The organism is Martinezella lusitana (assembly GCF_014207095.1).
In the GTDB taxonomy this organism is placed as follows: Bacteria; Pseudomonadota; Alphaproteobacteria; order Rhizobiales; family Rhizobiaceae; genus Rhizobium; species Rhizobium lusitanum_B.
This window is the reverse complement of sequence record NZ_JACHBG010000001.1, coordinates 848,121-905,261: the sequence shown is the minus strand read 5'-3', so window position 1 is coordinate 905,261 and position 57,141 is coordinate 848,121. Positions and strand designations below refer to the sequence as shown.

The window sequence follows — 57,141 nt, the reverse complement described above, 5'->3', positions numbered from 1 at the left end:
CGGACGACGCGGATGCGAACGCCGTCTGCGATTTCGACTTCGAGTTCCTTGTCGTCGATGACCTTCGTGACCTTGCCGACAATGCCGCTGGTAACGATCTGATCGCCGCGGCGAATGTTCTTCAGGATCTCGTCACGCTTCTTCGCCTGCGCACGCTGCGGACGGATGAGAAGGAAATACCAAACGACCATCAGCGGCACAAACAGGATGATCATTTCAAAGCCGGAACCGCCGAAAGCGCTAGCGGCCGAATCTGTAGCGCTCTGCGCATATGCGTTGGTGATAAACATCGAGAACTCCCTTGAACTCCTTGCGGGAACCGGGCCCGCGTCAGGTGGCCGGAATATAGTTACGCGCATGGCGATTGCAACAAAAACAGCCGCCAACCGTACCGTTTTCCCGGTCTCTTAGCCTTTCAGGCCCGAAAGGAGCATGATACCCGGCAAGACAGCGCGCGCATTTTACGACTTTCTTGTTCAATATTCAGGAGGAAAACGGTGACTGAAGACCAAAACGCCCTGATCCTTGCCGAAGTTCGTCGCCTTGCCGATGCTGTCGAACGTCTGGCCGGGCCGGCTCCGGCCATCAATGACTGGAATGCTGCCGACTGCTTCGTATGGGCTCCTGCCCGACTGCATCTGCAGCCCGTGCCGCGGCCGAACCGGGTTGCAATCACCCTCATTCGCGGCGTCGATCATGTACGCGACATTCTGCACGAAAACACTCTGCGTTTCGCCGAAGGTTTTGCCGCCAACAACGTACTGCTGTGGGGCGCGCGTGGCATGGGCAAGTCCTCGCTCGTCAAGGCCGTCCATGAGGATGTACGCCGCGCGACCGGCGTGTCGCTGAAACTCATCGAAGTCCATCGCGAAGACATCTCGTCGCTGCCGGTGCTGCTCGACATTCTGAAGGCCGCGCCGCATCGCATCATCATTTTCTGCGACGACCTCTCCTTCGACCACGACGACACCGCCTACAAGTCGCTAAAAGCAGCGCTCGACGGCGGCGTCGAGGGACGCCCGGACAATGTATTGTTCTATGCCACCTCGAACCGTCGCCATCTGCTGCCGCGCCACATGATGGAGAACGAGCAGTCGACGGCGATCAATCCGTCAGAGGCAGTCGAAGAGAAGGTTTCCCTCTCCGATCGCTTCGGTCTCTGGCTCGGCTTTCACAAGTGCAGCCAGGAAGACTATCTGCAAATGATCGACGCCTATGCCGACCATTTCAAGCTCGACCTCGACCGCGCCAAGATACACCACGAGGCGCTGGAATGGGCGACGACGCGCGGCGCAAGATCGGGCCGCGTTGCATGGCAATACATCCAGGATCTCGCCGGGCGGCTGCGCATCGTCCTCGAGCGCGACTGATCGGCGTATACAATGCTCCAAACGACAAAAAGCCCGGCAAGCGCCGGGCTTTTTGCAGAGTCCTTGAGACGCACGACCTATTCAAGGAACGTCATTGGGTTGACTGGAGCCGAATTCTTACGGACTTCGAAATGGAGCTGCGGCTGGCTGACATTGCCGCTCATGCCCGATGTCGCGAGGGTCTGACCGCGTTGAACCTTCTGGCCGCGAGCAACGCTGAGTGCGTCGGCGTGGCCGTAGACCGTAACCGTGCCGTCGTCGTGACGGACGAGGACCGTATTGCCGAGTTCCTTCAGGCCATTGCCGGCATAGATGACGACGCCGTTCTCGGCGGCCTTGATGGGCGTACCCTCGGGAACGGAGATGTCGATACCATCGTTACGGCTGCCATTGACGTTGGCGCCGTAGCTGGCGACGACAGCACCGCGGACCGGCCAACGGTATTTGCCGATGCCGGTCGCCTCGGGCGCATCCGCCTGCGTGTCTGATTTGGCCGCATCGTTGATCGACTGGTTCGGAGCGATCGAGGCCACCTCTTTCGCCTTCGGAGCATCGGCTACGGCGGCAACCTTGGGTGCCTGCTTGGCAGCGGGTTCAGCGACCGGCACGGCGCCCGGCTTAACCGAGACCTTCTGCGGCTCGATAGAAGCGGTCTTGACCGGATCGGCCGCGGCAACGGCGCCATGCGGCAATGCCAGCGCCTGACCGATGCGAATGCTGTCGCCAGCCTGCATGTTGTTCGCCCGCTTCAGTTCGGCAACGCTAACGCCGCTTTCCTTGGCAATTCTCGCCAGCGAGTCGCCCGGCTTGACGACATAGCTGCCAGCACCCTTCGGGCCGGGGCCTTTTCCGTTACCGGCGGCAAGCTTGTTCGGGTCGGGAAGACCGGCCTGAGACTTGCCGCGCATCTGGTTGCCGGACGGCAGCGCAAGCGCGTCTTGCTGCGGAGCCTTGCCCGGACCTGGCATCTTGCCGCCCTTCGACAGATCCGTAGCTTCCGAAGCCATCTTCGCAGGGCTCGAGGCACCTGCGCCATTCTGGGTCGGGATGATGATCTGCTGACCGGGCTGAGCACCGGCGCCGTTGCGCAGACCATTGGCCCGCAGAATTTCCTTCTCGGGAACGCCATAGCGGCGCGACAGCAATGCGATGTTTTCGCCCTGATGCAGCGTCACGCTCGGAGCATTGACCGTGGTCCAGCCCGGAGACATTTGCGGCGTAGCGGCGGCCGTCTTGATCGTGCCGGTCGACAGGGTGTCCGGTGCGAGCGCCGGAGCGTTGCGCGAACCGCCATTGCCACGCGTCGCCGGGAATGGCTGGGCCAAGGCCTCGTTTTCAGCCCTGGAGACGGCTCGCGGACGAGCGATCTCGGCGGAAGCGCCGGGAGGAGCAAGTTCGGAGCGCTGGATTGCAACCGGCGCCGCGGATGCCCGCGCGCTGGAGTAAGAGGGATTATAGCGAGCCGGGGAGTTCGGATAGGGTTGCGAGACCGGTGCGCTCTGCTGCGAATAATCCTGCCGGCCATAGCCGCCGGCTTGGGCAACATCGGCGCGCGGCACCGGATCGCCGTTCGGACCATTGAGGCTTCGACGGTTTATCGAACCCGTCGTCACATTGTCCGTCTTGTTGAAGAGCCCGCTGAAACGGGTCGTGTCTGAGCTACAAGCTGTTGCAGTGCTCGCCAGAAGAATGGCCACAAGGACTTTCCCTGCCGATTTACCGAAGTTTGAAGAAAGACTGAAACCCATGACTCGACCCACTTAAGACGCAACCGTTTATGGGTCGATTAAAGCGCGTTAATCTTACCATGCGGTTAAAGCACTGGTGCGGCATGTGTTTTTTTGAGGAATTGCTAACCATAGAAAAAAGAAGCAGCCTTCGGCCCTGCCGCTTCGGCTGCATCCGCCTGAATTGAGCCTCAAAGATAAGAGGCGAGCATCGGCACGATGGGCTGGTAAGGAACGTCGAAAAGCTCCTCGCGCTCGAAGCGGCTACCGGTCTTCGTCAGCCGCACCAGGCGGCAAACATCCTCGGAGACGATCAGCGGCGCGATCATTGATCCGCCCGACACCAACTGCTCGGCATAGAAGCGCGGCATGGTCGAAAAGGCTGATGTCACCAGGATGCGATCGAAGGTGCCCTCGCTTTGCAGCCCGACGCTGCCATCGGCCTGACGAATAATAACATTGCGCAGGCCCAGCGCATCCATGCGTTGCTGCGCTGATGTCGTCAGGGTCTTGTAGCGATCGACGGTGAGCACGCGCTCGACGATTCGCCCCATGACGGCGGCAGTAAAGCCGCTGCCCGTGCCGATTTCGAGCACGCGATGGCCCGGCTTGATCTTCAGGCTGTGAAGGATGCGCACGACAAGGTCGATGCCTTCCATGAAGGCGCCGCACTCGATCGGAATCGTCCGGCTGGAATAGGCATCCTCGGCAAATTGCGGCGGCACGAAAGGCAGGCGCGGCGTCTGCTCGACGGCCGTCATCAGATCGATATCCAATATGCCTTCAGCCCGCAGCCGCAGAACAACAGCTGCAAAGCCTTCCTTCTCCACCAAACGAGGCGTCAATCCGTTACTCCATACCAAGCGCCCGCGCCACGCGGTCTTGCGCCGAATAATCCGTCAGATCCAGTTTCAAAGGCGTTACCGAAATGCGATTTTGCTTCAACGCCTGAATATCCGTTCCCGGACGGAAGATGCCGCTGCGTTCACCGAAACGCAGCCAGTAGTAAGGGAAGCCGCGGCCATCGGCACGCTCTTCCACCTGAACGTTGAAGGCGAGATTGCCCTGCGCCGTCACTTCCGTCCCGGCAACTTCGTCCGGGCGACAGTTCGGGAAGTTCAGGTTCAGGAAGGTGCCGTCGGGCAGATCGACATTCATGAGCTTGCCAAGCAGAGCCGGAGCATGCGCCTCCGCCACTTCCCAGGGCACGATGCGGGCACCATTCTCGTACACATATGCTTGGCTCAGCGCGAAAGAACGAACGCCTTGCAACGTCCCTTCGATCGCCCCGGCAATGGTTCCGGAATAGGTAACGTCATCGGCGACGTTTGAGCCCGAATTGACCCCTGAAAGGATGATGTCGGGCTTCTTATCCAGAACCTGGCGGATCGCCATGATGACGCAATCGGTCGGCGTACCCCGCAGCGCGAAGTGCTTGTCGGAAACCTTGTGCATGCGCAGCGGCTCCGACAGGCTCAGCGAATGGGCAAGGCCACTCTGATCGGTTTCGGGCGCCACGACCCAGACGTCATCGGAGAGGGTGCGGGCAATGCGCTCCAGTGCCGCCAGACCTTCGGCATGAATGCCGTCATCATTGGTCAGAAGTATGCGCATCGCCCTACCGCCTCGATTTAAGCCGCTTTCTCGATCCTCTTCACACCACCCATATATGGCAGCAGTGCGTCGGGGACAGTGACGGAGCCGTCGGCGTTCAGATAATTCTCAAGCACTGCGATCAGGCAGCGGCCGACGGCCGTGCCGGAGCCGTTCAGCGTGTGAACGAACTTCGTGCTCTTGTCTTCCTTACCGCGATAGCGCGCATTCATCCGCCGGGCCTGGAAATCGCCGCAGACCGAGCAGGAAGAGATTTCGCGATAAGTATCCTGCCCCGGCAGCCAGACTTCGAGATCATAGGTCTTGCGAGCGCCGAAGCCCATATCGCCGGTCGACAGCGTCATGACGCGATAGTGAAGGCCAAGGCGCTTCAGCACTTCTTCGGCGCAGGCGGTCATCCGCTCATGCTCGGCAATGGAGCTTTCCGCATCGGTGATCGACACCAGCTCGCACTTCCAGAACTGGTGCTGACGCAGCATACCGCGCGTATCGCGGCCAGCCGAGCCTGCTTCAGAGCGGAAGGATGGCGTCAGAGCCGTGAAGCGCAGCGGCAGCTTCTCATGATCAAGGATCTCGCCAGAAACGAGGTTGGTTAGCGAAACCTCCGCGGTCGGGATCAGCCAGCGACCATCCGTGGTTCTGAACAGATCCTCTGCAAATTTCGGCAGCTGACCGGTTCCGAACATCGCCTCGTCACGCACCAGCAGAGGCGAGCTGACTTCAGTGTAACCATGCTCGCCGGTATGCAGATCGAGCATGAACTGGCCGAGCGCACGCTCCAGGCGTGCCAACTGCGATGTCAGCACGGTGAAGCGCGAGCCAGAAAGCTTTGTGGCGCGCTCGAAATCCATATAGCCAAGCTCTTCGCCGATCTCGTAGTGTTCCTTCGGCTGATGGTTCCACGTCGGCTTGGCACCCCAGGAATGCTTGACGACATTATCATGCTCGTCCTTGCCGACCGGCACATCCTCAAGCGGAATATTGGGAATGCGCGACAGCGCATCGTTGAGCTCGGCCGTCAGCGCGCGCTCCTGCTCTTCCGCAGCGGGAAGCGAGACCTTGATGTCGGCGACTTCCGCCTTCAGCTTCTCGGCAAGCTCAGTATTCTTTTGCGCCATCGCCGCGCCAATCTCCTTGGAGGCGGTATTGCGGCGGGATTGCATATCCTGGACGGACTGCACGACGGACCGGCGCTTCTCATCGAGCGCGATGAGGCTTTGCGACAGAGACTCCATGCTGCGCTTGGCAAGCGCTGCATCGAAAGCCTCGGCATTCTCACGAATCCATCTGATATCAAGCATCTTCGTTCCAGGTCGTTTCACATGAGTAAAACTCCGACCGAGACTTCGGTCGGAGGTCGAAACGGCAAATACCTGAGAAACGAGGCTGAGGCCTCCCTCGCCTAAACGTCAATCCGTCTTGGCAACGTCGGAACTCTCGCCACCCTCTTCAAGCGCTTGCCGAGTACGCTGGCGTTCCACGAGTCGCGCCGCGTAGATGGAAATCTCGTAGAGAAGGATCGTCGGCAGTGCAAGGCCGATCTGGGACATCGGATCCGGCGGCGTAAGCACGGCGGCGACGATAAAGGCGAAGACGATCGCGAACTTGCGCTTTTCCGCAAGCCAGGTCGACGTCAACAGACCGACGCGCGCCAGCAGCGTGGTAATGACCGGCAACTGGAAGACAAGGCCGAAAGAGAAGACCAGCGTCATGATCAGGCTCAGATATTCCGAGACCTTCGGCATCAGCGCGATACCCACCTGACCGTCGCCCGGCGCCTGCTGCATCTTCAGGAAGAACCACATCACCATGGGCGTGAAGAAGAAATAGACGAGCGCCGCGCCCATCAGAAACAGGATCGGCGACGCGATCAAGAACGGCAGGAAGGCCGAGCGTTCGTTCTTATAGAGGCCTGGCGCCACGAACTTGTAGATCTGGGCGGCGATGATCGGGAAGGAAATCACCAGGGCGCCGAACATGGCGACCTTGACCTGGGTAAAGAAGAATTCCTGCGGCGCGGTATAGATCAGCTCGGCCTTTGCAAGGTCGAGATTCGCCCATTCGACCGCCCATTTATAGGGATAGACCAGATAGTTGAAGAGATGTTTCGCCACGGCGAAACATGCGATGAAGGCAACGAAAAACGACACGAGCGACCAGATGAGCCGCGTGCGCAATTCCATAAGGTGTTCGATAAGCGGCTGCGGCTTATCGTCGATATCACCCGTCATGCGTCGTCCTTCTTCTTCGGCGTTGTCTTGCTGGCTGTAGCACGCTTCCTGGGAGCTGCGGCCGTTTTCGCTACGGCAGCGGTTGCCACTTTACGTGGCGCACGCTTTGGCTTTTCCGTGACAACGGGCGTCTTTACCGCGGCGGCAGCGACTTCGTCGGCCTTCGCGGTCGTTTTGGCTCTGGGCTTCTTCGGCTTTGCGACGGTTTCGCTGACAACCGGGACCGATTGCGTCGCAGCCGCCGCCGCTGGCGACGGATTGCTCGGCGCAGCAGTTGCCGAAAGCGCTTCCGGCAGGCCGGCCGAGACACCCGGTACCGGCTCTGCCGGCAGCGGCGTGGCGGCAACTGCTGGCTTGTCCTGCGTCGTTGAACGCTGGAGATCGGCCTTTATCTCGTTGCCCATCTCGCGCAACGGGTTCATTGCCTCACGCAGAGAATTCACCGGATTGAGCTTCTGCGCATCGGCAATCGTCTGCCGGACATCATTCAGATCCGCTTCACGCATCGCTTCGTCGAACTGGGCACGAAAATCGCCGGCGACTTTACGGGCGCGCGCCGTCATCTTGCCGATTGTCCGCAGCGTTGCCGGCAGTTCCTTCGGGCCGATGACCACGAGGGCCACGACGGCAATAACCACCAGCTCCGACCAGCCTATATCGAACATGCAAAGGCTCCTGGGCACACGGGAAGCCGCCAAGCCTCCGCTTGCCCGACATGTTTACTTCGTTTCGTCAGCCTTGTGCTCGACAGTGCGGGACGTCGACGTTGACGTCGTCTGCGCAGAGGTTTCGTCCTCGTCGCTCATGCCCTTTTTGAAGCTCTTGATGCCCTTGGCGACGTCACCCATCAGCTCCGGGATCTTTCCACGGCCGAACAACAAAAGCGCGATGGCCAGGACGATGAGCCAGTGCCATATGCTTAGAGAACCCATTGCGATAACTCCCGATTTCAATGTCCTCACGATGTAAGACGTTTACGTTTGTTTTTCAAACAACAAAATGCGCTGCATCCACGCAGATGGGGATGACAAACGTCGCGAGCAGCGAGCGCGCGTCTCCAGGTCGGGAGGGTGGTTTCATATTCGCATCTACTGATGGCAAAAGAGAGACCTGCCGCCATCTTTTGAAAGGAGCGGCCAATATTGCGATGACGATGCGCGAAGAGGCTCAGTCGCCTGAGGATTCGCCGCTGGGCGGCAGCAGGCCCAGTTCTTCCAGATCCATCTGCGTGATCGGATCTTCGTCTTCCGTGAGCTCGTCGCTCATCAAGGGTGACGGTATGCTGAAGTTGGCCGGAATGCGGCCAGACAGCAGCCCTGCCCCCTTCAATTCCTCGATTCCCGGCAGATCGCGGAGTTCTTCCAGGCCAAAATGATCGAGAAAATCCCTTGTGGTGCCAAGCGTGACCGGTCGGCCGGGCGTACGACGGCGGCCACGGAAACGAACCCAGCCTGACTCCATCAGCACATCGAGCGTGCCCTTGGAGGTCTGCACGCCTCTGATGTCTTCGATTTCGGCACGCGTCACCGGCTGGTGATAGGCGATGATGGCCAGAACTTCCAGCGCGGCACGCGAGAGCTTCCGAACTTCGCTTTCATCACGCCGGATCACAAATGAGAGATCGGCCGCCGTTCGAAAGGCCCAGGCACCATCGATCTGCACGAGATTGACGCCGCGCATGGCATAATCCGCCTTGAGTTTCCGCATGATAGCAGCAACATCGATGTCCTTCGCGACACGTTCAGCGATGAACGCCTCGGAAACGGGCTGTGCTGACGCGAAAACTAGAGCTTCGGCGATGCGCTCAGCCTCGCTGGCGCGGCGATCGTCAGCCTCCGAGACCGCGGCCTCGTGCTCGTTGTCGTGCTGATCGTCATGCGGCTCGGTCACGCTCGTATCCCCGCCCTATTCCGCAGCTTCAAGCGAGGAATGTTTCGGACCGCGCCGCATGTAGAGCGGCTGAAATGCGCCTTCCTGGCGAATTTCCATCTGGCCTTCGCGAACGAGTTCGAGCGACGCAGCAAAAGCGCTGGCTATGGCCGTAACGCGATCGCTTGAGCTTGTCATATAGCGCAGCAAATAATGTTCCAAAGCCGTCCAATCGGTGATTTCGCCGATCATCCGGTCCAGGATCACGCGGGCATCGGCCAGCGACCAGACGCGGCGTTTCTCGATCGTCACCTGCGTGATCGCGTGTCGCTGCCGCAGGCTCGCATAGGCGGTGAGCAAGTCGTAAAGGCTGGCATCGAAGGCGGACTGGCGCCGATCCGGAATATGCTCGGGCGCGCCGCGGACGAAGATATCGCGACCCAGTCGATTGCGGTTGACGAGGTTCGCTGCCGCATCGCGCATCGCTTCAAGGCGCTTCAGGCGGAAAGCGAGCGTTGCCGCCATTTCCTCGCCGGTCGGGCCTTCTTCCTTGCTTTGCTGCGGAATAAGCAGCTTGGATTTCAGATAGGCAAGCCATGCGGCCATCACGAGATAGTCAGCGGCAAGTTCGATGCGAATGCGCCGGGCATCATCGACGAAGGAAAGATACTGCTCGGCAAGCGCGAGCACCGAAATTCTGGATAGATCGACCTTCTGCGTGCGGGCGAGATGCAGCAACAGGTCAAGCGGCCCTTCGAAGCCGGCGATATCTACGACCAGAGCCGGCTCGTGCGAGCCGCGCTGCGTCTCGCCCTCCTGCCAGATCCTGTCCATCGGCGTTGCCGCCTGCTGAGGCTTTTCCGTGCCGCCTACCTTGTTCACCCGTCAGCTCCTCCGAGTCCGGTTCACGCCACTGCAAACATCGCATCGAATTCTGCGCGAACGGCAGCTTCGTCAGACCCATCATTCTTGCCGAACGCCGCTTCGACCGCCTTAGCTCTTGCCAGCGATGCACCCGCCAGCGCAGGAACATTGCGAACTACCTGCTGCATCTCGTCCATAACGCCATTGCAATGCAGCACGATATCGCATCCGCCAGCAATGATATTCGCAGCGCGCTCGCCGATCGTGCCCTTCAAGGCATTCATCGAGGTATCGTCGGACAGAAGCAGCCCATCGAAGCCGATATAGCCACGGATAATCTCTTCGACCACCTTGCGCGACGTTGTGGCAGGGTTGCTCGGATCGATGTCGGTGAAGACCACATGGCACGTCATCGCCATCAATTCGTCCTTCAACGCGACGAACGGGGCAAAATCATGAGCCTCAAGCTCCGCACGCGGCACGGAAACCACGGGCAGTTCGTGATGCGAATCGGCAAAACCACGGCCGTGGCCAGGCATATGCTTCATGACGGGCAGCACACCACCGGCTTTCAAGCCTTCGGCCGCCGCGCGGCCCATCTCCGTCACCGTCACCGGATCGGAGCCATAGGCCCGATTGCCGATGACATTGCTTGACCCCTCCACCGGAACATCCAACACCGGCAGGCAATCGACATTGATGCCGAATTTCAGCAAATCGAAAGCGTGCAGCCGCGACATCAGCCAAGCGGCGCGCAGTCCGCGCTCGCGGTCCTGACGATAGATGTCGCCCAAAGCCTGCCCGGAGGGGTAATGCTGAATGATCGGCGGGCGGATGCGCTGCACCCTGCCGCCTTCCTGATCGATGAAAACAGGCGCATCGCGGCCAACGCTATCGCGCAAGGACGCAACGAGGTCGGCGATCTGCGCCGGCTCGGAGATATTGCGTCCAAACAGGATGAAACCCCAAGGTTGCTCTGCCTGATAGAAGGAGCGTTCTTCGGGTGTGATGGCATGGCCGCTACAGCCAAGGATCATGGATTTCGATTCGGTCATCCCCGAATCATAGAGACTGGCGACGCGAAACGCGAGTGAGGTCAAGCAAGATACACAAAAACAGCGTTATCGGCCTGATATTGCGGGTTCAAGAGCCGTGGCCTGCCCCCGAGGCGGGCTTACGTCCGCCGCGGCGGGATATGATAGACGACAGATTGATATTTGGGATCGCTTCTGCGTGCCCTCACCTCGCCGCCATATGTTTCGGCGATACGCCTGCTGGCGACATTCTCTTCGGCGACCGGATATTCGAAGTGACGGACGGGGAGCGATCCGCTTGCCCATCCGATCACCGCGCCGATCAATTCGCGGCCAAGACCTTTTCCATGCACATCGCTGCGGAGCCAAATCCCGAGCTCAGGCGTATCGGAGCGGGCTGCATGCACACCGACGATGCCGAGGAAGCGATTGTCATTGCAAGAACGGGCAACGAAATGAAACTCCGTTCCATCCCGTGCCGCATCCAGCCATGCTCGCCAGACCTTTTCGAAATCGCCCGGCGTGGATGGCGGCTCCCAGGCCATGAAGCGCGTGATTGCCGGCGACATGCAAGCAAAGATATCCGGCGCGTCGCCGGGCGCAAAAGGCCTGAGGATCGTGCGCTGGGTCGATAGATGCATGTCCGGCCTCTTTATCGGGCATTCCACGCCCGGATATGCGGGCAAAGATCCCACAAAAGCAAATCCGCCCGCAGCCTGATCGCTGCGAGCGGATTGTTTCGTTCGACTTTGGGCCGCGCTGCCAGCCCAGCTCTTTACTTCGAGATCAGGCAGGTGCCGCCAGCGGCACGGTAACGCTCACAAATCGCCGCAGCTTCATCCTTCGTGCCGGCAACGACGCGGACACGGTAGTAGGTGCCCTTGCCTGCGATGTCGGCCTTGCGGATCTCAAGCGGATGGTTGCCGATGATGTTGGCAAACTTGACCTTGAGGTTCGCCTGCGACTTCTGCGCATCGGCTTCGGTCGGCAGGGATGCGATCTGCACCCCGTAGGCGCCACCGCTCGCCGCAGCGGTCGCGACCGGAGCCGCCGCTGCAACCTGCTTCGGCTGCTGAGGCTTCGGCTGGGCATCCGGTGCCGGAGCAGCGGTGCTTGCCTTGGCGGTTTCAGGGCGAGCCGTCGGAACCGGATTGGTCTTGACGACGCGGATCGGCGTGCTTTCGGCGCTTGCTGCGTCGCCATTGTCGGGCTGTGCTGCAGGCTGGGTATTGGCTGCCGCCGGACGTGCACCAGTCGAAGCAACCTGATTGTTCGTTGCAGCAGGCGCCGTCTTGGCAGCCGTCGCCGGAGCAAGCGCAGGTTCGTCACGCGGAACCAGCGAACCGTCCGGCTTCACGATCATCGTCCGCACCTTGCGCGGCGACACGGCGGGAACCTGATCGTCGCCATTGGCGGCAACATTGGCATTGCCGCCATTTTGGTTCGGCAACAGACGCGGGTCCGAGGTCTCGCCAACGGCAGTCGGCGTTACCTGATCTCCGCTACCATCGTCGGGAGAGATGGATTCGGGGATTAGCGTCTTCTGAACGACATCGACGGGCTGCTCATTGGAGGAAACCAGTTCCTTCTGCTTCGGCGCAGCAGTGCTGTCACCAGCCACACGGTCATAAACGGCCTTGTCCTGATTCGGGACAACCGTGCCGCCCGGATTTTCCGGAGCCACCTTCACCGGATCCGCATCGGCAGTGATGACGCGCGGCTCGCCGGAGAAATTGGAGATCGGCGCGCCATGGCGCACCCAGCTATAGGCACCGTAGCCGCCTGCACCGAGCGCGACGATAACGGCAGCAGCCGTCACCATGCCACGCACGGAACGGCCCGTGCGACGGCTTCCCGCTGCCGGGTTCAGCGTCATACGGGCGACGTTCTCGACCGGAGTGGATGCTTCGCGATAGCTGCGGCGGAAATCCTCTTCCAGCGCACGCTCGAATTCATCGAACTCTTCGATCGGCTGTTTGGCGACCGCTGCAGCCGGCTGGGCGGCTGTGTTCTTCGACCAGGAAGCAGCCGCCGCGACGCCGACACCCAGCGCTGCAGCAGCGGCAGGCTTGAATGGCTCGGGTGCGGTTTCCTTTGCGGGCGCGCCGAGAAGGCTCGCCATCTCCGAATCGATGTCGAAATCATACTCGGGCGGAACGGCGATCGGTTCTTCCGGCTCGATCGCGGGCAGATGCGGAACGTGCGAACCCTCGAAAGTTTCAACCCGCTCTTCCGTCTCGGAAATCTCCGTCGGGTCGAAGGGCAGAGCCTGATCGGCTTCAAAGACAGGCGCTGCATGCTGCGACACGGGTGCGGCGACGGGCGCTACTGGAACCGGCTGTGGCGTAACTGCGGCAATTGCCGGAGCAGAGAGCGTCGGTGCGGCACGGGAGACCAGCGGCTCGACGAACGGAGCAGCCTGGGTCGGCTGCCGGGAAGCCGGCTTCTCAGCCTCTGCGAAGTCAAGCTCGGCGAGCTCCATTTCGATATCGGCCAGATCGAATTCAAAATCCTGATCTGCGAACGGATCCTCGACGCCGAAGGTGATCGGCTTAGGATCTTCATGGCGCGGCGCGGGCGCTACCGGCGCGGCCGGATATTCGGTGGCGGTTACACCGAAGTTCCCGAAAGCAGGCTCGTTTTTCGTGACGGCCGCATTCGACTTCGCCGGAACCGGATAACGATCAACATCCGCCAACAGGGCATCGATCTCAGCCGAAAGAGCTGCGGCATCGACCTGCGCCGACTTCGGCGGCTCCGGCATCCGGGCAACGGCAGGAGCAGGCTGGGGCGCGATTGCCGCCTGCGGCTGGTATGCGGGCTCGGCTGCCTGAGGCGACCCGAAATCGATAGCCATCTCGTCGAGCATCGCGTCGACGGGAGTAGCGCTTTGCGGCGGAGCAACCGGGGAAACCGCAGCCGGCGCCGGCTGTTCGCGCTGCGTCTGGGCAGATGCCAGCGTGAAATTGGCGAGAGGCAGCCGGACCGTGGCGGCTGCAGACTGGGGTATCTTGGCGACCGGCGATGCGGGCGGCTGGATCGGCGCAGCCTTTGGCTCCAACTGAGAAACCTGCTGCAACGCCGGAGCAATCGACATCTCCAGCTCTTCGATCAGATCGCGGGCGCCCATAATCGGCCTTGCCGGAGCCGCTGGCTGCGGCATCTCTTCGAAGGTGGGCTCGGCCCGTACCGGTTCGGCAGGCCGCGAAGCCGGGGCCGGAACAGGATCGACCGGAGCAACCTGGGCCGACGGAGCCGAGGTGTCATTTGCCGGATTCATGCGAGGCGTATCGTAACGCTCGAACTCGCGAAGAAGCTCGTCTTCGAGATTGAAGGCGGGCTCCTGACGCTGAGAAGCAGGAGCCGCCTGAGCAGCGGGGCGCGGCTCGAAACCCACGATTCGGGCAAGTTCCGCGAGCGGATCATCCTCCGCAAAGAACCCGTCGTTTCCGCTTGCGCGATACGCCAACTGTTTTTCTGCCATCACCCGTTCCACTCGCAAACGCTACAGTTAAATGCCAGTGCAATGTGGGTAAATGGTGACGTTTATCGCATTTCATCCGGCGCTGCGGTCCCGGTTATACCGAGACCCGACTTCAAAACCGACGCGACAGCGTACACCAGCCCAAGTCTGGCAATGCTCAATTCTCGGTTCTTATCGTTAACAAATCGTAATTCAGGTAAATCTTTACCTTTATTCCAGTGTCCATGGAAGGAACTAGCCAGATCATAAAGGTAAAACGCGATGCGATGCGGCTCCTGCGACTGTGCCGCAGCTTCGATGATTCGCGGGAACTCCGCAACCTTGGCGATCAGCTGTAGCTCCGCCGGGTCGGAGATCGTGCCTATGACCGCCTTTGAGAGATCGAGTGAGGCGATATCGAGATCCGGGAACGCTTCCTTGGCCTGGCGGAAGACCGACATGCAGCGGGCATGCGCATATTGCACGTAGAAGACCGGATTGTCCTTGGACTGCTCGGTCACCTTCGCAAAATCGAAATCCAGCGGTTCGGAACTCTTCCGGTACAGCATCATGAAGCGGACCGAATCGCGGCCGACTTCATCGACAACCTCACGCAGGGTGACGAAATCGCCTGAACGCTTGGACATCTTTACGGGTTCGCCGTCGCGGAAGAGCTTGACGAGCTGGCAGAGCAGCACGGTCAGCTTTGCCTCCCCGTCCGACACGCCGCGCGCCACGGCCTCGAGCCGCTTGACGTAGCCGCCATGGTCCGCACCGAGAATATAGATCATCTCGTTGAAACCACGGTCGAACTTGTTCTTGAAGTAGGCGACGTCGGCGGCGAAATAGGTATAGGAGCCGTCCGACTTGATCAGCGGACGATCGATATCGTCGCCAACTTCCGTCGAGCGGAAGAGCGTCTGTTCGCGATCCTCCCAATCCTCCGGCAACTGCCCCTTCGGCGGCGGCAGCGCGCCCTTGTAGACATAGCCCTTGAAGGTCAGGTCGTTGATCGCAGTCCGGATCAGGGCTGCGCCGTTGGCGTGCAGCGTGCGTTCGGAAAAGAAGACGTCATGGTGAACGTTCAAGGCTTCCAGATCCTCGCGGATCATCGCCATCATCGCGTCGATCGCCCGTTCCTTGATGATCGGGAGCCATTGATCCTCCGGCATGCCGCGCAGCTTGGTGCCGAACTCCTTGGCAAGCGCTTCGCCGACCGGAACCAGATAGTCGCCCGGATAAAGGCCTGCCGGAATTTCGCCGACCTGCTCGCCGAGCGCTTCGCGATAGCGAATGAAGACCGACCGTGCCAACACGTCGATCTGCGAGCCGGCATCGTTGATGTAATATTCCTTGGTGACCGCATAGCCGGCAAAGGCGAGCAGGTTCGCCAGCGCATCGCCGACAACGGCGCCACGGCAATGGCCGACATGCATCGGACCGGTTGGATTGGCCGATACATATTCGACGTTGACCTTCTGGCCGTCGCCGAGAGCGGAACGTCCGAATTTCTCGCCCTCGGAGATCATCGTCGACAGCAGGCGCTGCCAGTAGCCGACCGCAAGGCGGATATTGATAAAGCCCGGACCGGCGACCGAAATCTCGGCGACGTCGGCGTCCTCCTTCAGCTTGGCGACGATAATTTCGGCAAGCGCACGCGGGTTCATTCCCAGCGGCTTGGACAGAACCATGGCCGCGTTGGTGGCGACATCGCCGTGACTGGCATCTCGCGGTGGCTCCACGCCAACGCGCCCGAAATCAAGTTCCGATCGCTTTTCTCTTACAATATCAATTTGTTCGAGAGCGCTCTTAATTCTTACTTCGAAATCGGTGAAAAGGTTCATGTTCTGATCCACGCATAGCTTGGGCGGGCCGGTGTCGGCCCAACGCCGCGCTGCCTACCGCAAATCGGGAGTCTGGTCAAACAGCCGCTTGTGGGCGCTAATGGCGTAAGTGTCCGTCATACCGGCCAGATAGTCGCCCACATGCCGTGCCTTGGCCGCAACGGCAAGCCCGGCGATATGGTCGACCCAGTAGTGGCTCTGCATCTCCTTGGGGTTGTCCATATAGGCCTGGAACAGATCCGTGACGATCTGCGCGGCACCGGCGCGGATGCGCATGATGTCCGGGTGACGATAGATGCGCTTGAACAACATCTGTTTGATCTGCTTGTCGGTTTCGGCCATCGCGGGCGAGAAGGTCGCGGTGACGCGCCCGGCGGCGCGGATGTCGGCAACATTCCCCGGCTTGATTTCGGCAAGTGCCTGCTGCGAAACAGCGATGACGTCCTCGACCATGCGGGTGATCTGCCGGCGCATGATTTCATGGGTGAAACGGCTGGCCTCCAGATGCGGGTAGCGTTCCCTCACCTCCGCCATTAACCCAGAGAGAAACGGCACTTCTTCCAGCATGTCGAAGGTGAGGTAGCCGGACCGCAAGCCATCATCGATATCATGCGTATTGTAGGCGATGTCATCGGCGATCGCCGCAACCTGCGCTTCGAGACTGGCATAAGAGGCGATTTCCAGATCGTGGATTTCACAGTAATCGAGAATAGGCTGCGGCACCGGTCCACGGATGCCCTTGCCGTCTGGCGTCATCAACGGGCCATTGTGCTTGACCAGGCCTTCGAGCGTCTCCCAGGTCAGATTGAGCCCGTCGAAATCGGCATAGCGACGCTCGAGCTTGGTGACGATGCGCAGAGACTGGGCATTGTGATCGAAGCCGCCATAGGGCAGCAACACTTCATGCAGCGCATCCTCGCCGGTGTGACCGAAGGGCGTGTGGCCGAAATCGTGCACCAGCGCCACGCCTTCCGCCAGATCCTCATCCAGCTTCAAGGCACGGGCCAAGGCACGGGCGATCTGCGCCACCTCGATCGTATGCGTCAACCGGGTACGGTAGTGATCGCCATCCTGGGCGATGAATACCTGCGTCTTATGCTTCAGCCGGCGGAAAGCGGTGGTGTGGACGATCCGATCGCGATCGCGCTGAAATTCGGAGCGTGTCGGGCTGCCGCCCTCCTCATAGAGCCTTCCTCGCGACGCCCAAGGATCCGTCGCATAGACCGCCTTTTCGCCATATCCGAAACCCAATGCATGCGTATCAATTGTCATTTTCAATCCATTCCGGCATTTGGCTTCCGCACCTCCTCGGCGCGACAGCCACTCCATTGCAATCGATCGCTCGGGTTGCCGCCAATCCGGGCAAACAGCCGAATCTCGAACATCCCAGCCATTGACGCCGCTCTGCGGCCTTCATACCTATAGACAAGAAAACAGCAAAATGGTGTGGGGCTCAACAACCAAACCAAAGCTGTCACCGGCCTAGCTTTCATGATAAAGGCTATCGATATCAGCCGTTTGAAAGCTAGGCGGCCCATTGGTTCTCTCCGGATCTTGACCCCGGCAGGAGGAAATATGACTGAGACAAGTGTTACCCTATCCGATGCTGCGGCAAAGCGAATCGCCGCCATCGTCGGCGCAGAGGCCGGAAAGCACGCGTTGCGCGTTGCTGTCGAAGGCGGCGGCTGTTCCGGCTTTTCCTATAAGTTCGACTTGGTCGATGGCCCGGAGGATGACGATATCGTCGTAGAAAAAGGCGACGCGACTGTTTTGATCGACCAGCTCTCCCTGGTCTACATGGCCGGTTCCGAGATCGATTTCGTCGACAACCTTCTTGGCCAGTCCTTTCAGATCAAGAATCCGAACGCGGTCGCAAGCTGCGGCTGCGGCACGAGTTTCGCCATCTGACCCCCAGCCCTTTTTCCACAGTTTGATCACCGGCTCGGAGCCTTCGCTCCGGGCCGGTTCTCATATGGGCTGTAGTCAAGTCGATGCGCTGCGGATACAACGGGGCGAAGCAAAGGATGGGCCGCCCATGAAAATCGCCACCTGGAACATCAACGGTGTCAAAGCGCGTATCGAGAACCTCTGCCAGTGGCTGAAGGATTCGAGCCCGGACATCGTTTGCCTGCAGGAAATCAAAACGGTCGACGAAGGCTTTCCGCGGCTGGAGATCGAAGCGCTCGGCTATCATGTCGAGACGCATGGGCAGAAGGGCTTCAACGGCGTTGCGATTCTCTCCAAGACCAAGCCGGACGAAGTGACGCGCGGCCTGCCGGGTGACGACGGCGATGAGCAGGCTCGCTTCATGGAAGCGGTGTTTTCAATCGAAGGGCATGGCGCGCTGCGCATCTGCTGCCTCTACCTGCCGAATGGCAATCCGGTCGATACGGAAAAATACCCCTACAAGCTCGCCTGGATGGAGCGACTGCGGAAATTCGCGGTTGATCGCCTTGCATTGGAGGAGCCTCTTGTGCTTGCCGGCGACTACAACGTCATCCCCGAGCCGCATGATTGCTTCGATCCGAAGGTTTGGGAAAACGATGCACTGTTCCTGCCGCAAACGCGTCAGGCCTTCCGTCAGCTCGAACATCTCGGCTTCACCGATGCGGTGCGAGCAACGACCGATGCCGTCAAGCTCTACTCATTCTGGGATTATCAGGCCGGGGCATGGCCGAAGAACAATGGCATCCGCATCGATCATCTGATGCTGTCGCCGGAAGCTGCCGATCGCCTAACGACAACGGCAATCGAAAAGCATGTGCGCGCCTGGGAAAAGCCTTCGGACCATGTGCCCGTCATCGCGCATCTTAGTTTCGGCAACTAGACCTCAAATCTGACAGGTTCGGGCTCGGCACTATTTACGGCCACTGTGCTGCGCGAGCAGCTCATGTCAGTTCAGTCGGAGCCTGCAACGTCAAGCTGATGCGCCATCGAGACCGCGACACGGCGGTCATTCTCGTTGGCGACAGAGAAAGCCTGCTCCTGGATGTCTTCCATCCAGCCGCAATCCTTCGGCTTACACTTGTCGAGCGCCGCCGTCATGAAGGCCAATCCGCGAATCGACTGTCCTTCCTGGAAAAGAAGATTGCCGAAGACGGCCATAGCCCCAGGATGGCCGCTCTTGCGCGCCTGGTTCAGCCACTTCTTCGCCTGCTGGACATTGGGAGAGCCGCCCTCGCCCGACAGCATCATCTGCGCGAGCTGGAACTGTGCCTCCGGAACGCCGAAGGTCGACGCGACCTGGAAATAAAGCTGGCGAGCCTGGCCGAGATCGACCTTCACCGGGCTGTTGGCAATACCGGTCTTGTAATAGCCTGCAAGAGCAAGCAGCGCATTGATGAAAAAACCGGTATCCTCAGAGCCCGGCTCCACGCCCTGCTGCGCGATCTCGCTATAGATCTTGAAGGCTTCGAAATCGTTCTGTCTGACGCCGTCGCCATCGGCATACATATTGGCAAGAGCCCAGCGCGAGCCTGTATGGCCTTTTTCGGCCGCGTAGCGGTATGCCTCTACCGCTTCTTCCTTTTGCCCGTTCTTGTAGGCCTTGAAGCCGAATTTGAAGAGGTCGAACGGGCCTGATTCCTTGGAGACGCCAGCATTGATATCGAATGCCCGGGCTTGACCTGTCAGCACCACCGCTGTGGCAAGGGACAGGCTGAGCATCATGACTCTCGCTGATATGAACTCGGACTTAAACATAACAGTCGATTTCTTTCGCTCCATTCGGACCCATAACGGCACTTGCATCGCCGCCGTCGGTTTCACGAATGTTTTCCCTGATGGCGCACGAGACCGAAGCGCTCCCGGAAAGGAGGCTTCCTGTGACACTCAACCGAAGCCGTTTGCCACAATTGCGAGCATAGCTTGCAATTGTGTCCAAACCAGCATTCGAGCGGCCGATATCATATCTCACCACCGAACCGACGCTCTCATGAGCATCCCGAAGAGTGAGATCTAACATAGCCGGATTGACGACTTCCCTTGAGAGACAAAGATTCTCCAGCCGCACCGGAAGCCCTGCAGCCCCGATCCCGGATTTTTGCTTATGCCAAAGTGGAAGTTCACCCATCGACCGCTTACGCACTTTCTACAAGGCTTGCCCCTGTGCCCGTGTAATCGCTGCTCCCCATTTGTGGCGGGAAATGGACAAATTGTAATCCCATCACGAGCTTGCAATACGTTGAAATAGAGTGTTGCTAATTCGTCACAAAAAATTTATCGGCGCAGAGATTTTCTTAACCATAAACCGCGCAAACAGACCGTTTTGGTACCTCGGCGAGCAGCGTCCGACAAGGAAACGCTGCGAGACCAGAGAGGGCTCGCAGCGTCGATGGCGATAGTGGGAAGCAGGCGATAAACCTGGTTCAATCCAAGGGGTTATCCTTAGAAGCTGACCTTCATTGAAGTCTGAAGAGCTGCGACCAAGTCATTACCGAAGCTATACGAGACATCATTGCCATACACGACACCGCCGCGCGTGACCGGTCCGGATTTGCCTGATGTCATCAGGCCGAGCGCGCCACCGAAATTGAACTGAACATGGTCCGTCGCCTTATAGGCAAGGCCGGCACCAAGCGTCCAGGTATCGGAGTTCATACCGTAGCCTTCGCTCGTGCCGCGATCCCATGTCAGGCTGACGGCCCCGCTCCATTTGTCATTGAACTTGTGACCGATGCCGCCGGTAATCGTCCAGCCGTCCTGATACAGAAGATCGAGCGACGTCAACTGCGTCCGCTTGTTGCAAGCGATGCTGCTGTTAGCGGTCGGGCAGAGCGAAATGCTTTGCAGAATGCTCCAGTTCGTCCACTTGACCGAGCCGAAGGCAAGCCAATCGGGCGCGATGCCGGTTTGAACCTTCCATTCCAGCGAGTCGGGCGCATCGGCCGATCCGAAGACCGAGGTCACTTTGCCGCCGAAACCACCGGGAACGACCGGAGGAGGCACTTCGGTCAGATCGACGGTGCCCTTGAGGTTGTCGTACTTGACCCGGCTGTTGTAGACGAGGCTGGTACGGAAGGCATATTCCGGAATTTCATAGGCCAGACCAGCGCGCCAGCCCCAGCCGTGGCCGTCGACATCAAGCGAGCCGACGCCGTTGTAAATCGCGGCAACAGGTCCGACCGTCTCATAGACCAAGCGCGACTTGTAACCGCTGACTTCCTGGTAGAAGCCACCGCCGATCACACGGAACTGTCCCGGCCCCATATCGAACTTGTAGGAGCAGGTGGCCGAATAATTGTTCGTGCGCACCTTGGTCTCGATTTCATTGTTGGCGCCGGCCCAATTCTGGCCCTCGTTGAGGTGGCCGCCGAACGGCTGCGAGTAATCAGCCATACAGTCGAGATCATCGGTAATACCAACCTTGAAGGCGATATAGGGTACCGCATAGTTGGACGACGCATCGGCCGAGTGGCTGCGATTGTTCAGATTGCCGTCGTTCGGATAGGTATCCCGAGCATTCTTCACCTTACGATCGGGCATTACGTAGGTGACGCCGGATTCGAAAGCATAGCGTCCTTTATCGAACAGCAGATCGATATCGTAACCGCCGCGATCCAGGCCGCCTGCAAAAGCTGCGCTGGCGAAAGACGAGCCGATGACGAGAGCGGCCGCGCCCCTCAACGCAAGAGAAAATGCCATTGTGTCTCCCCCACTGGTGCATTCATTTATTCGATTGTTGCGACGATCGAATGAATTGGCAATGCGGCCAGGACGAGCAACGACCAAGGAAGTTAGCAATTGATTTACGTAAGAAAGTGAACTCTGCTTCCGGGCGTCTAAAAAATTAGATATATTTTGCTCTTTGAATGACATTTTTACCCCTGCGTAGATTCTCATTCTTCACTGCAACATTTCTGTTACAATCCGACAACAGTTCTGCTTTTCGAAATTGCCTACCAATTTTAGGGGTAATTCATTTCACCTGTGCGAAGCTGGCGGCGACTGATCTCTTGGCGCTCCAAAGTCATTCCGAATCGATCAGCCAAAAAAAGGGGCACGCGGCTCTCACCGCATGCCCCACCAACTATTTAGACTCGTTAGACTTTCGCCGTCAGCCGGCTTCGCTGACCCGCGCCAGGGCCACCTTCAAGCTTGCCTGCTGCCCTTCAAGCTCGCTGAGACGTTCGCGTTCGGCAGCAACGACGTCCGGATTGGCGTTCGCCACGAATTTCTCGTTCGAAAGCTTGCCGACGATGCGGGCGATCTCCTGGTCGTTCTTGCCAATCGCCTTTTCCAGACGGGCTTTTTCGGCTGACAGATCGATGAGGCTGCCAAGCGGAAGGCAGACGGTCGCTTCGCCGACAACAATCTGCGCGGCTCCCTTCGGCGCCGTGTCGGCCAGAGAGATTGTTTCGACACGTGCGAGCCGCTTGATAGCGGCGTCGTGGCGGAACAGGCGCTCGCGCGTCAGGCTGTTGGCATCGACGACGACCAGCGGCGCAGTCGCCGACGGCGGAACGTTCATTTCGGAACGAACCGAGCGGATGCCGGAAACGAGGTCGATCAGCCAATTGATCTCGTCTGCGGCAACATTGTCTGCATAGGACGGTGCAGGCCAATCCGCGTGGCAGATCAGGCCGTCACGTTCTTTGCCCTCACCCGCCGTATGCGCCCAGAGTTCTTCGGTCATGAACGGCATGAACGGATGCAGCAGCTTGTAGGTCTCCTCGAGGACGTAGGCTGCGCAGGCCTGCGACTCTGCCTTTGCATTTTCGTCTTCGCCGCCGAAGATCGGCTTCAGGAGCTCGAGATACCAATCGCAGAACTGATTCCAGATGAAGCGATAAAGCGCGCCGGCTGCGTCGTTGAAGCGGAAGCTTTCAAGCGCTTCGGTCACGTCACGCTCGGCCCGCGCCAGTTCCGTGAGGATCCAGCGGTTAACGGTGAGCTCGGCCGCTTCCGGCACAAAATGCGGATCGCTCTTGGCACCGTTCATTTCGGCAAAGCGCGTGGCGTTCCATAGTTTGGTGCCGAAGTTGCGGTAGCCGGCGATGCGGGCGGGGTCGAGCTTCACGTCGCGGCCCTGCGCAGCCATGACCGCCAGCGTGAAACGCAGCGAATCGGCACCGTACTGGTCGATCAGCTCGAGCGGATCGATGACGTTACCCTTGGACTTCGACATCTTCTGCCCGTTCTTGTCGCGCACCAGAGCGTGGACATAGACCGTGTTGAACGGCTCGACAGGCTCGCCATTCTCGTCCTTCATGAAGTGAAGGCTCATCATCATCATGCGGGCAACCCAGAAGAAGATGATGTCGAAGCCGGTGACGAGGACGTTCGTCGGATAGTAGCGTGCCAATTCCGGCGTCTCATCCGGCCAGCCGAGCGTCGAGAACGGCCAGAGCGCCGACGAGAACCAGGTGTCGAGCACGTCTTCATCGCGCGTCAGGATTTCGCCCGGCTTGAAGTTCTCCAACAGGTCTTCGACATAGGCCTTCATCGGCCCTTCATGCGAAAGGTAATGCTGGATCGCGGCCTGCAGCGCCTCTTCCTCGGTTTTTTCGACAAAGACCTGACCGTCCGGACCGTACCAGGCAGGGATCTGATGACCCCACCACAGCTGACGGGAAACGCACCATGGCTGGATGTTCTCCATCCAGTCGTAATAGGTCTTGTCCCAGCTCTTCGGAACAAGTTTGGTGCGGCCTTCGCGAACCGATGCGATCGCCGGTTCGGCGAGCGTCTTGGCGTCGACATACCACTGTTCCGTCAGGCGCGGCTCGATCGGCACACCGCCGCGGTCGCCATGCGGAACCATGTGCTTGTGCGGCTCGATCTTGTCCAGCAGGCCCGATTCTTCGAAAATGCGGACGATAATCTTGCGCGCCTCGAAGCGATCCTTACCTTCCAGCTCGTCCCAGGCTCCATGCAGGGCCGCAGGATTGTCGAGGCCTTCAAGGAAATCCTCGTTGTCCTTGATGGTGATGGTGGCTTCCGGAGTCAGAATGTTGACAACGCGCAGACCGCGACGCTTGCCGACGTCGAAGTCGTTGAAATCATGCGCAGGCGTCATCTTGACCGCGCCGGTTCCAGCCGTCGGGTCGGGATATTCGTCGGCGACGATCGGAATACGGCGACCGACGATCGGCAGGATGACATGCTTGCCGACGAGCGGCTTGTAGCGTTCGTCCTCCGGGCTAACGGCAACGCCGGTGTCGCCGAGCATGGTTTCGGGACGGGTGGTCGCGACGACGAGATAGTCGCGCGTTTCCCATTCGGTCGGCTTGCCCTCTTCATCAAAGGCGACCGGATGCTGATAGGTGACGCCCGGCTCCAGCGGATAACGCAGGTACCAGAGATTGCCGTTGACCTCGTGCTGCTCGACTTCGATGTCCGAAATCGCCGTCAGCATCTTCGGATCCCAGTTGACCAGCCGCTTGTCGCGATAGATCAAACCTTCCTTGTAGAGCGTAACGAAGACTTCGAGAACGGCCTTGGACAGGCCCTCGTCCATGGTGAAGCGCTCGCGCGACCAGTCGCAGGAAGCACCGAGGCGCTTCAGTTGGTTGAAGATCAAACCGCCGGACTCGTCCTTCCATTCCCAGACTTTCTCGATGAAGGCTTCGCGGCCCATCTTGTGGCGGTCCGGCTGCTGGCGCTCGGCGAGACGACGTTCGACGACCATCTGCGTGGCGATGCCGGCATGGTCCATGCCAGGCTGCCAGAGAACGTCCTTGCCGCGCATGCGCTCGAACCGCACCATGATGTCCTGCAGCGTGTTGTTCAGCGCATGGCCCATGTGCAGCGAACCGGTCACGTTCGGTGGCGGAATGACGATGGTAAAGGTTTCGGCGCCCGGCTTGGCGTTCACACCGGCGCGAAAAGCGTCGGCTTCATCCCATTTTTGGGCGATCTTCGGTTCGACGGCGGCGGAATCATAGGTTTTGTCGAGCATGTTTTGACCGGATCTAGAGGACTGGGTGATGCGGGTTGTAAATAGGATGGCCGTAGGCAAGTCAATAAAAAAGCCGCCCCGGAGCCCGGAGCGGCGGATCGGTTACCCTAAGCTCAGGCTTGTCAGCGGCGCGGGCCGCGGGCCACTCGTTCGATTTCTTCGCGCACGAGGCGCTCGACCAAGGTCGGCAGGTTATCGTCGAGCCACTCCTGCAGCATCGGCCGCAGCATCTCCTGCGCCAGCTCATCGAGCGAGCGGCGCGGACCGCCATCGACGATAGCCGCCAGCTCTTCGAACGAACGGGAGACCTGTGCGCCGGCGGCTTCCGACATCAACGGCGATAACGAAACGGGCTGCGTCGCAGCGAGAGGAGTCTCGGCCTGCTCGAGAACGGGCTCGGCCTCCTGCTTGACGGGTCGGTGTGCATCCGGCGTTTGAAAGACCGGCGTTTCCACCGGAGCTGCGACTTGCGGCGCTTCCGCGACAAGCGGAGCAGCAACGGCTTCACGCGACGCGGTCTCTACGATCGCTCGCTCCAGCTCGACCATTGGCGTTGCTTCGGCCACAGGCGGAGCAACATCGGGAATCATGTTTCGCAGCGGATAATCGACAACCGGCTCGACCCGGACTTCCGCAAGGCGTGCGGCCATGGCCGGCGGCAGCTCGCGCGGCTGGGGCAATTCGCGCCCGGCGCTCAGCATGGCGGCATTCCGCTCGGAAGCGGCACGAACGCGCGCGGCAACATCCGCCAGCGATAGACCGCGGTTCGCGCCTTCCGGCTCAGCGACGGGGACTTGCGAGTTTGCAGCAACGAAACGCGGATCCTGCCCAGCGGCCCGGGCACGATCTGCGGCGGCAAACTCCTCGTCGACAGTCAGCTGAATATCGTCATCACGATCGGCGGCAAAATGGGTTGGCGGCACCGACTTGGCGTTGCCCGGCTCGTTGCTTTCGATGATCCGGCGGATCGACGCCAGGATCTCTTCCATGGACGGTTCACGCACTACATTTGGCTGAGCCATATTCATCCCCGTTTTCCCATATTCAGCGACCGGAAACCCGCGAGGGTGGGTACCCGAATCAGGGCCACCCTAGATGACTGTCCTCGGGAAAAAAATCACCTGGAAAGCACTAAACCCGGTGATGCACAGTTTTGTAACGATTGCTGCGAATCGCTTTGATGAGATGGATTCTGCCACAGGCCTGGACAATAAAAAACAGGCGCCCGAAGACGCCTGCCAAATGCAATCTTCAACCGTGTCGAAAGATCAGAATACGAATTCCTTGGCCTTGGCAAAGCCCGGCAACGGCTTGATCGAGGCGTTGAAGAATACGTTTTCCGAGAAGGCGCCGCGCTCGCGCATGAAAACGGTGGCGCGTGCCGCGTGGCCATAGCCAAGTACCGTGATCAGGCGACCGTCTTCGCTGAGCTGGTCCAGCAGCCCCTGCGGCAGCTGCTCGATCGATCCGTTCAGGAAAATAACATCATAAGGCCCGTTGCCTGCATGGCCCTTTTCGAGGTCGCCGGTGACGACGGTGACGTTTTCATAGCCGAGCGCAGCAAGATTGGTTTTTGCCTGGGCCGCCAGATCCTCATCGGATTCGAGCGCGACGACCTTGCCGGCGACAAGCGACAGGACGGCGGAGACGTAACCGGTGCCGCAGCCGACATCGAGAACCTTGTCTTCCTTGGTAATGGCGCCGAGCTGCAGCAGCTTGGCCAGCGGCGAGGCTTCCATCAGGAAACGGCCAGGCCTACCGGCTGAAGCCGGCGCAACCTCGATATCGCAATCGATATAGGCCAGGAGCTTCGACTTCTCCGGCACGAAATTTTCGCGCGGAACCGCGAAAAATGCATTCAACACGGAATGGGAGGTGACATCCGTCGTACGGATCTGGTTCTCGACCATCTTCACGCGTGCTGCTTCGAAATCCATCATATCCTCTTGCGCCCTTGTCAGGCCGGCTTTGCTACAGTGCTACGCGTGTCTTAATCGCCTGCGGCTACGCTTTCAAGGCATCGCTGCAACACGCGCCGAGATTCATGCAGATGCGTCGCCACCAGACAACAGCCGACATTGCATGGATGGAAGCAATGCCGCTTCCATCCATGCGCACATCTCCGAATGTGGACAAACTCTGGCCGGAATGGTGCGCCAAGACACGGAACGGCTCACGGACGACGCTTCCATTCGTTATCCAAAGACTAGAAGGTGCTTCAAGGCGGAACGCTCCATTAATAAAATGTTAACCTCCCAAGACCACGCTTGCCTCCATTGGACCGCCTGAACTTGGCGACTGATCGACCTTCCGGCCCGAAGTCATTCGGGTTAAGATTAAATTTCAATAGAAGGTGGCTGGATGCCTGTCTCTCTTGTGCTTTTCGTGGCAACGTCTCTGCCGCTAGTGGTTTTTCTGGCTGCCAGTCTCTCTTCAATGATGTAGGTCGTCGAATGCGGCTTTCGCTCTTCCTCGCAGCGTCCCTTCTTCTCATACCCCAGGTCGCTTTGAGCGATGAAGAACCAGAAAAGCCCGCGCCCGTGATTGGGCATGTCGTTACCGGCAAGCAGCTCGATGAATGGTGCGAGGAAGAACGCGGGCTTGCCTCCGTCTATGTGCAGGGCATTCTCGACGAAGCGCAGCGCACGAAGAACCTGACGATCCACGCGACCAAGCAGACACCGAAGAACTCTTCGCGTTATGAGCGCTATCTTCAACAGTTTGTCGGCGCTTTTTGCCTCCCGCCCGATCTCACCAACACGCGGGCGACCCTGATCGCGTGCAAATGGATGGCTGAGCATTCCTGGCAGCTCGAACGGCCAGCCAGCGGACTGATCGCACGCTCCTTCAAATTCGCCTTCCCCTGCCTGGAAGAGTGAGCCCCCCAAGATCCTGATTTCGCGGTAATGGAGGTGCTGTAGTGGCGCTTTGCGTATCTCTGGATAAATGTGCGACTGCATCTGGCGATGATTGCAGGGTTTTGCCGGTAGGCAGCGATCTTCAGTGAGTGCGTGAGCCGACGGCAATCTGCGGCTGACAGTGAAAAAAGAACGATATTCAAATCGAGGCCCTTGCGCCGATTCAAGATTCGTTCTAAACGCCCGCCATCACTCGCCTTCATACATCGGATGGCCTCGTGGCGGAGTGGTTACGCAGAGGACTGCAAATCCTTGCACCCCGGTTCGATTCCGGGCGAGGCCTCCATCCCTCCCCTTTGACATTGCCGTCTTAAGCAGCTGAAATCGCATCGAGAGTTTCGGATTTGGCTGTTTACGCTCAGGCTACTTCGCTTCCCCGCAAGCAGCAAAGATTGATCCGTTCTTCTTGTGGCAGTCGGATGCTTTCGCCGTGAGGTTTTCTGAGCAGCTTCCCGGTCTGACGGATCATCACATCATTGATAGCGGCAACCGTTTCAACGATGATCCACCTCCGTCCCGCGTCAAATCGCGCCGGCTGCGGAACCGAATTGAATCCCGGTCGTTCCTGACAGGCACCTTCACTATTCGTCAGGAAACATCATGGCCGATATGAAGCTCGATCAAGACATCAACGCGCAAATCGAGGAACTTCGAAACCAGATCGGCAAGCTTTCGGCCGACCTGGTGAAAAGGATCGACAGTGCCTCTGAGCGAGCTGACGAAGCCCTTTCTTCGACCAAGGCGAAAGTCACCCACATTGCCGACCACGCACGCGCAGAGGGGCGAAATGTCGTGCAGGCGGCAAGAGAAAACCCTACTGCCACGAGCTCGATCCTCGTCGCGACCGCCCTTCTCGGCCTCTTTGCCGGTCTCGTAATCGGCAAGCTCACGGATTAGCGCCGGCGATTCGACACCCATGCCAACAAGAGATTTATGCCCGATCGCCAGCGGTCGGGCCGCGTCGGCGACAACAAGGCCTGAGAAGCCAGCACAGGCATGAAATTGCCCTTGATAATTGCAACATGACCCGGATCGGACTAACTGACGCCGATACACCCCAAGGGTACATATACAGATGAGCGACACATCACGGTTGAATCACCAACGCGACCTCTTTTCCGCGACGGTGACGGCATTTTGGCGAAAGCACTTCCAGACCGGCACGATCCTTCATCGCGACGATCAATTTTCTCTCGCAGTCAGCCCCGATCTTGATGACGACAACCGCGCGATGGTGCTGCATCGGCCCGAGGCTGCGGTTCAAGCGGCTGTGACAACGGCGGTCGCCGACAGGTTAGGCCTGCACGAGAAAGCTGACCTCTCTGAGGCCGAATTTCGTCGGGAGCTGGAAAACGCCGAGATAATTCTCAATGGCGCGGATGCAGTTTTTTATTATCTTGAGCCGGCGAAACAATCACTTCTGCAGGAGACCTCCCCAAACCAAGTACGGCAATTGACGGAGCTGGATCGCGCTATATTCGAGGAGTTTCAGGCGGCAGCTTCGGATGAGGACCTGGACGCCGCTTATGTGGAGCTGGACCACTGGCTGGTATTCGGTGCGTTTGAAGGACCGCATCTCGTCTGCGCCGCCAGCATGTATCCGTGGAACGACGCCCCCATCGCCGATGTCGGCGTATTGACGCTGACCGCATTCCGAGGAAAAGGTCATGCCCGAAACGTGATGCGGGCCATCAGCCGGCAAGCCTACGCGCAGGGATACGAACCACAATATCGCTGCCAGCTCGACAATCACGCCTCGATGGCGCTAGCGACGGCCATCGGCCTGACTGAGTTCGGAAAGTGGGAGGTCGTTGCAACCGATTCCCCAAACTGATCGAAACCCCATCCTGTCTCGCAAGGCGGCTGCCCGGGCGCCTCGCAACCGCATGTCGAGTGTATTGTCGCAGCGGCGTCGCGCGCCTAGATCAATCACCAGCATATTTCCCGTTGAGATTACAGCCGGAAGATGATTCTATGCGATCCGCGTAACCGAGTGCCCGCGTCTCAACCCCATTTTGACTCGAGCGGCCCATGTCGATTTCAGACGCAATCTATCGTCCCTTCGAAGCGCTGATCAAACCGCTGGACATCCCTTATCAACCGCTGCCCACCAAGGGGCCGGTGATGGTGCTTCTGCATTTCATATCGATGTTTCGCGGCATCCTGATCGCCATGACCCTTGCCTCCATGGCGGTCGAAGCCATCAATCTGGCGATTGTCTGGGGACTGTCTGTTATCGTCGACGGCGTTACGACAATGGGCGCGCCTGCCTTCATTCACAATGATTGGCCGCTGCTTGCCTTTCTCGGGCTCCTGATCTTTCCGGCGATGCCCATCGCCTCGTTCCTCACCAACACCCTCACCTCTCATACTCTGAGCGTCGGCATGCCCGCTGCGATCCAGTGGCAAGGTCACAAAGCGGTGGAACGGCAGGATCTCGCCTTCTTTCATGATCTCTTTGCCGGACAGGTCGCGTCACGCCTGTCGCAGGTGGCGTCGGCCGTCCAACAGCAGATCATCATCGGCTTCCAGACCATTCCGCGGTTCCTGCTGCAAATGGTCGGATCCGTAGTTCTTCTCGGTGCCTTGTCATGGCAGCTTGCGCTGCCGGTCTTCATATGGATCGCGCTCAACGTCGTTCTCGCCTTGAAGATGGCACCGACCTTCGCCGAACGCTCGCGCCGCACGGCCAAGCAGCGCAGCCTCGTCGCCGGTGCCATCACCGATCTCTACAGCAACATGCAGATGATCAAGCAGTTCGCGGCAGAAGACACTGAAGCCGGCGCGATCCGCAGCATCATCCAGAAATCGGTGCAGACGCAGCATAGGGAACAGCGCATCTATCGCACCTCGGAACTCATTGTCGTGGCGCTCAACATGGCGCTTTGGTTGTCGATACTTTCCATTGGCCTTTCCGGCCTCGTCGCGGGCTTTCTCACGATTGGGCAGTTCGTCGCGGCGGTCTATATTCTGCACCGCCTCTCCGGGCAGACCTTCACGTTCCTGCAGATGGCTCAGCAGATCTTTCAGGCAATCGGCACCATCAAGGATGCCATGCCGGTGATGACGACACCACCCACCATTACAGATCGGCCCGGCGCGGGCGAACTGACTGTTAGTCGCGGAGAAATACGCTTCGAGGACATCCACTTCTCCTACAAAGCCGGGAAACCAGTCATCGATGGCCTGTCGGTCACTGTGCGCGCAGGCGAAAAAGTCGGGCTCGTCGGCCTCTCGGGCGCCGGCAAGACCACGCTGGTGAACCTGCTGTTGCGTTTCTACGAGCTGAAGGGCGGCGCAATCCTCGTCGATGGACAGGATATCCGTGAGGTTACGCAAGCCAGCCTTCGCCGAAATATCGGCGTCATCGCCCAGGACGTCGCGCTGCTGCATCGCTCGGTCGGTGACAATATCCGCTACGGCCGGCCCGAAGCGAGGCAGGACGAGATCGAGCATGCCGCCAAGATGGCAAGCGCCGAAGCCTTCATCGCCGCCCTTGCCGATGGAGAAGGCCGCAAGGGCTATAGCGCCTTCGTGGGCGATCGAGGCATACGGCTCTCCGGCGGTCAGCGCCAGCGCATCGCCATAGCGCGGGTGCTGCTGAAGGATGCGCCGATTCTGGTGCTGGACGAGGCAACTTCGGCTCTCGACAGCGAATCGGAAGCAGCCATTCAGGAAAAGCTCAATCTGATGATGGAGGGAAAGACTGTCATCGCCATTGCGCATCGTCTTTCAACCATCGCCAAGATGGACCGGATCATTGTACTCGACCACGGGCGCATAGTGGAAGAAGGTCCACCGGAAGAGCTGGTCAAACGGGACGGCCTGTTTGCACGCTTATGGAAACGCCAAACGGATGGCTTCCTCGCCAAGGAGATCGGCTAATTCCCGACACGCTGGGTTTGAAATTGGCGGTTCTATCGGCCATTTGCCTATCGCCTCGTGATGGACGACAGGCTTGAAGCCAGGTACAGCGCCGCCGGTCGACAGGGCGGGCTCTGCCGCCGGACAACTTTTCCGCGTGCGGTCCAAAACTTCAAAAGACTATTACCAATGGCAAAAGACACTCAAGGATATGACATGTTCCATTTGCGGCAGGCCAATTCGGCCGACCTCCTGCGGAATTACGAGATATGGCGGACGGCGGTCGAAGCTACCCACCATTTTCTCGATGCTGCCAATCGCGAGACGATCGGCAAGATGGTCGCTGAGGAATATCTGCCGAATGCCGAATTTACGGTAGCGGTCGACGACCATGATCTCCCGCACGCGTTTCTGGGGACCACCGAACATCATATGGATGCGCTTTTCGTGCACGCCGACAGCCGGGGAATGGGCTTGGGCCGTCTTCTTCTCGACAGCTTTCGGGCAGGAAAAGATGCCGTGACGGTCGATGTCAACGAACAGAACCCGGATGCGACAGGTTTCTACGAACGTCTCGGCTTTAAGGTGACGAGCCGTTCGGAACTGGATGATCAGGGCCGTCCCTACCCGATCCTTCATCTGCGATGGGATAGGCCGAAGGGCTAAACCGCTGTTTTCGACGCTTCGATAGCTCGACCGGTCCTCCTCAGTTGGCTGCCAAATGCACCATGCCAGAGCAGCGGCTCGGCCAGCCCATTCAGGTAGGTTATAGAAACCTATGGTAGATGCTAGGCTCATTTCTACCGGCTTAGATGCCACCCCTGAGCCGGGCAGTGCCGCGTCCGATGAGACTACGCCCCCAGTAGTGTCGTCGGACGCACCCTTATGACGCTGCGCGGCGCCAAGGACCTCCACGAGACCGCCAGGCTTCGTCTATGCCGTGGTCTAGAGAGCCGCAAAACCGCCTGACATGTGGCATCGCTGCCAAATGCGATTGACCGTGAATCGTCATGATTTTCCCAGCCAACTAATCCTTTGCCGCCCGCGCTATCGCGAGGTTTCCCGTCGCATTCGGCCCAACGGCACCGTTTTCCGATTATCCCGATGAAGAGCGAAATGTGGCGCCTGACCGGTGTCACCGTTGAATTGCGTCATTTTTGCAACAAACTTATTTTTCGAATAGGGCGCATATAGTTCGCTCATCTTAGTATCTTGCCAAATCAGTGAAGCAGGTTCAGGAAATAGTTCGCGAGGCTGATTACTTCGCACCTACTGATAGGGAACATGAACGGGATGGGGTTGGGCACGTCGATTTTCGGCGCGATATCTCACGCCCAATCAAGAGAGATTGGAGTTATTATGAACATCAAGAGCCTTCTTCTCGGCTCCGCTGCTGCGCTGGCAGCAGTATCCGGTGCTCACGCAGCGGATGCCATCGTTGCCGCTGAGCCGGAGCCGCTGGAATACGTTCGCATCTGCGACGCATACGGTGCGGGCTACTTCTTCATCCCGGGTACCGAAACCTGCCTCAAGATCGGCGGCAAGGTTCGTACGGAAGGTGAATGGTACGATGCTTACAACCGCAATAGCCATAACGGCACGCTGTGGCACACCCGTGCTGAGCTGAATGTCAGCACCGCAACCGACACCGAATACGGTCCGCTGAAGACCGAAACCATCGTTCGTTGGGACTGGCATGACGGTAATGCTACCAGCACCAACCTGCTGTGGTCCTACATCAGCCTCGGCGGCTTCACGGTCGGTAAGAAAGACTCGCAGTACAACTCCTACATCGGTTACGCCGGCGACGTCATCAACGACGACGTGATCTATGACGGCCCGTACGAACTGAACCAGATCACCTATGAATATGATGCCGGCAACGGCTTCTCGGCTGTGGTCTCGGTTGAAGACAGCAACTCCAGCGGCTCCGGCGCTTCCTACGGTGCAAGCTGGTGGACCGACGACGAAGCAAACCACTACGCTCCTGACGTTGTTGCCGGTGCCGGCTTCAAGTCCGGTGCATGGGGCTTCAAGGTCGTTGGCGGTTACGACTCGATCGTCGAAGAAGGCGCCATCAAGGCTCGTATCGATGCTGACTTCGGCGCATTCTCGGCCTTCTTGATGGGCGGCTGGAACACCGACGGCAGCAAGCTCAACAAGTATGCCGGCACCAACCAGGACGTTTCCGCTTGCACGGCGCCGAACGGCACTGTCAATGCATCGAAGTGCGGCTGGGGCGATTGGGCAGTTTGGGGCGGCGTTGGCGTTCCGGTCAACGACAAGCTGAAGTGGAATGTTCAGCTCGCCTACAGCGACTCCAAGATCTTCGAAGCAACGACGAACCTGAAGTTCAACCCGGTCAAGAACCTCCTGGTCGAGCCGGAACTGACTTACGTTCACTATGATTATGCCCATGATGACACCATCTCCGGCATTCTCCGCTTCGAGCGCAACTTCTAACCTGATCAGATTTGACCTCCGATCAGAGAAGGAAGGGGTCCGGCTTTCCCTGCCGGCCCCCTTTTTTCTTGCCGGCAAACTCCTGAAAAGGAAGGCTTCCTCTCCAAAAACGCGTGTCGCGGCATCGCCCCCATCAACCGGAAGGGGGAACCTTGTCGCGACCGTGGCGTTTAAGGATGAAAGGGACGAAGCTGAATAAAGGAGTTACCGCCTTGAAATATATCGCTTCAATCGCTCTGACCGCTGCATTGACCGTTGGGTCCCTGCTGTCGGTCGCGCTGCCGACAATGGCAGCCCCGCTCGGCGTTTCACCGGCACTGCCCCCCAATGTCATTCTCGTGCAGGAACAGGGTTCACGCTGGCACCCTGATTCAGACTATGATCGCCGGTCTTACTGGCGTGCCCGCCACCATTGGCGCGATGACGAAGAGCGGGATTGGGATCGCCGGCATTGGAACCGAGGCTGGCATCGCGGTTGGTATGACGACCGCCCCTATTATCACCGACACCATGGCGGCGTGATGCTGGAAATCCGTCCCTGACGCCGCGGCGCAGGTCCGCGGTGGGTGTGTAGGGTAGCGAAACGCCCGCAGTGCATCCCGGTCACAAAGTTATCCAAAAAAACCAACGGCCGCTTCCGAGACTATCGGGAGCGGCCGAATTGCTGCGTAGGGAATTTGCGCCAGTTCGAACCGTCTAACGGCAGACGCGGACGGTGCGAACGACCCAGCGGCCGTGAACCTTATGCTTCACCTTCTTCATCTGGCAGTGCTGATGGTGGTGGTGGTGACGATGATGCATCGGAGCGGCCTCGGACGGTGCGCTGAAGGCGAAGACCGATGCCAGTGCGAGTGCGGATGCAAGAAGCAGGTTTTTCATGTCGAACCTCTAAAGCATTGGGGGACTATGCTGCGCATTTCACGCATCCAAGTAGATGCGCCGGCTCATATTAATGCCACATGAACATCTACGCATATTCCCAGAAGCAACCGTAAGGTGAACAAAATTTAATGAAACGCCGCATGGATCCGCGATGAGGCTGCCAAGAATCATGGCTGTATCGGAGTGGTACATTCCACGCTCATCCGCACGCTCGGATCGCGAAGCAATGGCCCGACATGGATGCAAGCGCCTGTTGTTGCTGGACAATGACAACCGGTCGCCCCCGCGTCTTCCTGTTTCGCTCCATCGTGGCAGTCGTGCGCGGAGAAACACGGGCCACTCCTCGAAGAAGCAGGAACCATCTTTGGCTGAGACGGCTAGATATGATCTTTTGAGTTGTGTTAATAGATCTATCTCTCCGTCACAAAAGCGGCGCAGGAAGCACTGTCCCAAAAAGTTTGTCACAGGGTTTGCGCCAGGAACCACGGCCCCTGGAACAGGGCAAAGCCGACTCGCATCGCCGCCTGCTTTGAGTTCAAGGCCGTCGAGGTACGGCGACAACCGGGATCGAAAGAGAAGCCAGCTCGGAAAGAACAAGGCAAACGTCACATCGAAACGACGACGGGCAACGTTGCGCGGGCCAAGTTGATTTTAGTGATTTAGGGAAAGGCCGGGATGTTCAGCGCATCGCAGTAAGCCTTGTTGGGCTATATGCGCATGATTTTTTCTTGCTTCTTCTGAAGAAAGAGTGGCTCCCCGGGCCGGATTCGAACCGGCGACCTGTCGATTAACAGTCGAATGCTCTACCGCTGAGCTACCAGGGAATGCGCTTGGCGCGGTGTGAGTGGGCTTCTACAAATGCTTTCCCGATTTGCCAAGCGGTTTTTTCAAAAAAATGCATTTCTCTTGCATTATTTCGTCGCCTCACCATTTCCTGTGGATGACCGATCACAGCGGAACGACAGCAAATACCGACCGAAACGCCCGGAAAACAAGGCGTTTTGGCATAGATCCATCCACTCGCGAGCTGGTTTTCGGTTCTGTGAGAATTCCACTGCCCCGATCTCGCCTTGCGCGCGTTGGCCTGGGGATAGCGCTCGTTTTTGGCGGGCTGCTCGGCTTTCTGCCTGTGCTCGGCTTCTGGATGTTGCCGTTGGGCCTCATCGTGCTGTCGCATGACATGCGGGCCGTGCGCCGCTGGCGCCGCCGCTTTTCCGTCTGGTGGGCGAAAAAGCGCCGCCCGGCGAACGAGGCGCGTCGCTCTCTCTGAGATTCGCATTCCCTGTCATAGATCTTTGATGCCGCACATGCCGTTGTCGCAAGACCGCCGCACGGTTTGCCCGACATGCTTTGAGGGCGCCTATCTCGCGCCGATCGGTCGCGCAGGATTGCCGACAACGGTCGCACCTGGCACAACGTCCTTCGTCACGACCGCTCCCGCCCCTATAATAGCTCCGTCGCCGATCGTTACACCCGCCATGAGGATCGCCCCGCCGCCGATCCATACATTCGCGCCGATCGCGACCGGGCGGGCGATTTCGAGACCCGCTCCACGCAGCGCCGGATCCTTATGATGCTCGGCACAATATATATGCACGCCAGGCCCCAGCATGCTGCCCTCACCGATGCGCACGCTTCCGCTATCGAGAATGGTGCAGCCGGCATTGAGATAGACCCGGTGGCCGAGCGAGATGTTGATCCCGTATGCGCAATGGAACGGCGCTTCGATAAAAGCTGTCGCGGCGACATCGCCTAGGAGCTTGGCCAGAGCCGGACCGAGATTGCCGCGCTGGGCAGGCGACATCGTATTGTGCTCGTGGACGGCTTCCCGCGCCTGCCAACGCAGATCATCGAGTTCGGGATCGAAGCAGCAATACCATTCCCCGCCAACCATCTTCTGACGCTCGCTCAGACCCATGCTCTCATTCCTCCATCGCCTCCGGGATTCGCTGAGCTTCATCTTGCAACGGTGCTCGCCTCCTCAGCAACCAAGACGACCTCGCCTCGCCCACCCGCCGCCAAGCTGTGGAGGAGAAGGACGGCTTGCACGCCGTGATTGGCTGGGCGTCATATGCACAATCCTGCAAGGAACGATCCGTCTGAAGGTCCCCTCTTTCAGCGAAAAATCCCGCCAAAACGGGGATTCTTGCCCTCAACAAACTGTCACACAGCTTGTCTATAACGCCGCTACCGCGGACTTGCGCAAGACCACCGGTTCCGAGCTTTCAAAGAGGAAATAGGGATTATGTTTAAACTTAAAAACTGCATTTCGGCTGCAGCAGCCGGTGTCATGAGCGTAGCGCTGGCTCTGCCTGCTGCTGCCGCTCCGGCCAAGTTCGATTTCTGGTTCGGCCTGTCGGGCGACCTCGAACGCGTCGTTCAGACGCTCTGCAAGAACTTCAACGATTCCCAGAAGGATTATGAAGTTTCCTGCGTCAGCCAGGGCAATTACGACGCCGCTCTGCAGAACACGATTGCCGCCTTCCGCGCCGGCAAGCAGCCGACCATCGTTCAGGTCTACGACGTCGGCACCGCAACGATGATGCTCTCGGGCGCCTACTACCCAGTCAGCAAGCTGATGTCGGAAAACGGCCACAAGGTCGACTGGAACGACTACTTCCCCGGCATCGCCCGTTACTACGCAACGTCGAAGGGCGAACTGCTCTCCTTCCCGTTCAACTCCTCGACGGCCCTGCTCTATTGGAACAAGGACGCGTTTGCCAAGATCGGCAAGACCGCCGCTCCGAAGACCTGGGAAGAAGCCGCCGAAGCCATGAAGGCGCTGAAGGGCGCTGGCTACGAGTGCCCGATGGCCATCAACATCTCCGCCAACGAAAGCTGGCAGCTGATGGAACAGTTCTCTGCCATCCACGATCAGCCGGTTGCCACCAAGAACAACGGCTATGACGGCCTCGACGCTCGCCTGACCGTCAACAAGACCAAGTTCGTCAAGTATGTGACGGACCTCAAGAGCTGGTATGACCAGGGCCTCATCAAGATCAAGTCCAAGGACCTCGGTCAGGACATGGTTCAGGCCTTCGCTTCCGGTGATTGCCAGATGATCATGACCTCGGTCGGTGACCACGGCACGGTCGGCAAGACCCAGAAGGCTGGCATGAACTGGGATGTGGCCGAACTTCCGGTCTACGCCGGTACCGAGCGCAAGAACTCGCTCGTCGGCGGTGCATCGCTTTGGGTTCTCTCGGGCAAGTCTGCCGCCGAATACAAGGGTGCTGCAGCATTCCTCGACTTCATCGGCAAGCCTGAAACCGCCCTCTTCTGGTCGACCAACACCGGCTATATCCCGGTCAAGAAGTCCGGCTTCGACTTCATGAAGTCCAGCGGTTTCTACGACAAGGCTCCCTATAAGGGCCGCGAAGTCGCCATCGCCAGCCTGACCGCTTCCGAGCCGACCTCGGTCACCCGCGGCGTCCGCCTCGGCAACTTCACGCAGATCCGCGCCGAATTCGGCAACCAGATGCAGGCCATCTTCGCCAACAAGGTCAGCGTTCAGGAAGGCATCGACAACCTGGTCAAGAACAGCGACGCCGTTCTCGAGCGTTTCGAAGCCACCTACAAGGGCAAGCAGCTGCCGTAAGCAGCCGCACTTATGACAGACAGCGTCCGCCGGGGTTTCTCGGCGGACGTTCGTTATGAGAACCAGCGTGGTATCGGGATCCCAAGCCGGAAGAGACAATGGAAAAGCGCATAACCTTCAGCAAATGGAGCGTCGGCATTCTGTTCGCAGTGCCGCAACTGCTCCTCATCTTCACCTTTTTCTATTGGCCGGCCGGACAGGCTGTCTTCTGGTCGCTGACGTTGCAGCAGCCTTGGGGCGGTGGCAACATCTGGGTCGGGCTCGACAATTTCAAATCGATCCTCGCAAGTTCCGACTACTGGAATTCGGTCACGATCAGCATCATTTTCGCAGCGATCAGTACCAGTATTTCCATGATCGGTGCGCTGATACTCGCAGCCCTGACCGACAGGCAGCTTCGCGGCTCGAAAATCTACCGCGTCGTACTCATCTGGCCGTACGGAATTGCAGCTCCAGCATCGGCTATGGCTTTCCGCTTTATCCTCGCACCGGAAGCCGGCCTGATCGCCGTGGTCAATCAATGGTGGCCCGGCATATGGGATCCGGGCCTGGACGGCAATGCCGCCATGGCGTGCATTATCGCCGCCTTTTCCTGGAAATATATCGGCTATAGCTTCATCTTCTTCCTAGCGGCCTTTCAGGCTATTCCGCGCTCACTGATCGAAGCGGCGGCCATGGACGGATCGAGCGTGCTACGCCGCTTCTGGGACGTCCAGTTCCCGTTGATTACGCCGACGATCTTCTTCCTGCTCGTCATCAACATCACCGAGAGCTTTCAGGATTCATTCGGTATTGTGGACATCATGACCTCGGGCGGGCCGCACAACTCGACCAATCTCATGGTCTACAAGATCTATTCGGATGGCTTCAAAGGCCTCGATTTTTCTGGTGCGGCGGCACAGAGCATCATTCTGATGCTGCTGATCATCGTGCTCACCGTTTTCCAGTTCCGCTTCATCGAGAAGCGCGTTCATTACCGTTGAGGCTGACATGGTCGAGCGCACACCCATCCTTAATTTCTTTACCCATCTGATTTTGCTCATCGGCTTCGTGGTGGCGATTGGACCGATAACCATCGTCGCCATCGCCGCATCCCACAATCTTGCCGACGTCAACAAGGTGCCGATGTCGTTGATCCCCGGGTCGGATTTTTGGGCCAACATGAAGACAGCCTGGACGACCGCCAATCTCGGACCCAAGCTGCTGAACAGCCTGATCTTCGCCACCGGGGTGGCAATAGGCAAGGTGCTCATTTCGGCAATCACCGCGTTCTCGCTGGTCTATTTCCGCTATCCAGGCCGCCACTTCATCTTCTGGCTGATCTTCATAACGCTGATGTTGCCGCTCGAAGTGCGTATCGTGCCGACCTATGCGGTCGCTGCGAACGTTCTGTCGCCCTATCAGGCGATCCTCGACATCACCGGTATCAGCTGGCTCGTCCAAAAAGTCACAGGCATCGAGGTCGCGCTGAATCTTGGGTTGCTCAACTCATCGATCGGCCTGATCTTGCCGCTGGTCGCGACCGCGACCGGTACCTTCCTCTATCGTCAGTTCTTCTTGACGATACCGGACGAGCTGACCGAGGCAGCACGCATGGATGGCGCGGGAGCACTGCGCTTCTTCGTCGACATTCTGATACCGTTGTCACGCACCAACATGGCCGCGCTCGGCACCATCATGTTCCTGTGGGCGTGGAACCAGTATCTTTGGCCGCTGCTGGTGACCACCGATCCCGCGCATGTCACGGCGGTACACGAGCTCAAGTCGCTCATACCGAATTTTGGCGGCCTCCCCGAGTGGCATATCGCCATGGCCGGCACGCTGATCATCATGCTGCCGCCGCTCTTCGTCGTAGTCCTGATGCAGCGCTGGTTCGTTCGCGGCCTGATCGCCACTGAAAAGTGATCGAATTGCCTGCCGCTTTCTATCGGGCGAGCGGCAGGCGCCTACCTTGGCCCACCTGCAAGCGTGGATCTGCGATCGCTGATCAGCTATTCTTCTCTCCCGAGAGAGCGGAACCAAACCGCGCTGATCGAGCTCCCTGCCAGGATGACAATCCTCCCCACCAAGATTTGATTTCGAAACAGGCGATCGTTGCGAGCAGCTAACACAGCGATGGTCTGCGCGATACGCCGCATCTCAGCACGACCAGGCTGGGCCTCTGGCGGCATCGCCATTCGCTCGCGCAAAAAAAGCCCGGAAATCGGTGAGGATTTCCGGGCGCACGTACTGAAAATTGATGTTTGAAACTTTAGTGTGCCAGCACCTTGAGAGGCGTGACGGCGGCAATGGCGTCAAGCCGCAAACCGGTATCCTGGGCAAAGAGATGCGTGTGCTGCTGCGGCAGCTCAAGTCCGACGGACTGGCCGGTTTGGCCGGTGGTGTGATCCGATACGGCAACGGCAAAGCTCGATCCGTTGATATCGCAATGAATGACGCGGCCGGCGCCGAGCTCTTCGACGAAGTCGACCGTGGCCGGAATGGCGCCCGGCGTGCCTGCCGGCACAAGACGTACATGTTCAGGACGAATGCCAAGCGCGACCGGGTTGCCGGCGTGACGTTTGCCGATATTGGCGTCGATGCCGATCGGCAGGCCATCGAAGATGAATTGCTCGCCTGTTGCTGAGAAGGTCCCTTCGAGAAAGTTCATCGCCGGAGAGCCGATGAAGGAGCCGACGAAGCGGGTGCGCGGCGTGTTGTAGATTTCAAGCGGCGTACCGACCTGCTCGACATTGCCCTTGTACATGACGACGAGCTTGTCGGCGAGCGTCATGGCCTCGACCTGATCATGGGTCACGAAGACCGAGGTGGCCGACAGACGCTTGTGCAAGCGGCGGATTTCGACGCGCATCTGCACGCGCAGCTTGGCATCGAGGTTGGAAAGCGGCTCGTCGAAAAGGAAAACCTTCGGTTCGCGGATGATGGCGCGGCCCATGGCGACGCGCTGACGCTGGCCACCGGAAAGCTCGGCCGGCTTGCGGGCGAGGAAATCTTCGAGGCCGACGATCTTGGCGGTTTCCTTGATGCGGCGGTCACGCTCCTCGCGCGGCACGCCGGCAACCTTCAGGGCATAGCCCATGTTCGCGGCGACATCCATGTGCGGATAGAGCGCGTAGTTCTGGAAAACCATGGCGCAGCCGCGTTCGCGCGGCTCAAGCTGGTTGACCACCTTGCCGTCGATGATGATCTCGCCAGAGGAAATATCCTCAAGGCCGGCGATCATGCGCAGCAGCGTGGACTTGCCGCAGCCGGACGGTCCGAGAATGACGACGAATTCTCCCGAGCGGAAGTTCAGGTCAACGCCATGGACAACCTGATTGCGTCCATACGCCTTGCGAACTTGTTCGATCCGAATTTCCGCCATTTCAATCTTCCCCGTCTGTCAATTCTGGGCACGTCAATCGGGTGGACTGCTAACGAATTTGCATTACAGAACAGTGACAAGGATCCCTTATATCACATTCGACATTCAGATTTCCTCACGAGAGTTGCGTGTAGGATTTCCTTATAAAACGCGGGGTGGTGGAACCGTTTGGAGGCAACCGCCGCATAAGGGTTCCGGCAGCGGCAGAGCATTTTGAAAAGCAATGAAGAGGCGAACGGCCAGAGCCATGACGACATCGAAGGAAGAGCCTCACCCCATCCTGCTTTGGTTTCGCAAGGATTTGCGCCTGGATGACAATCATGCCCTGCATGCTGCGGCGATATCGGACCGCCCGATCATTCCCGTCTATATTCGCGAGCCGGAAGCGAAAGGCTGCGGACCGCTCGGTGCCGCGCAAGAGTGGTGGCTGCATCATTCGCTTGCTGCATTGCAGGAGTCGCTCGACAGGCTCGGCAGCAAGCTCATCCTTCGAGAGGGCGATGCGCTAACGGTGCTTGAAGCGCTTCTTGCGGAGACCGATGCGGAAGCCGTGGTCTGGAACCGGCGCTACGATCCCGCCGGCATCGCGGTGGACACGCACATAAAGACGGCGCTGCGAAACAAGGGCATCGAGGCCAACAGCTTTGCCGGCCAGCTGTTGCATGAGCCGTCACGCCTGCGCACCGGCTCCGGCACGCCCTATAAGACCTACACGCCGTTGTGGCGGGCGCTGGAGCAATCCGACGAGCCGCCCTTTCCCATCGATGCGCCTGCGAAGCTCGCAGCACCTCAGCGCTGGCCGCAGTCGGACAAGCTGGACTCCTGGTCCTTGCTCCCCTCGAAACCGAATTGGGCGTGCGACTTCCCCGATATGTGGACACCGGGAGAAGCCGCGGCACATGAAAAACTCGAGGAGTTCATCGATGCCGCAATCGACGGCTATGCGGTCGATCGCGATTTTCCCGACAAGCCCGCGACTTCCCTGCTCTCGCCCCACTTAGCGCTCGGCGAGATTTCCCCGGCGCGCGTATGGCATGCAACGCGCGGTCTCTCGGGCAAGATCCCGACCGACAATATCGTTCGTTTCCGCAAGGAGCTTGCCTGGCGCGAATTCTGCTACCACCAGCTCTTCCAGTTCCCGAAACTCGGTTACGCGAACTGGAGCGACCGCTACGACGATTTTCCATGGCGTGAGGATCCCAGGCTGTTCGACAGCTGGCGGCGCGGGCAGACGGGCTATCCGATCGTCGATGCCGGCATGCGGCAGCTCTGGCGCCATGGCTGGATGCACAATCGCGTCCGGATGATAGTCGCCTCGTTCCTGATCAAGGATCTGTTGATCGACTGGCGCGAAGGCGAAGCCTGGTTTCGCGATACGCTCGTCGATGCCGATCCGGCGGCGAATGCAGCAAACTGGCAATGGGTGGCGGGATCCGGGGCCGATGCCTCGCCCTTCTTCCGCATCTTCAATCCGGTACTGCAAGGGGAGAAATTCGATCGGGATGGCCACTATGTCAGAACCTTCGTGCCGGAGCTTGCCGCTCTCGACAGAAAATACATCCATCGGCCATTCGAGGCGCCTGACGATGTATTGAAGTGCGCGGGCATAGAACTCGGCACGCACTATCCGCGCCCCATCATCGATCATGCCGCCGCACGGCAACGCGCGCTCGATGCGCACGCGTCGCTGAAGCGTGATGAATAGTCCTATTCCGCCGGATGCGGGGTCACCGGCGTTCCGACCGCCCGGCGCTTGCGGCCGCTACGGAGAAAATATCTGAGCACTCGGAAATAGAGGCTATAGGGCAGGAACCTCATCAGCTTTGCCCGATAGACCATGCGCTTCGGGAAGCTGATGTCGAAGGTTGACGATTTCAATCCTGCGGCGATCGCGTCGGCCGCCTGCTGCGCCGACACCATATCCGGCATCTTGAATGTGTTCTGCGCCGTCAACGGCGTGTCGACATAGCCTGGCGTGACGAGCTGGACATGGATACCCATGCGGTCGAGTTCGAATTTCAGGCTCTCGGCCATATTGATGATGGCGGCTTTGCTGGCCCCGTAGGCAGCCGTACCTGGCAGGCCGCTATAGCCCGCCAAGGAGGATACGAATGCGATCTGGCCATAGCCTCTTGCCCGCATATGACGTACTGCTGGAACGAGACAATTGACGACACCATGAAGGTTGACGGCGAAGCTGCGTTCGAAGACTTCGTGGTTGAGATCCTCTCCCCGCGCCGGCAGATAGATGCCGGCGTTCAGAACCACCAGGGCAACCGGGCCATGCTGATATTCGATAGCGGCAACGGTGTGCTCCATATCCTCGGAATTGGTGACATCTCCGTCGAGAACAACGATGCTGCCTGCAAGCGCGCTCGCCTCAGCCTGCAACGCCAGGAGCATCTCATGGCTGCGCGCTGTAACCGCAACCTTATAGCCTTCTTCTGCCAGCTTCAGCGCAAGCGCGCGGCCGATACCGGAACTGGCGCCGGTGATCCAGACGACTCCGTGTTCAGGGCGTGCGATGAACGGGCTCATGGCTCTTCTCCTTGGCTGGCGGCCGCCTATATCAAACGCTTAAACAGCGGTCGTCCGTGGCATTTTAGAACTAGCGCATCATTGTGGCCGCTTTCGGCCAGTTTGGCGGCTTGGCGAGGAAAACAATGTCACCAAACGGAGACATACCAATCGAGGAAAAGGCAGATGATCGCCGCCAAGTCGAATTTTGCGGCGTGAACAAATAGCGAGGAACAGAATTTCTTGCCTATGCAGCCTTGTGAAGGGAAAAGACCGTTCTTACAGTAGTTGCGAACAGAAGGCAGATTCCAATGACCGTCCATCCGTCCGTCCTCGAAGCAATTGGCAATACGCCGTTGATCAAGCTCAAGGGCGCCTCCGAGGCGACGGGCTCGACCATTCTCGGCAAGGCCGAGTTTTTGAATCCGGGCCAATCGGTCAAGGACCGCGCAGCGCTCTACATCATCCGCGATGCCGAGAAGAAGGGCCTACTGAGGCCCGGCGGCGTCATCGTCGAAGGTACTGCCGGCAATACCGGCATCGGCCTGACGCTGGTTGCCAAAGCGCTCGGCTACCGCACAGTCATCGTCATTCCGGAAACCCAGAGCCAGGAAAAGAAGGACGCACTGAAGCTCCTCGGCGCCGAACTGGTCGAGGTTCCGGCCGTCCCCTACAAGAACCCGAACAACTACGTGAAGGTTTCGGGCCGGCTTGCCGAACAGCTGGCAAAGACCGAGCCGAACGGCGCGATCTGGGCGAACCAGTTCGACAACGTCGCCAATCGTCAGGCCCATGTCGAGACGACGGCCAAGGAAATCTGGGCCGATACGAATGGCAAGGTCGACGGCTTCATCTGCTCGGTCGGCTCTGGCGGCACGCTGGCAGGCGTCGCGATGGGCCTGCACGCCTTCAACAAAGATATCAAAATCGGCATTGCCGATCCGGAAGGCGCCGCACTCTACGAGTTCTATAAGAACGGCGAGCTGAAATCCTCCGGCTCCTCGATCACCGAAGGCATCGGCCAGGGCCGCATCACGGCGAACCTGCAGGGCTTTACGCCCGATTACGCCTATCAGATCACCGATGCGGAAGCGCTTCCCTACGTCTTCGATCTGGTCGAGCATGAGGGCCTGTGCCTGGGCGGCTCGACGGCCATCAATATCGCCGGCGCGGTTCGCCTCGCCAGGGATCTCGGTCCCGGACATACCATCGTGACCATCCTGTGCGATTACGGCAATCGCTATCAGTCCAAGCTATTCAATCGCGACTTCCTGAAGTCCAAGGGCTTGCCGTTGCCGGCCTATTTGGAAAAGCGGGCGGATATCGCCGTCCCATACGAAACAACAGCGTGATCATATGACCGTCAATGCCCTCTATCGTGACGATTTCTATCTGTCGACCGCTGAAGCAATGGTAACCGCGATCCACGAAGACGGGGGCATTGAGCTTGATCAGACCTGTTTCTACGCCACCTCGGGCGGTCAGCCGGGCGACACCGGTTTTCTGGAGCGCGGTGACGGCTCCAGGATCATGCTCGGCCAGACGAAGCATGGTCCGATCAAGGATATCATCATCCATGTGCCGCTCGAGGGCGAACCATTGCCCATCGTCGGCGAAAAGCTGGTGCTGCACGTCGATTGGCCGCGCCGCTACAAGCTGATGCGCATGCACACCGCCTGCCACCTGCTCTCGGTGGTTTGCTCCTATCCGATCACTGGCGCTGCTGTCGGCGAAGAGGAAAGCCGCGTCGATTTCGACATGAGCGAGACGATCGACAAAGACGAGGTGACGGCGCGAATGATGGCGCTGGTCAACGAGAACCATCCGGTTTTCGTCCAGTGGATCACCGACGAGGAACTGATTGCCAATCCGGGCATTGTCAAATCCAAGAATGTGCGCCCACCGATGGGCCTCGGTCGCGTGAGCCTCGTCTGCATCGGCGAGGATTCGGCCGTCGACAGCCAGCCCTGCGGCGGCACGCATGTGTCGGAGACGCAGGAGGTCGGCGCGATCTACATCGCCAAGATCGAGAAGAAGGGCAAGGAAAACCGCCGCTTCCGCATTCGCTTCGGCACGCCGGCCGACGAGAATTGACCGGGCTGGCGCTCGTCTCCATATCTCGACATCAAGACCAATAAACTACAGCAGGGAGAGATCATCATGGCAGCGGACAAGAGCCGTTTCGTCGTATCCGCCGAGTGGCTGCAAAGCGAGCTGGGCGCCAAGGATCTGCGCATTCTCGATGCGTCCTTCTATCTGCCGGCGCAGAAGCGCAATGCCGACGCCGAATATGCCGGTGGCCATATTCCAGGCGCCATCCGCTTCGATCAGGACAAGATAGCCGATCACTCGACCAATCTGGCGCATATGGTTCCCTCGCCCGAATTCTTTGCGGCGGAGGTCGGCAAGCTCGGCATCAGCGAAACGGATCGCATCGTCGTCTATGACGGCCCGGGCGTGTTTGCCTCGCCGCGCGTCTGGTGGCTGTTCCACATCGTCATGGGCGCACCGAACGTCTACGTGCTCGATGGTGGCCTGGATGGCTGGAAGGCCGAAGGACGGCCGCTGGAAACGGCGCTACCGGCCTTCGAGCCCGCAACATTCAAGCCGAAGTTCAACGGCGACCGCGTCGTCGCTCTCGACGAGATGCGCAGCATTGTCGACAGCAGCTCCTCGCAGATCGCCGATGCCCGCAGCGCCGGCCGCTTTGCCGCAACCGAACCGGAGCCGCGCGAAGGCATGCGTTCCGGCCACATGCCGGGTGCAAGGAGCCTGCCATCGGGCGTCTTCGCCACGAACGGCAAATTCAAATCCCTGCCGGAACTGCGCGAGACGATCGAGAAAGCGGGTATCAATCTGGAAAAACCTGTCGTAACGACCTGCGGCTCGGGGATTACTGCCGCAATCATTACGCTGGCGCTCGAATCTCTCGGCCATGGCAGCAACAGGCTCTATGACGGCTCCTGGTCGGAATGGGGCAGCCGCACGGATACCCCCATCGTCACCGGTCAAGATTGAGCATCAAGATCGTGAAAACACCTTCGTCGATCAAGGTTCACATCACCCGTCTGGAGATGACCGCACCGCCCAAGACCAGCCTGGCGGTGCCTGTCAACATCCAGACGGCCATCATGCGTTCGCCCGGCATTCCCCTGCCGTTCTATCGTTATCTGTATCGTCAGGTCGGCGCGCGCTGGCACTGGGTGGATCGCCTTCGCCTCTCCGACGAGGAACTGGCTGCTGTGCTTCACGACCAGCGCAACGATATCAGCGTGCTCTACGTCAACGGCGCTCCTGCCGGCTTCTTCGAATATTTCCGCCAGGATGAGGAAACGATCGAGCTCAGCCATTTCGGCCTTATCGAGCATGCGCTCGGCCTCGGCATCGGCAAGTGGTTCCTGCTCCAGTCGCTCTATGCCATATGGTCGTTGAACCCGCAGCGCATCGTGACGACCACCAACGATCTCGATCACCCGCGAGCGCTTCAGCTCTATCAGATGTTCGGTTTCTCGCCGATTTCCACCGGCAAGGGCATCGTCCGCCCCTTGAGCGACAAAGAGCTGCTGGAACTCGCAAAGAACGGCTAAGGCATTTCCAACACCTGAACGCGGCGGCTTTCCGTCCGGCAGCAGGAATCGGGTGGTTTCCCATCTCGCTTCAGCGCATCACATGGCAGATCTCGAAAGGAGTTCTGCCATGCCTTCCATCGCTTTTGCAGCCATGCCGACATCCGACGCGGAAGTTCTCTGGAGTGGCGGCGCGGATGCCTATGGCCACCAGCCTGAAACCATGGTTTCAGACGGCCCAGGCCATCCCTGCCGGCACTGCCTGCGCAACATAAACGCCGGCGAGGAACTGTTCGTCTTCGCCTATCGTCCCTTTCCGGAACCGCAGCCCTATGCGGAGACCGGCCCGATCTTCCTGCACCAGACGCCCTGCAAGCGCTATGCAGCGGAAGAAGTCCTGCCGCCGGTACTGGCGAGCAGCCGGGATTTCATCGTGCGCGGCTACGGAAAGAACGATCGCATCGTCTACGGCACCGGCGCGGTGACGCCGACCGGAGATATTCCCGCCTATGCGGCAGCACTGCTGGGACGGCCCGACATTGCCTATGTCCACGTCCGCTCGGCACGCAACAATTGCTATCAGTGCCGGATCGACAAAGTCGAGACGCCGGCACTTGCGGATGCCGGCGCCTTTATCTGATTGGTATCAGGCTACGTTGAGGATGCTTTCGGGCGCGACGGCCTCGTAGCCCAACGCTTCGGCTACCGGCTTGTTGGTGACGCGGCCCTTATGAACATTCAGGCCGTTGCGGAGGTGCTTGTCTTCCGCAATGGCCCGGAGGCCACGATCCGCCAGGGCGAGGCCGTAGTAGATGGTGGCGTTGTTCAACGCATGTGCCGAGGTGACGGGTACCGCGCCGGGCATGTTGGCAACACAATAGTGCACGACGCCATCGACCACATAGGTCGGCTCGGAATGAGTGGTCGCGTGCGAGGTTTCGAAACAGCCGCCCTGGTCGATGGCGACGTCGACGATGACAGAGCCTTTCTTCATGCCTGACAGCATTTCGCGCGTGACCAGCTTCGGCGCGGCGGCGCCAGGGATCAGCACTGCGCCGATGACGAGATCGGCGGAGAATACTTCTTCTTCCAGTGCCTGAATGCTGGAATAACGCGTATGAACGCGGCCATTGAAGATATCGTCGAGCTGGCGTAGGCGCGGCAGCGAGCGATCAAGGATGCTGACGTCTGCGCCGAGGCCTGCCGCCATTTTGGCGGCATGCAGGCCGACGACGCCGCCGCCGATGATCGTCACCTTGGCCGGAAGCACGCCCGGCACGCCGCCGAGCAGGATGCCGAGGCCGCCATTGGCCTTCTGCAAAGCCGTGGCACCCGCCTGGATGGACAGGCGGCCGGCAACTTCGGACATCGGCGCCAGAAGCGGTAGGCCACCGCGCTCGTCAGTCACCGTTTCGTAGGCGACGGCGGTCACGCCCGAGGCCAGCAGGCCCTTGGTCTGCTCCGGATCGGGCGCAAGGTGCAGGTAGGTATAGAGAAGCTGGCCTTCACGAAGCTGCGCCCACTCCGAGGGCTGCGGCTCCTTGACCTTCACGATCATGTCGCACTTCTCGAAAATATCCTTGGCGCTCGCGGCGATCTTTGCGCCGGCGGCAACATAGGCGTGATCGTCGGCTCCGATACCGGCACCGGCTTTCGTTTCCACCCAGACCTCGTGGCCGTGGGCGACATATTCGCGAACCGACGCCGGCGTCAGGCCGACTCTATATTCGTGGTTCTTGATTTCCTTGGGGCAACCAACGCGCATTTCACTCCTCCTCGAATGCTTGTGCGTCTTATTTTCTCCGATGGAAATCAGACCACCACAGCCCCGCAATGTCCTTGCAAAGACAATTTGCGCTGCAGTCATTTTTCGTGATTTATTGCGCGAACAGGAGTTTTTTCGAAAGTTCTTCGAATGTCCGACCTCGACGCCATAGATCATTCGATTCTGCGGATGCTGCAGCAGAATGCGAGGATCACCAATGCGGAACTGGCCGAAAAAGTCGGCCTGTCCCCCTCAGCCTGCTCGCGAAGGCTCGATATCCTCGAAAAGAGCGGCGTAATTGCCGGCTACCACGCGCATCTCTCGCAGAAGGCGCTGGACTACAAGATGATTGCCATCGTGCATATCTCGCTGTCCGGCCAGTTTGCCAAGACGCTCTCGGAATTCGAGACGGCGGTGAAACGCTGTCCGAACGTGCTTGCCTGCTACCTCATGTCCGGCGAGTACGACTATATCCTGCGCGTCGCTGCGCGGGACCTTGAGGACTACGAGCGCATCCATCGCGACTGGCTCTCCGCCCTGCCCCATGTCGTGAAGATCAATTCGAGCTTCGCATTGCGCGAAGTCATCGAGCGGCCGAATGTCGGCCTCTGACCTTCGTTAGCGAATATCCAGCAGCAATGCGCGGTGATCGGAAACTTCGGGCTCGGCAACCGGATCGAAGTCGATGACCTCGATATCCGGCGTCACCAGCATGTAATCAGCAAAACGTGGCTGCTTGCGATAGTGAGAGGTGCGCGTGTCGTCATGTCCTCGCAAGGTGACAAGATCGATCAATCCCAGCCTGCCCAGTATTTCGAAGGTTTCACTGCCCGGTAGCAGATTGAAATCGCCGCAAACGACAAGTCGGTCACCTTCCTGTCTTACCTGCCCGATCAAATCCACCAAGGCATTGGCCTGATGGCGGCGTGCTGGTGTGTCACCCTTGCCCTCAAGATCGCGCAGGCCATGCATATGGGCAATCGTGATGGGAGAACCGCGTCGATAGTCGAACAGGCGGATACAATGAGCGTTGCGCGAGCGCGGGTGCGGCCCATAGCCATCGCTCGAAAAATCCCCATGGACGAAGCGCGCCGCCTGAGCAATGACCGGGTGCGTCCTGCGCACAAAGGTCGCTAACCCGAACTCGGAGAAGAGCCGCCGGTCGCCGTCGAAGAGATCGCCCCTAGCAACCGGATGGAAGAAGGCATCATAAGCCGGCAAAGCAGCTTTCAACTCCTCGAAGAGGTTGGCGCGCTGCGGAAGTTCGACGCCATGATCGCGATAGACCAGCCATCCTGCGTCCGCATCCTGTGTGCGAACCACTTCCTGCAGGCACAGAACGTCCGCATTGACGTCCACAAGATAGCGCATCAGCGGCTCATGCAGCCGGCCTCCCCAAGCATTCAACGATACGATACGCATGTTCCGCACCTCTTTAATAGTCCTATCGCCGGTCGCGGCTCGGGCACCCAAGTTCGGTCCGATTCGGGACGGCTCGCTACAATCTTAGCGATCACCCTAAGCATCTCTCAATGCACACCTGCTATCCAAGATGTGAAAAGATGCAAGGGCTGGGATAACATCATGCAGTTCTCTTCGAAATCTCTCGTGCAAGGCAATCTCAAAATCAAGACACGAGGTTCGCCGCGCCACCATGCCCGGTTGACGGGCCAGGTTCGCTACTTCACCAAGCTTGTCGCCGGTCGTGTGGTCGATATTTCCACAAACGGGATCGCTCTCGATCTGCAATCGCCGCTCTATGCCGCAGCCGGCAGCAAGGTTCGTGTCGAGTGCGATGATATCGGTTTGCTGGATGGCTTCGTGCGCTGGACCCACAATGGCCGCATCGGCATCGAATTCGACCGCTCGTCCAATGCATCGGCAAAGGTCGCTTCCTATTTTCGCTTTTTCCACAAGGACATAAAGCCGGTTCTGAAACGCTGATCAAAAGTTCACGTTTGCGGACTCACAACCACAATAAGCCTGTCACATTCCTGGTGCACACCTTCGCAAATCGTCCTAATCTCCGCTCGCCCGAGAGATGATCGACGGACAATAGCCCTATCGTTGAAGGAGTGTTCCATGTCTTCCATTCTGGATCTGCCCAGCATGTCGCGCCGTTCCCTGCTGCAAGGCCTCAGCGCCACGGCGGCGCTGATCGTGCTGCATCCTTTCGCCGCGCGCGCAGCCGGCAACCAGGCGCATCTGCGCCTCATGGAAACGACCGACATCCACGTCAACGTCTTCCCTTATGACTATTATGCCGACAAGCCGAACGACACGATGGGCCTGACGCGTACTGCGACGATCATCGACAATATCCGCGCCGAAGCCACCAACTCGCTCCTCATCGACAATGGCGACGTGCTGCAGGGCAACCCGATGGGCGACTACATGGCCTATCAGCACGGCATGAAGGACGGCGACGTTCACCCGGTCATCAAGGCGATGAACACGCTCGGCTATTCTGTGGGAACGCTCGGCAACCACGAATTCAATTATGGCCTTGACTTCATGTTCAAGGTGCTGGCCGGTGCGAACTTCCCCTTCGTCTGCGCCAACCTGACCAAGGGCCAGCTCGCCTCCGACCCGACGAAGGACGATCTGTTCTTCAAGCCGTATCTGATCCTCGAAAAGAAGATCAAGGATGGCTCCGGCAATGAAAGCCCGATCAAGATCGGCTTCATCGGCTTCGTGCCGCCGCAGATCATGCTCTGGGACATCAAGAACCTCGAAGGCAAGGCGCAGACCCGCGATATCGTTCAGGCTGCCAAGGCCTGGGTGCCGGTCATGAAGGCCGAAGGCGCCGACATCATCATCGCACTCTCGCATTCCGGCATCGACGGCAGCGGCCCGAGCGAGAAGATGGAAAACGCCTCGCTCTATGTTGCGGCGGTCGATGGCATCGATGCCGTCTTCACCGGCCACCAGCATCTCGTCTTCCCCGGCCCGAAGACCTGGGACGGCGTCAAGGATGCCGATCCGGTCAAGGGCACGCTGCACGGCAAACCTGCCGTCATGGCCGGCTTCTGGGGCTCGCATCTCGGCCTCATCGACCTCTTGCTGGAAAAGGACGGCAAGGGCTGGAAGATTGTCGACTTCACCTCCGAAGCGCGGCCGATCTACCATCGCGACGACAAGAAGAAGGTCATCGCCGATGTCGCCGACAAGAAGGAAGTCGTCGAAGCCGCCAAGGCCGAACACGAGGCAACGCTGACCTACGTCCGCACGCCTGTCGGCAAGACCTCGGCGCCGCTCTATTCCTACTTCGCGCTGGTCGCTGACGATCCGTCGGTGCAGATCGTCAGCCAGGCGCAGGTCTGGTACATCAAGCAGATGCTGAAGGAGACGCAGTATAAGGACCTGCCGGTTCTTTCGGCTGCAGCCCCCTTCAAATGCGGCGGCCGCAACGGCGCCGACTACTATACGGACGTTCCGGCTGGCGATATCGCGATCAAGAACGTCGCCGACCTCTATCTCTATCCGAACACAGTGCAGGCTGTCGTCATCAACGGCGCGCAGGTCAAGAACTGGCTGGAAATGTCGGCCGCGATGTTCAATCAGGTCAAGCCCGGCGCCAAGGATGCTGACATCATCAACAACAGCTTCCCGTCCTACAATTTCGACGTCATCGACGGCGTGACGTACCAGATCGACGTCTCGCAGCCGCGCCGCTTCAGCGATGACGGCAAGGTCGCGAATGCCGATTCGAACCGCATCCAGAACCTGCAGTTCAACGGCAAGCCGATCGACCCTGCGCAGAAGTTCGTCGTCGTCACCAATAACTACCGCGCCGGCGGCGGCGGCAACTTCCCGGAAATCGGCGCCGACAAGGTGATCTACCAGGCGCCCGATACCAACCGTGACGTCATCGTGCGCTATGTTCACGAACAGGGCACGATCAACCCGACCGCTGACGGCAACTGGACCTTCAAGCCGCTGCCGGGCACGACTGTCGTCTTCCAGAGCTCACCGAAGGCCAAGGATTTCCTCGGTCAGATCAAGAGCGTGAAGATCGAAGACGCCGGCGAAGGTGCGGACGGCTTCCGCAACTACCGGCTGGTGCTCTAAGCCCGCAACGAAAGGCCCTCTCCTTAAGAGCGGTTCAGTTTTTCACGGAAATTCTGGACCGCTCTCTCATCTTATTTTTACGCAATTCCGAACGGAAAACCGCTATGCACTTTTCCTGGAATTGCTTGAGCGAGGAGAGGACTTTCACTCAGCGGCCAAGCGCTTTTCTTCAGGATTAAACATCTCGACCGCCGCCTTGAAATCCGCCTGGTTCGGGCAGTGCGACAGACGGGAGCGAAAAGCTTCAATCATCCACGCTGCAGCCGGTCCGGGCGGATTATCGAGCTTGCGGATGGCATAGATCGGATATTCGCTTTGATCGTAGGCATCGAGAGGCAGCGGCACGAGCCGGCCTTTCTGCAAATCTTCCATGATGAAGGATGCCGGCAAGCCGCCCCAGCCCAGACCACCTCTGACCAGCTGATGCTTGGTGGCGATATCGCTGACGCGCCAGGTCTTGTAGGACAGGACATTGAAATCCTTGCCGTTGGTGAGGCTTGAAGCATCGGTGACGACAAGCTGAACCTCTTCGCGCACATCCGCCAGCGTCAGCGGCCTTCCGAGCTGCGCCAGCGGATGCGTGGGTGCAGCGACCGGCATCATGAAGGAGTGGCCGATACGCTCGATGACCAGCGCATCATCCTGTTTGACGACAGCGCCGCCGATACCGATGGTCGACTTGCCACTATTGACCAGCTCCATCATCGTGCCGAGCTCGCCCGTATCGAGCCGCAGCGACACATAAGGAAAGCGATCGCGGAATTCGCGCAGCACCTCGACGGTGGCGTGCACAGGGACCATGACGCTGATGGCGACAGCCACCTCCGCCTCAAGCCCGGTTTTCAGACCCTTCACCCTGGCGCGCATCACCTGAAGATCGGCGAGGATCCGGCGCGCATCCTCCAGCATCACCCTGCCCTCATCCGTCAACTTCGGCTGACGCGAGCCGGAACGCTCGAACAGCGGCATTTCCAGCTGGGCCTCCAGATTGGCGATCGTGTAGCTGATGACCGATTGCGCACGATTGAGAACGCGCGAAGCCGCGGAAAAGCTGCCGGACTCTGCAACGGTCAGGAACACCTGCAGCTGGTCAAGGGTGGGATTGGGAAGCATCGGCCATCCATTCTATCGATAATTACAATCCATATTATCACAGTTTTTCTCGATAGCACTGAGGACTTATCTATTAACCCGAACGAGATCGGACTCTCCCAGCCGATTTTCGCAACCCATTGAAAAGGAAAACGGATATGTCCTCCATTCTGCTTCTGACTTCCAGCCCGCGCCCGGATTCGCTCTCCACCAAGATCGCCGTCGAGCTTGCGGAGAAGATCAAGGCCAATAATCCGGGCAAGACGCTCGTCAAGCGTGACCTCGCAGCCGACAACCTGCCGCACATCGACGGCCCTTTCACGGCCGCTATCCGCACGCCGGCCGACGCCCGCACTCCCGAACAGCAAGAACTCGTCAAGGTTTCCGACGCGCTGGTTGACGAGCTGCTCGCAGCCGACACGGTCGTCATCGGCACCGGCCTCATCAACTTCAACATCTATTCGTCGCTGAAGACCTGGATCGACAACGTCGCTCGCGCCGGCCGTACCTTCACCTACACCGAAACCGGCCCGAAGGGTCTGGCAACCGGCAAGAAGGCCTATATCGTGCTCGCCTCCGGCGGCGTCTACTCCGAAGGCCCGGCTGCTCCGCTGAACCACGCTGTTCCCTACCTGAAGTCGGTTCTGGCCTTCATCGGCATCACCGATGTCGAGACCGTCTATGTGGAAGGCGTCGCCTTTGGTCCGGAAGCTGCCGAAAAGGCTATCGGCGCCGCTCAGGCCCGCGCTTCCGAGCTGGCCCTCGCCGCTTAATCGACAGCATTATTCCGACAATAACAGGCGGCCGGCTCCAACCGGCCGCTTTGCTATTTTGCCTGTGGCAGTACTTTCACGAACTGCTTCACCGTCTCCAGAATTTCGTTCGAAAGCGCCTCGTCGTTCGCCACGCGCGCAAGGCCGAGCGCGCCGGTCATAAGACAGGAGGCGATAATCGCCTTGCGTCTGGCTTCTGCGGTCTCAGGCTCCGGCATACGTGCCGTCATGGTCTCGAAATTCATTCGCAAGCCTTCGGTCGCGACTGCGCGAACCGCATCGCTGCTGCGCGCCATATCCGCCGTCAGCGCTGCATAGGCACAGCCCTCGCCGCAATGATCCCGGTGACGTTCGCTAAGGTAGCCGTCGACATAGTCGTTCAGCGATATGCTTTCGGGAGCAATTCCCTGCTCCTCCTGCTGCCGCCGCCACGATCCGATTGCCGATTCCATGGCTTCCGCCACAAGTTCGTCGCGGGAGCCGAAATGCTTGTAGAAGCCGCCGACTGTCAGACCAGCCTCCTTCATCAGATCGGCGACGCCAATTCCTTCCAATCCTTCTTCACGCAGACGCTTGGCAGCGAGTGTGACGATGCGTTCGTGCGTCTTCTGCTTTTCCAGTTGCGAGCGGCCCATCGAAAATCCCTTCGTGCCCGGCTTGACAAAATGGATTACGACCGTAATCCTTGTGGATAACGATCATAATCCAGATCGCAACGAAAGCCAACAGGAGCTACGAACATGCGTCTCAAGAACAAGGTTGCTGTCATCACCGGCGGAAACAGCGGTATCGGGCTTGCCACAGCCCGCCTCTTCCTCGCCGAAGGCGCCAAGGTCGCCATAACAGGCCGCAACGCGAAAACACTGGCTGCGGCTACTGAAGAACTCGGTAGCGGCATTCTGGCATTGCAGGCCGACACGACCGACATCCCGGCCATGGAGAAGGCATTTGCCGAGGCCGCCGAAAAGCTTGGAAAATTCGATATCGTCTTCGCCAACGCCGGAATTGCCGGAGAAACCCCACTCGGCAAGACCACGCTTGAGCAGTTCGAAACCATCGTGCGCATCAATTTCACCGGCGTCTTCTTCACCGTGCAAACGGCTTTGCCGCACCTGAACGACGGCGGCTCGGTAATCCTCAATGGCTCGGTCCATGCCGTGCTGGGCATTCCCGGCGCTTCGGCCTATGCCGGCACCAAGGGTGCCGTTCGCGCCATGACGCGCAATCTCGCGTCCGAACTTGCACCGCGCGGCATCCGCGTCAACCAGGTCACGCCTGGCGCCACCAAGACGCCGATCTGGGATCCACGCGCCGCCACGCCGGAAGCTTTGGACGCGTTGCAGGCCCGCTTTG

The 57,141-nt window shown here is 59.2% G+C and carries 53 protein-coding genes and 2 tRNA genes (2 of these 55 running past the window's edge); 26 read left to right on the top strand and 29 right to left on the bottom strand.

The features are described 5' to 3' along the window. Window positions 1-290, bottom strand: partial view of a preprotein translocase subunit YajC gene (gene yajC / locus GGD46_RS04405; protein WP_184702120.1) — the 5' portion only. 58 nt of this gene lie to the left of the window's left edge; 290 of the gene's 348 nt are visible here — the first part of the coding sequence; its start codon is at window positions 288-290; its stop codon lies beyond the left edge, outside the window. 207 nt (window positions 291-497) lie between these two features. On the opposite strand from yajC, the gene GGD46_RS04400 reads away from it, so the two are divergent. Next, window positions 498-1,370: an ATP-binding protein gene (locus GGD46_RS04400; protein WP_184702118.1), complete on the top strand. Its 873-nt coding sequence runs from the start codon at window positions 498-500 to the stop codon at window positions 1,368-1,370. 77 nt (window positions 1,371-1,447) lie between these two features. On the opposite strand, the gene GGD46_RS04395 is transcribed toward GGD46_RS04400, so the two are convergent. The 14 genes from GGD46_RS04395 to GGD46_RS04330 form a co-directional block, all read right to left on the bottom strand. Further along, the gene (locus GGD46_RS04395; RefSeq protein ID WP_184702116.1) at window positions 1,448-3,118 is read right to left on the bottom strand and encodes a LysM peptidoglycan-binding domain-containing M23 family metallopeptidase; all 1,671 of its coding nucleotides are present in this window, start codon (window positions 3,116-3,118) and stop codon (window positions 1,448-1,450) included. Window positions 3,119-3,288: 170 nt separating this feature from the next. Then, window positions 3,289-3,942 (bottom strand): protein-L-isoaspartate(D-aspartate) O-methyltransferase, encoded by a 654-nt coding sequence (locus GGD46_RS04390; protein WP_184702114.1) that lies wholly within the window; start codon window positions 3,940-3,942, stop codon window positions 3,289-3,291. Window positions 3,943-3,946: 4 nt separating this feature from the next. After that, window positions 3,947-4,711, bottom strand: a complete 765-nt coding sequence (gene surE / locus GGD46_RS04385) for a 5'/3'-nucleotidase SurE (RefSeq protein WP_184702112.1) — start codon at window positions 4,709-4,711, stop codon at window positions 3,947-3,949. Window positions 4,712-4,728: 17 nt separating this feature from the next. After that, window positions 4,729-6,012 (bottom strand): serine--tRNA ligase, encoded by a 1,284-nt coding sequence (gene serS / locus GGD46_RS04380; protein ID WP_184702110.1) that lies wholly within the window; start codon window positions 6,010-6,012, stop codon window positions 4,729-4,731. A 108-nt stretch (window positions 6,013-6,120) separates the two neighbouring features. Further along, the gene (gene tatC, locus GGD46_RS04375) at window positions 6,121-6,942 is read right to left on the bottom strand and encodes a twin-arginine translocase subunit TatC (protein WP_184702109.1); all 822 of its coding nucleotides are present in this window, start codon (window positions 6,940-6,942) and stop codon (window positions 6,121-6,123) included. After that, entirely contained in the window at window positions 6,939-7,607 is a 669-nt protein-coding gene (gene tatB, locus GGD46_RS04370; RefSeq protein WP_184702107.1) for a Sec-independent protein translocase protein TatB, read from the bottom strand. Before tatB ends, tatC begins: the two co-directional genes overlap by 4 nt. 54 nt (window positions 7,608-7,661) lie before the next feature. Continuing rightward, window positions 7,662-7,874 carry a twin-arginine translocase TatA/TatE family subunit gene (locus tag GGD46_RS04365; protein ID WP_184702105.1) on the bottom strand — a complete coding sequence of 71 codons (213 nt, stop codon included), beginning with the start codon at window positions 7,872-7,874 and terminating at the stop codon, window positions 7,662-7,664. Between the two features lie 235 nt (window positions 7,875-8,109). After that, a complete protein-coding gene (gene scpB, locus GGD46_RS04360) occupies window positions 8,110-8,832 on the bottom strand; it encodes an SMC-Scp complex subunit ScpB (protein ID WP_184702103.1) in 723 nt (240 codons plus the stop codon). Window positions 8,833-8,847: 15 nt separating this feature from the next. Next, window positions 8,848-9,693 carry a ScpA family protein gene (locus tag GGD46_RS04355; protein ID WP_184702101.1) on the bottom strand — a complete coding sequence of 282 codons (846 nt, stop codon included), beginning with the start codon at window positions 9,691-9,693 and terminating at the stop codon, window positions 8,848-8,850. A 23-nt stretch (window positions 9,694-9,716) separates the two neighbouring features. Further along, complete coding sequence (gene nagZ, locus GGD46_RS04350; RefSeq protein ID WP_184702099.1) at window positions 9,717-10,730, bottom strand: beta-N-acetylhexosaminidase; 1,014 nt, start codon at window positions 10,728-10,730, stop codon at window positions 9,717-9,719. Window positions 10,731-10,849: 119 nt separating this feature from the next. Next, window positions 10,850-11,350: a GNAT family N-acetyltransferase gene (locus GGD46_RS04345; protein ID WP_184702097.1), complete on the bottom strand. Its 501-nt coding sequence runs from the start codon at window positions 11,348-11,350 to the stop codon at window positions 10,850-10,852. A 134-nt stretch (window positions 11,351-11,484) separates the two neighbouring features. Continuing rightward, window positions 11,485-14,193, bottom strand: a complete 2,709-nt coding sequence (locus GGD46_RS04340; protein ID WP_184702095.1) for an SPOR domain-containing protein — start codon at window positions 14,191-14,193, stop codon at window positions 11,485-11,487. A 62-nt stretch (window positions 14,194-14,255) separates the two neighbouring features. Further along, the gene (gene argS, locus GGD46_RS04335; protein WP_184702093.1) at window positions 14,256-16,016 is read right to left on the bottom strand and encodes an arginine--tRNA ligase; all 1,761 of its coding nucleotides are present in this window, start codon (window positions 16,014-16,016) and stop codon (window positions 14,256-14,258) included. 54 nt (window positions 16,017-16,070) lie between these two features. Continuing rightward, on the bottom strand, window positions 16,071-17,288 hold the full coding sequence (locus GGD46_RS04330; protein WP_184702092.1) for a deoxyguanosinetriphosphate triphosphohydrolase: 1,218 nt from the start codon (window positions 17,286-17,288) through the stop codon (window positions 16,071-16,073). A 303-nt stretch (window positions 17,289-17,591) separates the two neighbouring features. Here GGD46_RS04330 and erpA point away from each other — a divergent pair, with 303 nt between their 5' ends. Both erpA and xth read left to right on the top strand, forming a co-directional pair. Next, complete coding sequence (gene erpA, locus GGD46_RS04325) at window positions 17,592-17,924, top strand: iron-sulfur cluster insertion protein ErpA (RefSeq protein ID WP_184702090.1); 333 nt, start codon at window positions 17,592-17,594, stop codon at window positions 17,922-17,924. Window positions 17,925-18,051: 127 nt separating this feature from the next. Further along, complete coding sequence (gene xth / locus GGD46_RS04320; RefSeq protein WP_184702088.1) at window positions 18,052-18,843, top strand: exodeoxyribonuclease III; 792 nt, start codon at window positions 18,052-18,054, stop codon at window positions 18,841-18,843. A 71-nt stretch (window positions 18,844-18,914) separates the two neighbouring features. Here xth and exoR read toward each other — a convergent pair whose 3' ends face one another. The 5 genes from exoR to GGD46_RS04295 form a co-directional block, all read right to left on the bottom strand. Beyond that, window positions 18,915-19,718 (bottom strand): exopolysaccharide production regulator ExoR, encoded by an 804-nt coding sequence (gene exoR / locus GGD46_RS04315; RefSeq protein WP_184702086.1) that lies wholly within the window; start codon window positions 19,716-19,718, stop codon window positions 18,915-18,917. Between the two features lie 684 nt (window positions 19,719-20,402). Next, the gene (locus tag GGD46_RS04310; RefSeq protein WP_184702084.1) at window positions 20,403-21,659 is read right to left on the bottom strand and encodes an OmpP1/FadL family transporter; all 1,257 of its coding nucleotides are present in this window, start codon (window positions 21,657-21,659) and stop codon (window positions 20,403-20,405) included. Between the two features lie 412 nt (window positions 21,660-22,071). After that, entirely contained in the window at window positions 22,072-24,915 is a 2,844-nt protein-coding gene (locus GGD46_RS04305; protein WP_184702082.1) for a valine--tRNA ligase, read from the bottom strand. Between the two features lie 122 nt (window positions 24,916-25,037). After that, window positions 25,038-25,937: a PopZ family protein gene (locus GGD46_RS04300; protein WP_184702080.1), complete on the bottom strand. Its 900-nt coding sequence runs from the start codon at window positions 25,935-25,937 to the stop codon at window positions 25,038-25,040. A 246-nt stretch (window positions 25,938-26,183) separates the two neighbouring features. Further along, on the bottom strand, window positions 26,184-26,855 hold the full coding sequence (locus GGD46_RS04295) for a protein-L-isoaspartate O-methyltransferase family protein (protein WP_184702078.1): 672 nt from the start codon (window positions 26,853-26,855) through the stop codon (window positions 26,184-26,186). 513 nt (window positions 26,856-27,368) lie between these two features. Between GGD46_RS04295 and GGD46_RS04290 the strand changes: the two genes are divergently transcribed. The 8 genes from GGD46_RS04290 (at window position 27,369) to GGD46_RS04255 (ending at window position 34,702) form a co-directional block, all read left to right on the top strand. Beyond that, complete coding sequence (locus GGD46_RS04290) at window positions 27,369-27,794, top strand: Rap1a/Tai family immunity protein (RefSeq protein WP_184702076.1); 426 nt, start codon at window positions 27,369-27,371, stop codon at window positions 27,792-27,794. 251 nt (window positions 27,795-28,045) lie between these two features. After that, a tRNA-Cys gene (locus tag GGD46_RS04285) sits at window positions 28,046-28,119 on the top strand. A gap of 314 nt (window positions 28,120-28,433) precedes the next feature. Next, entirely contained in the window at window positions 28,434-28,730 is a 297-nt protein-coding gene (locus GGD46_RS04280; RefSeq protein ID WP_184702074.1) for a hypothetical protein, read from the top strand. 178 nt (window positions 28,731-28,908) lie between these two features. Continuing rightward, window positions 28,909-29,667: a GNAT family N-acetyltransferase gene (locus GGD46_RS04275; protein ID WP_184702072.1), complete on the top strand. Its 759-nt coding sequence runs from the start codon at window positions 28,909-28,911 to the stop codon at window positions 29,665-29,667. Window positions 29,668-29,864: 197 nt separating this feature from the next. Further along, window positions 29,865-31,718 (top strand): ABC transporter ATP-binding protein, encoded by a 1,854-nt coding sequence (locus GGD46_RS04270; protein WP_184702070.1) that lies wholly within the window; start codon window positions 29,865-29,867, stop codon window positions 31,716-31,718. A 195-nt stretch (window positions 31,719-31,913) separates the two neighbouring features. Next, window positions 31,914-32,363, top strand: a complete 450-nt coding sequence (locus GGD46_RS04265; protein WP_184702068.1) for an acetyltransferase — start codon at window positions 31,914-31,916, stop codon at window positions 32,361-32,363. A 693-nt stretch (window positions 32,364-33,056) separates the two neighbouring features. Beyond that, window positions 33,057-34,160 carry a porin gene (locus tag GGD46_RS04260; RefSeq protein ID WP_184702066.1) on the top strand — a complete coding sequence of 368 codons (1,104 nt, stop codon included), beginning with the start codon at window positions 33,057-33,059 and terminating at the stop codon, window positions 34,158-34,160. A gap of 212 nt (window positions 34,161-34,372) precedes the next feature. Further along, window positions 34,373-34,702 carry a hypothetical protein gene (locus GGD46_RS04255; protein WP_184702064.1) on the top strand — a complete coding sequence of 110 codons (330 nt, stop codon included), beginning with the start codon at window positions 34,373-34,375 and terminating at the stop codon, window positions 34,700-34,702. A 154-nt stretch (window positions 34,703-34,856) separates the two neighbouring features. Here the strand turns inward: GGD46_RS04255 and GGD46_RS04250 are convergent, their stop codons facing one another. Both GGD46_RS04250 and GGD46_RS04245 read right to left on the bottom strand, forming a co-directional pair. Beyond that, window positions 34,857-35,039: a hypothetical protein gene (locus tag GGD46_RS04250; protein WP_184702062.1), complete on the bottom strand. Its 183-nt coding sequence runs from the start codon at window positions 35,037-35,039 to the stop codon at window positions 34,857-34,859. A 752-nt stretch (window positions 35,040-35,791) separates the two neighbouring features. Further along, a tRNA-Asn gene (locus GGD46_RS04245) sits at window positions 35,792-35,866 on the bottom strand. A 116-nt stretch (window positions 35,867-35,982) separates the two neighbouring features. Between GGD46_RS04245 and GGD46_RS04240 the strand changes: the two genes are divergently transcribed. Beyond that, window positions 35,983-36,312 carry a hypothetical protein gene (locus GGD46_RS04240; protein ID WP_184702249.1) on the top strand — a complete coding sequence of 110 codons (330 nt, stop codon included), beginning with the start codon at window positions 35,983-35,985 and terminating at the stop codon, window positions 36,310-36,312. 90 nt (window positions 36,313-36,402) lie between these two features. Here GGD46_RS04240 and GGD46_RS04235 read toward each other — a convergent pair whose 3' ends face one another. After that, complete coding sequence (locus GGD46_RS04235; RefSeq protein WP_184702060.1) at window positions 36,403-36,960, bottom strand: sugar O-acetyltransferase; 558 nt, start codon at window positions 36,958-36,960, stop codon at window positions 36,403-36,405. Window positions 36,961-37,287: 327 nt separating this feature from the next. On the opposite strand from GGD46_RS04235, the gene GGD46_RS04230 reads away from it, so the two are divergent. The 3 genes from GGD46_RS04230 to GGD46_RS04220 all read left to right on the top strand — a co-directional run bounded on the left by GGD46_RS04230 (window position 37,288) and on the right by GGD46_RS04220 (window position 40,545). Then, complete coding sequence (locus tag GGD46_RS04230; protein ID WP_184702058.1) at window positions 37,288-38,640, top strand: extracellular solute-binding protein; 1,353 nt, start codon at window positions 37,288-37,290, stop codon at window positions 38,638-38,640. A gap of 98 nt (window positions 38,641-38,738) precedes the next feature. Continuing rightward, window positions 38,739-39,623, top strand: a complete 885-nt coding sequence (locus GGD46_RS04225; RefSeq protein ID WP_184702056.1) for a carbohydrate ABC transporter permease — start codon at window positions 38,739-38,741, stop codon at window positions 39,621-39,623. A gap of 7 nt (window positions 39,624-39,630) precedes the next feature. Next, entirely contained in the window at window positions 39,631-40,545 is a 915-nt protein-coding gene (locus GGD46_RS04220; RefSeq protein WP_184702054.1) for an ABC transporter permease subunit, read from the top strand. A gap of 346 nt (window positions 40,546-40,891) precedes the next feature. Here the strand turns inward: GGD46_RS04220 and GGD46_RS04215 are convergent, their stop codons facing one another. Next, the gene (locus GGD46_RS04215; RefSeq protein WP_184702052.1) at window positions 40,892-42,004 is read right to left on the bottom strand and encodes a sn-glycerol-3-phosphate import ATP-binding protein UgpC; all 1,113 of its coding nucleotides are present in this window, start codon (window positions 42,002-42,004) and stop codon (window positions 40,892-40,894) included. Window positions 42,005-42,251: 247 nt separating this feature from the next. On the opposite strand from GGD46_RS04215, the gene GGD46_RS04210 reads away from it, so the two are divergent. Next, window positions 42,252-43,709: a cryptochrome/photolyase family protein gene (locus tag GGD46_RS04210; protein WP_184702049.1), complete on the top strand. Its 1,458-nt coding sequence runs from the start codon at window positions 42,252-42,254 to the stop codon at window positions 43,707-43,709. A gap of 2 nt (window positions 43,710-43,711) precedes the next feature. Here the strand turns inward: GGD46_RS04210 and GGD46_RS04205 are convergent, their stop codons facing one another. Further along, a complete protein-coding gene (locus GGD46_RS04205; RefSeq protein ID WP_184702047.1) occupies window positions 43,712-44,542 on the bottom strand; it encodes an SDR family oxidoreductase in 831 nt (276 codons plus the stop codon). A 290-nt stretch (window positions 44,543-44,832) separates the two neighbouring features. Here GGD46_RS04205 and GGD46_RS04200 point away from each other — a divergent pair, with 290 nt between their 5' ends. The 5 genes from GGD46_RS04200 (at window position 44,833) to GGD46_RS04180 (ending at window position 48,727) form a co-directional block, all read left to right on the top strand. Next, window positions 44,833-45,873, top strand: a complete 1,041-nt coding sequence (locus GGD46_RS04200; protein WP_184702045.1) for a cysteine synthase A — start codon at window positions 44,833-44,835, stop codon at window positions 45,871-45,873. A gap of 4 nt (window positions 45,874-45,877) precedes the next feature. Further along, a complete protein-coding gene (locus GGD46_RS04195; protein WP_184702043.1) occupies window positions 45,878-46,615 on the top strand; it encodes an alanyl-tRNA editing protein in 738 nt (245 codons plus the stop codon). 66 nt (window positions 46,616-46,681) lie between these two features. Next, entirely contained in the window at window positions 46,682-47,539 is an 858-nt protein-coding gene (gene sseA, locus GGD46_RS04190; RefSeq protein WP_184702041.1) for a 3-mercaptopyruvate sulfurtransferase, read from the top strand. Between the two features lie 8 nt (window positions 47,540-47,547). Then, complete coding sequence (locus tag GGD46_RS04185) at window positions 47,548-48,108, top strand: GNAT family N-acetyltransferase (RefSeq protein WP_184702247.1); 561 nt, start codon at window positions 47,548-47,550, stop codon at window positions 48,106-48,108. A gap of 109 nt (window positions 48,109-48,217) precedes the next feature. Next, window positions 48,218-48,727, top strand: a complete 510-nt coding sequence (locus GGD46_RS04180) for a DUF1203 domain-containing protein (RefSeq protein WP_184702038.1) — start codon at window positions 48,218-48,220, stop codon at window positions 48,725-48,727. 6 nt (window positions 48,728-48,733) lie between these two features. On the opposite strand, the gene ald is transcribed toward GGD46_RS04180, so the two are convergent. Continuing rightward, window positions 48,734-49,852 (bottom strand): alanine dehydrogenase, encoded by a 1,119-nt coding sequence (ald, locus tag GGD46_RS04175; protein ID WP_184702036.1) that lies wholly within the window; start codon window positions 49,850-49,852, stop codon window positions 48,734-48,736. Window positions 49,853-50,002: 150 nt separating this feature from the next. On the opposite strand from ald, the gene GGD46_RS04170 reads away from it, so the two are divergent. After that, complete coding sequence (locus tag GGD46_RS04170; RefSeq protein ID WP_184702034.1) at window positions 50,003-50,464, top strand: Lrp/AsnC family transcriptional regulator; 462 nt, start codon at window positions 50,003-50,005, stop codon at window positions 50,462-50,464. 6 nt (window positions 50,465-50,470) lie between these two features. Here the strand turns inward: GGD46_RS04170 and GGD46_RS04165 are convergent, their stop codons facing one another. Then, window positions 50,471-51,274 carry an endonuclease/exonuclease/phosphatase family protein gene (locus GGD46_RS04165; protein ID WP_184702031.1) on the bottom strand — a complete coding sequence of 268 codons (804 nt, stop codon included), beginning with the start codon at window positions 51,272-51,274 and terminating at the stop codon, window positions 50,471-50,473. Window positions 51,275-51,436: 162 nt separating this feature from the next. On the opposite strand from GGD46_RS04165, the gene GGD46_RS04160 reads away from it, so the two are divergent. Together GGD46_RS04160 and GGD46_RS04155 are read left to right on the top strand one after the other, a co-directional pair. Further along, entirely contained in the window at window positions 51,437-51,796 is a 360-nt protein-coding gene (locus GGD46_RS04160; RefSeq protein ID WP_184702029.1) for a PilZ domain-containing protein, read from the top strand. Between the two features lie 138 nt (window positions 51,797-51,934). Next, window positions 51,935-53,923 (top strand): bifunctional 2',3'-cyclic-nucleotide 2'-phosphodiesterase/3'-nucleotidase, encoded by a 1,989-nt coding sequence (locus tag GGD46_RS04155; RefSeq protein ID WP_184702027.1) that lies wholly within the window; start codon window positions 51,935-51,937, stop codon window positions 53,921-53,923. A 144-nt stretch (window positions 53,924-54,067) separates the two neighbouring features. Here GGD46_RS04155 and GGD46_RS04150 read toward each other — a convergent pair whose 3' ends face one another. Next, on the bottom strand, window positions 54,068-55,036 hold the full coding sequence (locus GGD46_RS04150) for a LysR family transcriptional regulator (protein ID WP_184702025.1): 969 nt from the start codon (window positions 55,034-55,036) through the stop codon (window positions 54,068-54,070). 137 nt (window positions 55,037-55,173) lie between these two features. Between GGD46_RS04150 and GGD46_RS04145 the strand changes: the two genes are divergently transcribed. Then, window positions 55,174-55,788: an FMN-dependent NADH-azoreductase gene (locus GGD46_RS04145; protein ID WP_184702023.1), complete on the top strand. Its 615-nt coding sequence runs from the start codon at window positions 55,174-55,176 to the stop codon at window positions 55,786-55,788. 53 nt (window positions 55,789-55,841) lie between these two features. Here GGD46_RS04145 and GGD46_RS04140 read toward each other — a convergent pair whose 3' ends face one another. Beyond that, a complete protein-coding gene (locus GGD46_RS04140; protein WP_184702021.1) occupies window positions 55,842-56,423 on the bottom strand; it encodes a TetR/AcrR family transcriptional regulator in 582 nt (193 codons plus the stop codon). A 105-nt stretch (window positions 56,424-56,528) separates the two neighbouring features. Here GGD46_RS04140 and GGD46_RS04135 point away from each other — a divergent pair, with 105 nt between their 5' ends. Beyond that, window positions 56,529-57,141 carry the 5' portion of an SDR family oxidoreductase gene (locus tag GGD46_RS04135; RefSeq protein WP_184702019.1) on the top strand. 164 nt of this gene lie beyond the right edge of the window, so the window shows 613 of its 777 coding nt (coding positions 1-613); the start codon lies at window positions 56,529-56,531; its stop codon lies beyond the right edge, outside the window.

Excerpts from the sequence above, each read along its gene's own strand:
- GGD46_RS04395 (WP_184702116.1), bottom strand. The coding sequence starts at position 3,118 with ATGGGTTTCAGTCTTTCTTCAAACTTCGGTAAATCGGCAGGGAAAGTC.
- surE (WP_184702112.1), bottom strand. The coding sequence starts at position 4,711 with ATGCGCATACTTCTGACCAATGATGACGGCATTCATGCCGAAGGTCTG.
- serS (WP_184702110.1), bottom strand. The coding sequence starts at position 6,012 with ATGCTTGATATCAGATGGATTCGTGAGAATGCCGAGGCTTTCGATGCA.
- tatC (WP_184702109.1), bottom strand. The coding sequence starts at position 6,942 with ATGACGGGTGATATCGACGATAAGCCGCAGCCGCTTATCGAACACCTT.
- tatB (WP_184702107.1), bottom strand. The coding sequence starts at position 7,607 with ATGTTCGATATAGGCTGGTCGGAGCTGGTGGTTATTGCCGTCGTGGCC.
- GGD46_RS04365 (WP_184702105.1), bottom strand. The coding sequence starts at position 7,874 with ATGGGTTCTCTAAGCATATGGCACTGGCTCATCGTCCTGGCCATCGCG.
- nagZ (WP_184702099.1), bottom strand. The coding sequence starts at position 10,730 with ATGACCGAATCGAAATCCATGATCCTTGGCTGTAGCGGCCATGCCATC.
- GGD46_RS04345 (WP_184702097.1), bottom strand. The coding sequence starts at position 11,350 with ATGCATCTATCGACCCAGCGCACGATCCTCAGGCCTTTTGCGCCCGGC.
- GGD46_RS04340 (WP_184702095.1), bottom strand. The coding sequence starts at position 14,193 with ATGGCAGAAAAACAGTTGGCGTATCGCGCAAGCGGAAACGACGGGTTC.
- argS (WP_184702093.1), bottom strand. The coding sequence starts at position 16,016 with ATGAACCTTTTCACCGATTTCGAAGTAAGAATTAAGAGCGCTCTCGAA.
- GGD46_RS04330 (WP_184702092.1), bottom strand. The coding sequence starts at position 17,288 with ATGACAATTGATACGCATGCATTGGGTTTCGGATATGGCGAAAAGGCG.
- erpA (WP_184702090.1), top strand. The coding sequence starts at position 17,592 with ATGACTGAGACAAGTGTTACCCTATCCGATGCTGCGGCAAAGCGAATC.
- xth (WP_184702088.1), top strand. The coding sequence starts at position 18,052 with ATGAAAATCGCCACCTGGAACATCAACGGTGTCAAAGCGCGTATCGAG.
- exoR (WP_184702086.1), bottom strand. The coding sequence starts at position 19,718 with ATGTTTAAGTCCGAGTTCATATCAGCGAGAGTCATGATGCTCAGCCTG.
- GGD46_RS04310 (WP_184702084.1), bottom strand. The coding sequence starts at position 21,659 with ATGGCATTTTCTCTTGCGTTGAGGGGCGCGGCCGCTCTCGTCATCGGC.
- GGD46_RS04305 (WP_184702082.1), bottom strand. The coding sequence starts at position 24,915 with ATGCTCGACAAAACCTATGATTCCGCCGCCGTCGAACCGAAGATCGCC.
- GGD46_RS04300 (WP_184702080.1), bottom strand. The coding sequence starts at position 25,937 with ATGGCTCAGCCAAATGTAGTGCGTGAACCGTCCATGGAAGAGATCCTG.
- GGD46_RS04295 (WP_184702078.1), bottom strand. The coding sequence starts at position 26,855 with ATGATGGATTTCGAAGCAGCACGCGTGAAGATGGTCGAGAACCAGATC.
- GGD46_RS04290 (WP_184702076.1), top strand. The coding sequence starts at position 27,369 with ATGCGGCTTTCGCTCTTCCTCGCAGCGTCCCTTCTTCTCATACCCCAG.
- GGD46_RS04280 (WP_184702074.1), top strand. The coding sequence starts at position 28,434 with ATGGCCGATATGAAGCTCGATCAAGACATCAACGCGCAAATCGAGGAA.
- GGD46_RS04275 (WP_184702072.1), top strand. The coding sequence starts at position 28,909 with ATGAGCGACACATCACGGTTGAATCACCAACGCGACCTCTTTTCCGCG.
- GGD46_RS04270 (WP_184702070.1), top strand. The coding sequence starts at position 29,865 with ATGTCGATTTCAGACGCAATCTATCGTCCCTTCGAAGCGCTGATCAAA.
- GGD46_RS04265 (WP_184702068.1), top strand. The coding sequence starts at position 31,914 with ATGTTCCATTTGCGGCAGGCCAATTCGGCCGACCTCCTGCGGAATTAC.
- GGD46_RS04260 (WP_184702066.1), top strand. The coding sequence starts at position 33,057 with ATGAACATCAAGAGCCTTCTTCTCGGCTCCGCTGCTGCGCTGGCAGCA.
- GGD46_RS04250 (WP_184702062.1), bottom strand. The coding sequence starts at position 35,039 with ATGAAAAACCTGCTTCTTGCATCCGCACTCGCACTGGCATCGGTCTTC.
- GGD46_RS04240 (WP_184702249.1), top strand. The coding sequence starts at position 35,983 with ATGACCGATCACAGCGGAACGACAGCAAATACCGACCGAAACGCCCGG.
- GGD46_RS04235 (WP_184702060.1), bottom strand. The coding sequence starts at position 36,960 with ATGGGTCTGAGCGAGCGTCAGAAGATGGTTGGCGGGGAATGGTATTGC.
- GGD46_RS04230 (WP_184702058.1), top strand. The coding sequence starts at position 37,288 with ATGTTTAAACTTAAAAACTGCATTTCGGCTGCAGCAGCCGGTGTCATG.
- GGD46_RS04225 (WP_184702056.1), top strand. The coding sequence starts at position 38,739 with ATGGAAAAGCGCATAACCTTCAGCAAATGGAGCGTCGGCATTCTGTTC.
- GGD46_RS04220 (WP_184702054.1), top strand. The coding sequence starts at position 39,631 with ATGGTCGAGCGCACACCCATCCTTAATTTCTTTACCCATCTGATTTTG.
- GGD46_RS04215 (WP_184702052.1), bottom strand. The coding sequence starts at position 42,004 with ATGGCGGAAATTCGGATCGAACAAGTTCGCAAGGCGTATGGACGCAAT.
- GGD46_RS04210 (WP_184702049.1), top strand. The coding sequence starts at position 42,252 with ATGACGACATCGAAGGAAGAGCCTCACCCCATCCTGCTTTGGTTTCGC.
- GGD46_RS04205 (WP_184702047.1), bottom strand. The coding sequence starts at position 44,542 with ATGAGCCCGTTCATCGCACGCCCTGAACACGGAGTCGTCTGGATCACC.
- GGD46_RS04200 (WP_184702045.1), top strand. The coding sequence starts at position 44,833 with ATGACCGTCCATCCGTCCGTCCTCGAAGCAATTGGCAATACGCCGTTG.
- GGD46_RS04195 (WP_184702043.1), top strand. The coding sequence starts at position 45,878 with ATGACCGTCAATGCCCTCTATCGTGACGATTTCTATCTGTCGACCGCT.
- sseA (WP_184702041.1), top strand. The coding sequence starts at position 46,682 with ATGGCAGCGGACAAGAGCCGTTTCGTCGTATCCGCCGAGTGGCTGCAA.
- GGD46_RS04180 (WP_184702038.1), top strand. The coding sequence starts at position 48,218 with ATGCCTTCCATCGCTTTTGCAGCCATGCCGACATCCGACGCGGAAGTT.
- ald (WP_184702036.1), bottom strand. The coding sequence starts at position 49,852 with ATGCGCGTTGGTTGCCCCAAGGAAATCAAGAACCACGAATATAGAGTC.
- GGD46_RS04170 (WP_184702034.1), top strand. The coding sequence starts at position 50,003 with ATGTCCGACCTCGACGCCATAGATCATTCGATTCTGCGGATGCTGCAG.
- GGD46_RS04165 (WP_184702031.1), bottom strand. The coding sequence starts at position 51,274 with ATGCGTATCGTATCGTTGAATGCTTGGGGAGGCCGGCTGCATGAGCCG.
- GGD46_RS04160 (WP_184702029.1), top strand. The coding sequence starts at position 51,437 with ATGCAGTTCTCTTCGAAATCTCTCGTGCAAGGCAATCTCAAAATCAAG.
- GGD46_RS04155 (WP_184702027.1), top strand. The coding sequence starts at position 51,935 with ATGTCTTCCATTCTGGATCTGCCCAGCATGTCGCGCCGTTCCCTGCTG.
- GGD46_RS04150 (WP_184702025.1), bottom strand. The coding sequence starts at position 55,036 with ATGCTTCCCAATCCCACCCTTGACCAGCTGCAGGTGTTCCTGACCGTT.
- GGD46_RS04145 (WP_184702023.1), top strand. The coding sequence starts at position 55,174 with ATGTCCTCCATTCTGCTTCTGACTTCCAGCCCGCGCCCGGATTCGCTC.
- GGD46_RS04140 (WP_184702021.1), bottom strand. The coding sequence starts at position 56,423 with ATGGGCCGCTCGCAACTGGAAAAGCAGAAGACGCACGAACGCATCGTC.